A 56,474-nucleotide genomic window follows, 5' to 3' on the forward strand; every position below is an offset into this window, starting at 1 on the left:
AATGCGTGATCGCAGGCCCTATCCCGTAGACGGGCGATGGGCATGAGTTCGGTGCCGCATGGCAAAGATGACCGTTCAAGCATCCCGCCTTCGCCGATCGCGCATCAGCCATACCAGCGGTACCAGGACTGCCGAGACCAGTAGCGCGGTCGCTGCCAGGCCTGCTGGCGTTGCGCGGATCGCGCACTTCATCGATGCCGCTTTGCCCATCGAACACTCCATGGACAGCTTCATCTCCTCCGGGTGGGGTAACGCGGTCCCGGAATCGGTAGAACATCCCTGATGGGCGAGCGGCGTTTCGTTGCGATCCAGGGGCGGGGACGCCGGGTCGTGTAGCGGGGTGATGGGCGTTGTGCTCATTGGCCTGCTCCTTTCGATGACGAAGGACAACGGTCGTGTCGCGGAAAAGCTGCCGTTACGACATTAGCAGGCGGGACTCCATCTCTTCCGCTTCCTTCACGATCCATGCTTCAAATGCCTGCACGCGTTCCGGCTTGGGCCGGTCGCTGCGATACGCCAGCACATAGGCGCCGCCGGTGTCGGTGCGCTGGGGCAGCGGCGCCACCAGCCGTCCTGCCAGCAGGTCGTCGCTGACGAAGGCCAGCTGCGCGACCATGACGCCCAATTGGTCGATGGCGGCCTGGTAGGCCAGGGCGGCGTTCTCGAACTTCAGGCCGCTGTTGCCGTCGATATGGCCGACGCCTGCCGCCGATAGCCACGTGGGCCAGTCGTTGGGGCGGTTCAAGGAACACAGCAGGACGTGATCGGCAAGGTCTTCGGGCCTTTCCAGCCGCGGCTCCTTGTTCAACAGCCCGGGCGCGCAAACGGGCAGCAGCGTTTCGCCGAACAGTCGGCGGTAGCCGGGGCCCGACGGTGTCCGTGCCTCCGAATGGATGCTGATGTCCACATCCTCGCGATCGAAATCGGCGCGCAGATGGGAGGTGGTGATCTGTACATCGATGTCGCGCCGCGCGGCGTGAAAGCGCGCCAGCCTGGGCACCAGCCATTTGATGGCGAAGGTCGGCGGCAGCTTGATGCGCAGGCAGCGATCGTCCGGCTGCTGCTGCAACTGCCGGGTCGCCTGTTCGATCTGGTCCAGCGCGGCCTTGATCGTGCGGAAGTAGGCCTGTCCCGGTCCGGTCAGTTCGATGCCATGGCGGCCGCGCACGAACAGTTGCGCCTTGGTCCAGTCCTCCAGCGAGGCGACATGGCGGCTGACCGCGCCCTGGGTGACGCAGAGTTCTTCCGCGGCACGGGTAAAGCTGGCATTGCGCGCGGAAGCCTCGAAGGCGCGCAGTGCGTTCAGCGGCGGGAGGCGACGGGTCATGGCCTGCTCCAGAGTGCTATGAGTATTGATCATAGCTGACATGCCTTAATTTGCCTTGCCGGCCAGAAGGCCACGGCCAAGAATAACGCCCGTATCACCACAAAAAATACGGAGACAATCATGAAGAAACTGCATGCCTGGCTGGCCGCCCTAATGCTGGCCGCCTGTAGCGCCGCGCAGGCGCAGTACCCCGACCACCCGATCAAGATGATCGTCCCCTGGCCCCCGGGCGGGGGTGTGGACACCATGGGGCGCCTGGTGGCGCAAGGCTTGTCCCAGGAGCTGGGCCATCCCGTGATTGTCGATAATCGGTCCGGCGCGGGGGGCAACATCGGCACGGAGCTGGCGATGCGCCAGCCGGCGGACGGCTACAACCTGTTGATGGGCTCCATCAGCCCCAACGCCATCAACGTCTACCTGTATTCCCACCTGGGCTTCGACCCGGTCAAGGACTTCACGCCCATTACCTATGTATCGGCGGTGCCCAACATCCTAGTCGTGCCGGCCTCGTCGCCGTTCAAGACCATGCAGGACCTGGTCGCCTACGCCAAGGCCAACCCCGGTAAGCTGAACTATGGTTCGGCCGGCGTGGGGTCGTCGCAGCACCTGGCGGCCGTGCAATTCATGGACGCGACCAAGATCAACATCGTCCATGTGCCGTACAAGGGCACGGCGCCGGCCGAAGCCGACCTGATGGCGGGCCACGTGTCGCTGATGCTGGACACGACGACCTGCCTGCCCATGGTCAAGGCCGGCAAGCTGCGCGCGCTGGCGGTGGCATCGCGCCAGCGCAACGCGCAACTGCCCGACGTGCCGACCCTGGACGAGCTGGGCGTGAAGAACGTCTATGCCTCGTCATGGTATGGCCTGATGGGCCCGAAGGGCATGCCCCAGGACGTCGTAGACAAGCTCAGCAAAGCGACCAACGCGGTGCTGAAGAACCCCGAAATCCGCCAGCGCATGCTGGACTACGGCGCGGAGATCGGCGGCGGTACGCCGGCGGAGTTCACCCGCTTCATCAACGAAGAGATCCAGCGCTACAAGCCCATCGTGGAATTGTCCGGCGCCAAGCTCGATTGAACGCGCCGATTCCCTCAACCTTTATCGGACTGCCATTCAGCCATGTCTTCTGCCCCCGCGCCTAGTACGCTGTTCGACAAAATCTGGTCGCGGCACCAGGTCCTGCAGCGTGACGACGGTACCAGCCTGCTCTACGTCGATCGCCATCTGGTTCAGGACGGTTCGGCGCCCGCTTTCGCGATGCTGCGGCAACGCGGCCTGAAAGTGCGCAGCCCGCAGCGCAGTTTCGCTACGCCCGATCATTACGTACCCACGGATACGCGCGACCTGTCCACGATCGCCGACCCGGAAAAACGCGCCATGGCCGATGCCTTGCGGCAGGATGCCAAGGATGCGGGCATGCAGTTCTTCGGGCTGGACGACCCGCGCCAGGGCATCATCCATGTGGTCGGGCCCGAGCAGGGCCTGAGCCTGCCGGGCATGCTGATCGTCTGCGGCGACAGCCATACCGCCACGCACGGCGCCATGGGCGCCTTCGCCTTCGGCATCGGCGCATCGGAAGTGGCCCACGTACTGGCGACGCAATCGATCTGGCAGCGCAAGCCGCCGACGATGCGTGTGGTGGTGCAGGGGCGCCTGCAGCCGGGGGTGGCCGCCAAGGACATCATCCTGGGGATCATCGCCAGGATCGGCGCCGCCGGCGCGACCGGCCACGTCATCGAGTATGCCGGCCCGGCTATCGAGGCGCTGTCCATGGAAGGGCGCATGACCGTCTGCAATATGTCGATCGAGGCCGGCGCGCGTGCCGGCATGGTGGCGCCCGACGACACGACCTTTGCCTGGCTGCACGGGCGGCCCTATGCGCCTTCGGGTGCCGAATGGGACCGCGCGATCGCGCAATGGCGCGCGCTGCCGACGGACCCCGGGGCGCGCTTCGACCGCGAAGTGGTGCTGGACGGTTCGTCCCTGCAGCCCATGGTGACCTGGGGCAACAGCCCCGAGGACGCCTTGCCCATTTCCGGCCGGGTGCCGGATCCGGATAGCGCCGCCGATGCCGGACGGCGGGCGGCGATGGCGCGCACCTTGGAATACATGGGTTTGACGCCCGGCATGCCCCTGACGGACGTGACGGTGGACCGTGTGTTCATCGGGTCCTGCACCAATGGCCGTATCGAGGATCTGCGCCAGGCCGCTGCCGTGGCGCGCGGCAAGCGTGTCGCCCAGGGGGTGCGCGCGTGGGTCGTGCCCGGTTCGCAGCAGGTCAAGCTGCAGGCCGAACAGGAGGGACTGGACCGGGTCTTCCTCGACGCCGGTTTCGAGTGGCGCTACGCGGGCTGCTCGATGTGCCTGGCGACCAACGGCGATACCGTCGCGCCGGGCCAGCGCTGTGCCTCGACGTCCAACCGCAATTTTGTCGGACGGCAAGGGCCGGGTTCGCGTACCCACCTGATGAGTCCCGCGATGGCGGCGGCCGCCGCCGTGACCGGCCATCTGGCCGATCCGCGCCCCTTGCTGGACAGGAGCTGATGATGGAAGCCTTCCAACGAGTCGATGCCGTGGCGCTGCCGGTGCCGCGGTCCAACGTCGATACCGACCAGATCGTCCCGGCACGCTATCTGCAGAAGCCGCGCACCGACGACTTCGGCGCCTATCTTTTCCGCGACCTGCGCTTTGCCAAGGATGGCTCGGAAAACCCCGATTTCATCCTCAACCAGCCGTCCTACCGGCCGGCCCGCATCGTCGTGGCGCAGCGTAATTTCGGTTGCGGCTCGTCGCGCGAACACGCCGTATGGGCGTTGTACGACTACGGCGTGCGCGCCGTTATCGCGCCCAGCTTCGGCGATATTTTCTTTTCGAACTCGCTGAAGAACGGTCTGTTGCCTATCGTTCTGCCCGACGAGACCGTCGCCGCGCTGCTGCGCGCGGTGCAGGACAGCCCGGGCGCGCATATCGTGGTGGACCTGGTTACGCAGACCGTCACGGCACCGGACGGCGGCACGCACGCATTCCAGATCGATGCCTTCTCGCGGCAATGCCTGCTCGAAGGCATGGACGAACTCGACTACACCCTTACGCTGGGCGATCGCATCGCCGCCTTCGAGCGGCAGCATGATGCATCCGCCGCCTAGCGCCGCTTGACTCCTGAATACCGAACAGAGGATACCCATGAAAATCGCAGTCATGCCGGGCGACGGCATCGGCAAGGAAGTTACCGCGCAGGCGGTCAAGGTGTTGCACGCCGTGCTGGGCTCCGGCGCGAACGTGGAATTGGTCGAGGCCGCGATCGGCGGCGCGGGCGTCGATGCCGCCGGCGATCCGCTGCCGGCCGCGACGTCGGAGATCGCACGCAAGGCCGACGCCATCCTGTTCGGCGCGGCGGGCATTCCCGGCGACGAAGCGATCCCCTACGCGATGCGGCCGGGCGCCAGCCTGCTGCGCCTGCGCAAGGAACTGGAGCTCTTCGCCAATTTCCGCCCGGTGTTCCTGTTTCCGGAGCTGATCGACGCGTCCACGCTCAAGCCCGAAGTCATCGATGGCCTGGACTTGCTGATCATGCGCGAGCTCAACGGCGACGCGTATTTTGGCGAGCCGCGCGGCATCCGGGTCAACGAGAAGGGCGAGCGCGAAGGGTTCAACACCATGCGCTACAGCGAATCCGAAGTCGAGCGCATCGCCCACGTCGCCTTCAAGGCCGCGCGCGGCCGCCGCAAGAAGGTGTGTTCGGTGGAGAAGGCCAATGTGCTGGAAGTCGGCCAGCTATGGCGCGAGGTGGTGATCAAGGTGGGCAAGGATTATCCCGACGTCGAACTGACCCATCTGTTCGTGGACGCGGCGGCGATGATGCTGATGCGCAATCCCAAGCAATTCGACGTGATGGTGACCGGCAATATCTTCGGCGACATTCTTTCGGACGCCGCGGCGATGCTGACGGGCTCGATCGGCATGCTGCCTTCCGCGTCGCTCAGCTACGGCCAGAAGGGGCTGTACGAGCCGGTGCACGGTACGGCGCCCGACATCGCGGGCAAGAACCTGGCCAACCCGATCGCGTCCATTCTGTCCATGGCGATGATGCTGCGCTACAGCTTCGATCAGGCGGCCAATGCCGACCGGGTGGAAGCCGCCGTGCGCGCCGTCCTCGCGGAGGGCTACCGCACGCCCGATATCATGCAGCCCGGCTGCCAGCGTGTCGGCACGGAGGAAATGGGCGACGCGGTGGCGATGGCCGTCAAGAAAACCCGCTAGGATCGGCCGCCGGCGCGGGAGGCGGCTTTCGCGACAGGCGGACCCTAGAGGAAGCCGATCCAGCGTCCCGCCACGATGGCACCCAGCCAGAACACCAGGGACGCGGCGGCATGCAGGCGCAAGGCGCGTGGGATTTCCGGTTCCCGCAGCGCGCGGCGCCAGTGCGGACCGGCGTGCAGCCACACGGCGTTCAGGATGGCCAGGCCGATCACGGCAAGCTTGATCAGGAAGGCGGGGTTCTTTACGTACTCGTCCGCCTTGACGGAAAACAGCAGCATGCCCGTGACGATGGCGCAGGCCAGCGCGGCCGCCGCCAGGTGCGACAGGTAAGGGCCGAACTCGCGCAGCGGCAGGGTGCCGCGCCGGCGCAGCAGGCGCAGGTCCAGCGCCGTGATCGAGCCGGCCAGCACACCCAGGGCCACGATGTGCGTGGCATTGACCAGCAGGTAGCCTATGCTGGAATCGCGCAGGAACTGGGCGGGCGGCAGGCCGGATACCCATTGCACGAAAGTGTCCAGGTTCATCGCCGGATGCGTTCCGGATATATGTCGTAGGTCTTTCCACCCACGGAGATCTGCACCGCCTTCATGCGCTTTTCGGCGTGATCGCGGGCGCGGTTGCCCACCACCGTGACGGATTGGCCGATGCGGGCGGACTGTTCGTTGAAGCCGGATTCCCGTGTCTGGGTGGGATTGCCCAGCTCTACGCGCCATAGTCCGTCATCGGGTGTTTGCACATCCAGGTGCGGGTGTGGCGGCGCGATCACCACCTTCTTGACGACGCCGGCCAGTTTGATCTGGTCCGTGTCGGCCCAGGACCAGCCGTGATGGGCGGCGGCGCTGGCCGCCAGTGCCAGGGCGAACGCCGCCATGCAGGCGGAGATGGTGCGATGCGGCTTCATGGTGTGCCTCCGGTTCAGTCGTACAGCAGTTTGGGAAGCCACAGGCCGATGCCGGGGAAAGCGTAGAGCAACAGGATGGCGACGATCTGTATGCCCATGAAAGGCATCATGCCCAGGAAAATCTGGTTCAGGGTGACGTGCCGCGGCGCCACACCCTTCAGGTAGAAGGCGGACATGGCCACCGGCGGGGAAAGAAAGGCCGTCTGCAGGTTCAGCGCCACCAGGAGTCCGAAGAACAGGGGGTCGATGTCGAAAGCGGCCAATAGCGGTACGAAGATCGGCATAAAGATCACGATGATCTCGGTCCATTCCAGCGGCCATCCCAGCAGGAAGATGATGACCTGCGCCAGTACCAGGAATTCCAGTTTGCTCAGGCCCAGCGAAAGCACCCAGGATTCGACCAGGGCCTGTCCGCCCAGCAGGGCGAAGGCGGCGGAGAATATCGACGAACCGACGAACAGCCAGCAGACCATGGCCGTGGTCTTGGCGGTCAGGTAGACGGATTCCTTCAGCATCGGCAGCTTCATCCGGCGATAGGCGAGGGCGAGCAAAGCCCCGCCCAACGCGCCCATGGCCGCGGCTTCGCTGGGCGTGGCCAGACCGAAGGTGATGGACCCCAGCACGGCGGCGATCAGGATGGCCAAAGGGAAGAACGATTCCATCAGGAGGCGAAAGATCAGCAGCCGCTGCCAGTTCAGCAGCAGGTAGAAGGCCGCCACGATGACGGCGCATATCGCGAACCCTATCCAGTAGCCGTCCGGCGCCGGCAGGCGTTGGCTATCGCCCGAAGGGGCGTCTTGCAATGGCGCCGCCGCGCCGCCGGGCGATGCAGCGCGCGGCGAGCCCATAACCGGCGCCAGGGACGGGCTGGCGGCGGCGGGTGGCCCGGCCAGGGCGCCCGGCGGCTCGGCCAATGTGCCCGACCCGGGCGGTTCCGCCAGGTCGCCCGGCTGCGGGACGGCTTGCATGGCGCCCGCGGGCTCCGTAAGCCCCGGGGGCTCGGCCAGTCCGCCCGGTTCCCCCAGGCTGGCGCCATAAGGCGCGCCGGTGCCCGATCCCAGCCGCAGTTCTTCCGGGACTTCATAGACCGCGGCGGGTGTCGTCACCATCGTGTGCACGGTGCCCATGACCAGGGCGAACAGTGCCAGCGGCGCCAGCGCCACGGCCAGATAGGTCCACAGGAACGGGCGCGCTGCGGCGGTGGCGGCCGGACGCGGCCGGAACAGCGCGCCCAGCAGGCCGGCCATCGCGTTGCCCGGATGCGCGCGCGCCACGCGGGCGGCATCGTCCGGCAGGGGGATCAATCTTTCGGCGGCGGCCAAGGGGGGCGCGAGGTCCGGCCGCAGCGCGGAAAGAACGATGACGTAGACGACATAGAGACCCGCCAGCATGAGGTCGGGGAACAGGGCGCCGGCGTACAGCTGCACCACCGATACGCCGCTGGTCGCGCCGTAGACGATCAGCATCACCGATGGCGGAATCAGGATACCCAGGCAGCCGCCCGCCGTGATGGAGCCGGACGTCAGGCCGATGCTGTATCCCGCCTTGAGCATGGCGGGCATGGCCAGCAGGCCCATCAAGGTCACTACGGCGCCGACGATGCCGGTTGCCGTGGCGAAGATCGCGCAGGTCAGCAGCGTGGCCACCGCCAGCGCGCCGGGCAGGCGTGCCAGCGCCAGGTGCATGGAACGGAACAGTTTTTCGATCAGGTTGGCCCGCTCGACCAGGTAGCCCATGAACACGAACAGCGGGATGGAAATCAGCGATTCGTTGGTCATGGTGGCGTAGGTACGCTGCACCATCAGGTCCAGCGTCTGCCTTACCGCGCGCGGCGAGAACCCGTCGCCTTGCATGGAATAGGAGAAGAACGTGAACAGCACGCCCATGCCCATCAGGGTAAATGCCGTGGGGAAACCCAGCATGATGGCCACGACGATCAAGGCCAGCATCAGCAGCCCGATATGGGCGGAAGTGAGGCTGCCCCATGGCGTCAGGAAAGCGATCATCGCCACGACGATGCCGATGCAGGAAAAGCCGAACCACACGGCCCTGTTCGTCTTCATGAGCGATATCCCTGATCCGGTACGGCGATGTCCTTGGCATGTACCATCCGCTTCAGCTTGTCGACGTCGACCTCTTCGACATCGTCGGCGCGCCGCGGCCACGCACCGTGGCGCAGGCACAGCAGGCAGCGGCAGATTTCCGCGCTGCCTTGCAGCAGCAGGAAGGCGCCGGCAAGGGGAATGAAGACCTTGAAGGGATAGATGGGCGGGCCGTCGGCCATCAGTGACGAGTGCTCGCGGATGGCGATGGATTCTCCCGCGTAGTACCAGCCGGCCCACACCAGCGCGGTGACTCCCGGCACGAAGAACACCAGGTACAGGATAAGGTCCAGTCCCGCCTGTACCCGCGGCCGCAGGAAGCCGTAGAGGATGTCCCCGCGGACATGGCCGTTCTTCGCCAGCGTGTAGGCGCCGGCCATCATGAACATGATGCCGTAGTACATCACCTGCATGTCGAAGGCCCAGGCGCTGGGACGATGGAGCAGATAGCGCGCCAGGACTTCCCAGCAGACATGCAGGGTCAGCGCGAGGATCAGCCAGGCGAAGGCCTTTCCCACGGCGGTCGACAACCGGTCGATGAAACGGATGAACGCCATCATGGGAAAGGCAGGCCTCCTGCGGTCACGCCATGGCGGATGATTTCCGGCGACTTCGTCAGGCCCTGGCAGGGGCGAAATAATGGTTGTAGGCCATGCGATAGTTCACCTGCGTATCGCCCTGCCATTTGCCGGCGCGTTGGGCGAAGGCCTTTTGCGAATCCAGCACTTTCTTGAACAGCGGGTTTTCCGCCGAGCGCCGCGCAATCATCTCGTCCCAGATCTTCAATTGCTGCTGCAGGATCGCGTCCGGCGTTTTGTAGAACTTGACGTTGCGCTGGTTCTGCAGGACCAGGTAGTCCTCCGAATAGCGGTTCACGGCCTTCCACGACATGTCCGCGCTGGACGCTTGCGCGGCGTAGCGCAGCAAATGCTTCAGGTGTTCGGGCAGGGCGGCGTACCGGTCCTTGTTGAACAGGATTTCGAATTGCTCGGCACACTGGTGGAAACTTTGCAGCATGCAGACCTTGGAAACATCGGCAAAGCCCAGCGCCAGGTCTGATGAGGCATTGTTGAATTCCGCGCCGTCGAGCAGGCCGCGATCGAGCGCGGGCACGATCTCGCCGCCGGGCAGTGCGTTCACCGCCGCGCCCATCGCCGTATACATGTCGATCGCAAGCCCGACCGTGCGGAACTTCACGCCCTTCATCTCTTCCACCCGCGACACCGGTTTCTTGAACCAGCCGAAGGGTTGTGTCGGCATCGGGCCGTACATCAGCGACACCACGTTGACGCCCATCGCCTTCTGGATTTCTTCCAGCAGCTCCTTGCCGCCGCCATATTCATGCCAGGCCAGCAGCATGTTGGCGTCCATACCGAAGGCCGGTCCCGATCCCCACAGCGCGACGGCGGTGTTCTTGCCGTACCAGTACGCGACCACGCCATGACCGCCGTCCAGTGTCCCGGCGGATACCGCGTCCAGCAGGTCGAAGGCCTTGACTACCGCGCCCGCCGGCAGGACTTCGATACGGAGCTGGCCGGCCGCCATATCGTTGACCTTGCGGGCGTAGTCCTGGGCGAACTCGTGAAAAATATCCTTGGAAGGCCAGGTGCTTTGGAAGCGGAGCGTGATGGGTGCTTGCGCGGGGGCGATCGACGGAAAGCCCAGGGCGGCCACGCCGGCCGCCGCAGTGGCGCCCGACAGGAATGTGCGGCGAGAACGAGTCTGGCGTTGCATGGCATGTGTCTCCTGTTGGCTGCTAAAGGACCATCGTTTTGTATGGAACCTGACTTCCCAACCAGTGCTCTGCCTATCCGCCAGCTTCGAGGCACGCGTCCGGCGCGCATCGTGGATATCGTTCTATTGGTCGCTTCTTCGCGGGCGTACCTGCTGGCTTTCGTGCATTACACGCGTATGTCGCCACGTTGACAATTGGCTGAACGTCGGGACTAACCCCAAGAGATCGGCCTGACGGCCTAGTCGGGATGATGGTGCCGCCGCCTTTGGCAGGCGCATGGCGGCCGCCGCTGGCTGCGCCGCGACGAAACGCGCGCTACTGCGCTGCCGCCTTGGCGTCGCTTTGCGGCGTGTACACCAGCTTATCGACGGGGTAGCCTTCCGACTGCGCGATGGACCTGGCCTTGTTCAGCTCGGCCGGCGGCAGCCGTGGCGTGCGGGATAGTATCCATAGCGACTTGCGCCCGGGGGAGCCGACCACGGACCAGCTGTAGTCGGGGGCCAGGCCGATGATCCAGTAATCGCCGGTAAACGGAGGCAGGAAGGTGACCTCCAGTTTGGCGTTATTGCTGCCGGGAACCGGTTCCGCCCGGCCGTGCGCCGTCCGGATGTCGCCTTCCGCGGTGCGGCAGCTGTTTTCGATGTTGATGCTGTCTGCGTCCCGCACCGAATACCGGGCGATGCTGTCGCTGGCGCAATAGCGCTGGTAGAAACGGGGCAGCCGGGCGATTTCGTACCATGTGCCCAGGTAGCTGTGCAGATCCACGGAAGGGACCGGTACGGGATCGGCCGGCTTTGCCGCCATTGCCGGTATCGCGGCGGCCAGGCCGCCTACACACAAGCACGCTATACACGCCCGAAGATGCATGGGTATCCCCGCGGACAGGATGCACGCAAGCCGGGACACGATACGCCCGGCGCCGCGCTACATCATACGCGCGTCGAGGCCGCCGTCGGCGGTTTCAGGGCCTGATGGAAACGTGACACGTATGTGTCAAAGTCGATCGTGTCGCCGGCCTCGATGGCGGCCTGCCCGGCCAGCGAGGCACGGGCCATTTCCGCATACGCCGCCGCCTTGTCGGACGGCAGGGGCGTGTCCAGCAGGGCGCGCGCATGGCGGCTGCTCTGCGCCAGGGTGTACTCCAGGAAGCCGGCACCCGTGCGCTTCAGGTCGTCCAGCAGGCGGGCGGACGGGGTCGACTGCGGTTCGTCCAGTTTGCCCGCCTGCGCAGCGACGGCTTGCCGGTATGCCCGGCCGCCGTAGGCCGCGTCCAGCAATTCGGCATAGGGCACGATGCGGTCCAGCAGTTCCTTGCCCCACTCGCGCAAAGAAGTCGGCGTGCCGTCGCGCATGAGTTCCAGGCCGGGTTTGCGGCCTTCATTGACCACGCGGTTGAAATTGCTCGCGCTTTTGCTACAGAAGCCCGCTTCGTCGAAGTAGGGGCTTTCGGCCGTGGCGCAAAACAGCAGAAACGCGTCGACGAAACGCGCGGTGTCGGCGGCGATACCGACGGGTTCGAAGGGATCGATATCCAGGCAGCGCACTTCGACGTACTGAACGCCACGCTCTGCCAGGGCCGTAATCGGGCGTTCGCCGCGCCCCGTAGCGCGCTTCGGGCGGATGCTGGAGTAGTACTCGTTTTCGATCTGCAGGATGTTCGTGTTCAGCTGGATCCATTCGCCATCGCGATGCGTACCGATTGCCTCGTAGGCGGGCCAGGGCATGGTAACGGCCGAATACAGGCGCTGCAGAAAGGTGGACAGGTCGTTGTAGCAGGGCTTGAGCTGCGACTGCGCCGGGTTCTGGTAGCCCAGGTCGCCCATGCGCAGGCTGGTGGCGTAGGGCAGGTACAGGGTATCCGCGCCGAGCGTCTGCAGCGGGTGGTCGCGGCCGCGCAGGAAGTCCTTCGACAGGGCGGGCGCGGCACCGAACAGGTACATCAAGAGCCACGAAAAGCGCGTGAAATTGCGGATCAGTGCGATGTACCCGGACGAACGGCGCTCCTGCTCGTCGGCGCCGGGGTGTTCGAGAAGATCCCAGATACGGTCGTCCAGCGAAAAGTTGTAGTGCACGCCCGCGATGCACTGCATCGTCTTGCCGTAGCGATGGGCCAGGCCGCGCCGATACACATGCTTGAGCATGCCGGTATTGGAGGTGCCGTACCAGGCAATGGGGATGTCGGCCTCGTCCGGCAGCACCGCCGGCATGGATTGATTCCAGATGAGTTCATCGCCCAGGTTGGCATAGACGAACCGGTGGATGTCTTCGAGTTCGCCGATAAGGCCCGCCACATTGCCCTGCGTGCCGGTGATCAATTCCAGGAGGGCCTCGGAGTAGTCTGTCGTTACGTGTTCGTTGGTCAGTGCCGAGCCCAGCGCCGCCGGGTGCGGCCTGCGCGACAACTGGCCATGGGCGTCGATCCGCAGGCCTTCTTTTTCGATGCCGCGCAGGGTAAGGGATAGCAGATCCCGATTGGCATCCAGGCGGGCAAGGCGACGAGCGGAGATATCGGTCACGGCGGGGCTTCTTATGGTCCAGGTAGATGGAGGCTGATTTTACGGGGTGCGTCCACGGCTGCGTGGAGTAACCCCCGGCCGCCAGGGATAATGGCCCTGGCGCTCCAGGGCCGGATACGGCATGGGCGACAATGGCATATCACCGTTATACCGCCAGTTGGCCGGCAATATGGACGAAGCGATCAGGCAACAACCATACGCGATGCGCGAATCAGTGGGGGGCCGCGACGCCGGCGGGAAGGCCGCGCGCCGGCCCTCCCGGCGCGCGGCCTGTGTGGCGCTGTGCGCGCTGTTGCTGGCCGCGTGCTCGCCTACGTATAACTGGCGGGAAGTCCTGATCGCCGACGGCGCCGCGCGCGCCGCGTTTCCGGACCGTCCGGCGACCGACACGCGCGATATCCGGCTGGGAGGCCGCGACCTGCGATTTTCCCTGACCTCGGCGCGCGTCGGCGACGCGGCGTTCGCGGTGGGCTACGCGCCGTTGCCGCCGGCCCTCGCCGTGGATCCCGCGGGCCAACGCGAACTGGCCGACGCCCTGGTGCGCGCGCTGTACGCGAACCTGGGTGCCGCGCCGCCCGCCACGCCGCCGGCCTATGGGGCCGATATCGAGGTGCGCGGCCATGCCGGGGGCCGGCCCGTCTGGGCCCTGGGACGGGTCTGGGTGCAGGGCGGCCTGCTGGTCGAGGCGGTGGCCACCGGGTCGGAGAACGGCCTGCCCGCGGCGCAGGCGCGGGAATTCGTCGGTTCCTTGCGTTTCGCGCAATGAGGGCGCCTAGCCGGAAGTACCGTCCGCTACGCGGGTTGCGGCGCTGCGTGCCTGCCGCGCGGGCGGTTCCGCGGTGCAGGCTTCAGCCGCTGCCGCCGCCGATGCGGCACGCGGCCAGCAGGCCGCAGGTCAGGGCCGTGGCGACCGCCGCACGGCGGTTGCGCGCGCAGAGTTTTCTGCAGGCGTTCTGCAAATGAAAGTTCACGGTCCGCTCGCTGACGCCCAGAATCATGGCGGTTTCCCGGCTGGTCTTGCCGGCGGCGGCCCACTGCAGGCAGGCGGCCTCGCGTTCTGACAACTTCATTTCTGGCATCGGGGATCGCTGCCGTCGCGGCGAGGGGTGAAGCGTGGGAAGGCGGCGATCTTGCAATAGCGGGGCGGGCACTGCCCAGGGATGACACGAAGGGGAATTGCGGCCGCGATTCCGCGGGCCAGCCGACCGGCATCCGCGCCGGTGCTAGAATCTGCCATTCATTCGGTTGGCGCCGATTTGCCTGATCCGCTTGCGGGCGCCTGATAAATCCAGCTAAAGAGGTCTGCATGACTGCAACCATCGAGCAATCCCCCGGCGTGGCCGTTTCCCCGGAATCCGCCGACACGCAATCCAGTTCTTCGCCATCCCCGGTCGCGGGCATGGCAGATGGCACGCCCGCGGCCGGCACTGCCGGTGGCGCCGCGGCCGCCCCTCCCGAAGGCGCCGCGCGTTCCGTCGGTGTGGTGGCGCCGGTCTTCCTGAAGTTCACCGAACCCCTGCAATTGGCCAGCGGCCAGTCGCTGCCGTCCTACGAGCTGGCGGTGGAAACGTATGGCACCCTGAATGCCCAGCGCAGCAACGCGGTGCTGGTGTGCCACGCGCTGAACGCTTCGCACCATGTCGCCGGTATCTCCGCCGACGACCCCGCGGACATCGGCTGGTGGGACAACATGGTCGGCCCGGGCAAGCCGGTGGATACCGAGCGCTTTTTCGTGATCGGCATCAATAACCTGGGGTCGTGCTTCGGTTCCACGGGGCCCGCCAGCATCAACCCGGAAACCGGCAAGCCCTGGGGCGCCGCGTTCCCCGTCCTGACCGTCGAAGACTGGGTGCACGCGCAGGCCAGGGTGGCGGACCACTTCGGCATCGAACGCTTCGCCGCCGTCATGGGGGGATCGCTGGGGGGGATGCAGGCGCTGGGCTGGGCCACCGCCTGTCCCGAACGCGTCGCGCATTGCGTGGTGATCGCCAGCACGCCGCGCCTGTCGGCCCAGAATATCGGCTTCAACGAAGTGGCGCGGCGCGCCATCATTACCGACCCGGATTTCCACGGCGGCGATTACTATGCGCACGGGACCGTACCGCATCGAGGCCTGGCGGTGGCGCGCATGATCGGGCACATCACGTATCTGTCCCAGGACGACATGGCCGAAAAGTTCGGCCGCACGCAGCGCGCGCCGGGCGCCAACGGCGAATACCGCTATGGTTATGACGTCGAATTCGAAGTGGAGTCCTACCTGCGCTACCAGGGCGAGAAGTTCTCGCGCTATTTCGACGCCAATACCTATCTGCTGATCACGCGGGCGCTGGATTACTTCGATCCCGCCCGCACGCACGGTGGCGATCTGGCGCGCGCGCTGGCGGCCGCGCGGGCCGGTTTCCTGCTGGTGTCGTTCAGCACGGACTGGCGCTTCCCACCCGAACGCTCGCGCGAGATGGTGCGGGCGCTGCTGAAGAACGGCCGGCCTGTCACCTATGCCGAGATCGACGCGCCGCACGGCCACGATGCCTTTCTGTTGGACGATTCCCGCTATCACGCGGTCGTGCGGGCGTATTACGACCGCATCGCGCATGAATTGGGGCTGCCGCCTCGCGCCATCGAGCACAGGGGAGCGGAATGAGCGCGTCTGCGACGACGACCGAATTGCGCGCCGACCTGGCGCGCATCGCCAGCTGGATCACCCCCGGCTCGCGGGTACTGGACCTGGGCTGCGGCGACGGCGAACTGCTGGCCTGGCTGCGCGACGAGCGACAGGTCCGTGGCGCTGGCGTTGAAATAGATGACAACTATGTGATCGCCTGCGTGCGCAGGGGGGTGGACGTCATCCAGCAAAACCTCGAAGATGGCCTGGCCCTGTTCGACGAAAAGCAGTTCGATACGGTGGTGCTGTCGCAGACGCTTCAGTCCATGCATCGCAGCGAACACATCCTGCGCGAGATGGCGCGCGTCGCGCGCTACGGCGTCGTATCCTTCCCCAACTTCGGCTATTGGCCGCACGGCTGGTCCATCCTGCGCGGGCGCATGCCGGTGACGGGGCAAATGCCGTACGAGTGGTACAACACGCCCAACATACACCTGTGCACGCTGCGGGATTTCGAGGACCTGGCCGCCAAGCTGGGGCTGCGCATCCTGCAGCGGGCAACTTTCAACGACGACCGCGAGGTGCGGCTGCTGCCGGGCTGGCGCAGTACCCTGGCGGTCTATCGCTTCACCGCCGGCTAAGCGCGCGCGTTCGCGCTACCCGTCACGGAGATCACGTATTTCATACGCTGCCCACATTTATGCCAGCCGACGTGTCGCGCCCATGCTGGCGCTCGGTTTTTCCAGCGGCCTGCCGCTGGCGCTGACCGGCGGTACCTTGCAGGCCTGGGCCACCGTGGCGGGCGTCTCGCTGCAGGACATCGGATTCCTCACCCTGGTGGGCACGGCCTATACCCTGAAGTTCCTATGGGCGCCGTTGGTGGACCGCTATGCCGTTCCCGTGCTGGGGCGGCGGCGCGGCTGGATGCTGGCGACCCAGCTGGCGCTGGCGGCGGGTATTGCCGGCATGGGGCTGCTGTCGCCGGACAGCGCCCTGTTGCCGCTGGCGATGCTGGCGGTGGCCGTGGCGTTCTTCTCGGCAACGCAGGACATCGCCTTCGACGCCTACAGCACGGACGTGCTGCGCAAGCAGGAGCGCGGCGCGGGCGCGGCGATCAAGGTGCTGGGCTATCGCATCGCCATGCTGGTGTCCGGCGGCCTCGCCTTGATCCTGGCCGACGGCTGGCTGGGTTGGGGCAATACCTACGTGCTGATGGGCGGCCTGATGGCGGTGGGTATGCTGGCGACGTTGTGGGCGCCGGAGCCCGATCACCCCGCGGCGGCGCCGCCCAGCCTGATGGAAGCCGTGGCCGACCCGCTGCGGGAATTCTTCTCGCGGCGCGGCGCGCTGGGGCTGCTTACCCTGATCGTGCTGTACAAGCTTGGCGACGCTTTCGCGGGCGCCCTGTCGACCACTTTCCTGCTGCGCGGCGGCGGCTTCACGCCCACCGAAGTCGGAACGGTCAACAAGGTACTGGGCCTGGTCGCCACGATCGTCGGTGCGCTGGCGGGCGGTTCCATCATGGCCCGCATCGGCCTGTATCGTTCGCTGATGCTGTTCGGCGTGCTGCAGGCGGTTTCCAACCTGGGCTACTGGCTCGTGGCGCTCAAGCCCGGCAGCCTGCCCTTGATGGTCGGCGCGGTCGGCATGGAAAACCTGTGCGGCGGGCTGGGCACGGCGGCGTTCGTGGCCCTGGTCATGGCCCTGTGCCGCCAGGAATTCTCGGCAACCCAATATGCGCTGCTGTCCGCCGTCGCGGCGGTGGGGCGCACCTACCTGGCCGGCCCGCTCACGCCGGTGCTGGTGGAAAGGATGGGCTGGGCGTGGTTTTTCCTGGTGACGGTGCTGATCGCGTTGCCGGGGCTCGTCCTGCTTTACCTGCGGCGCCAGGAAATACAGGCGCTGGACCAGGCGTAAAACCGTCGCGGCGGGTGATAATGGTTTCACGGCACTCCGGAGACCATCATGTCGACGTTCCCGCATACGCAGGCCGCTGCCCCCATTCTTCTTGCCACCGATCTCAGCGCACAGGGCGACCGCGCGCTGGACCGCGCCGTGGTGCTGGCCCGGCAGCTGAAAGCGCGGCTCATTGCCCTGCATGTGCTGGAGCCCGGCATGTCCGCCGCCGCGGGCGGCGCACCATCGTGGCATCGCCTGAGCGAGGATCACCGCGAATGGGCGCGCTACCGGCTGAACCTGGATCTGGCCGGCGCCGGTATCGATAGCGAAATCCGCGTCGAAAGCGGCGATCCGGCGGAACAAATCCTGCTGCTGGCGCAAGCATCGGGTTGCGGGTTGGTGGTGACCGGTGTCGGGCGTAACGAGTCGCTGGGCAAATTGCTGTTGGGGTCCACCGTCCGCAAGCTGGTGCGGCATCTGGCCCTGCCGGTTCTGGTGGTCAAGAATCGCCCGCACGGTCCGTATCCGAACGGCGTCGTGGCGACGGATTTCTCGCCGGAATCCGGCCAGGCGCTGCGGATTGCCGCGCAATGGATGACGGACACGCCTTTGACCCTGTTCCATGCCTGCGACACCGCGCTGGGGATGCCCGGCGATGCCGCGCGGGCACCCGAATCGCTGCAGCGCGACCTGGACCACGAAATGTACCGGTTCCTGGAAGGCGTCAGGGGGCTGCCGTCAGGTGTCCCGGCGGATAGGGTCGTGCAGTATGGCGAACCGGAAACGCTATTGTCCGAGTATGTCTTCCGGACGCGTTGCGATCTGGTCGTCGCCGGGGCGCAGCGCATGAAGGGCATCATGGGGGCGATGGTGGGCAGCGTCGCCGAACGGTTGCTGGAGTCGCTGCCCAGCGATGTCATGCTGGTGCGCGGGCAAGCCGTGCCGTAGCCGCGCGGCCCGGGAAGGGCCGCCGCGGCGATAACGAGAATGAACCACGGGGGCGGGGAATCATTCGGGGAGACCATCATGCAAAGCTTTTCGGGGCCCATTCTCCTTGCCACGGACCTCAGCGCGCGCGGCGACCGCGCCCTGGATCGCGCGCTGTTGCTGGCCCGTCAACTCGGTACGTCGGTGATCGCGCTGCACGTCATCGATTCGCAGGTGCGCGCATTGCCCACGCCTCAGCGGCCGGCGGCCGAAAGGGAATCCCAGGCGCGCCGCGCGCTGCTGCGCGATCTGGAAGACGTCGATGCGGGCGTGGAAATCATGGTTCGGTGCGGCGATCCGGTCCGTCTTCTGCGGCAGGTCGCCGAAGAGCGGCGCTGCGGCCTGATCGTCGCGGGCGTCGCCCGCGACGAAACGCTGGGCCGCATCCTGCTGGGCACGACAGTGGAGAAGCTGGTGCGCATATCGTCCACGCCGATCCTGGTTGTCAAGCGCCGGGCCCGGCATCCTTATCGCAACGCCCTGGTCGCCTGCGATTTTTCCGAGGGGGCGCGTGTCGCGCTGCGCGCGGCCCTGGCCCTGGTGCCGGTGGAGGAGCTGACGCTGTTCCATGCCTTCGATCTGCCCGGCAATCGGAATGACGCGCTTACGGCCAAGGGGTTCCAGCGCACCGCCCAGGAGGCTGCCGATCAGTTCCTGGAGAACACGCCGGAAATGCACGGGAGCGAAAAACCGCGGATAGAAGTGGCTGCGGGACTGGCCGAGCGTGTGCTGATCGCCTACGCGGACCAGTCCGACTGCGATCTCCTCGTCACGGGGACGCATGGCACCACCGGTTTACTGCGTACGGCCATTGGCAGCGTGGCGGAAGCATTGATCGAGAAGGCGCCGTGCGACGTATTGGTGGTCCGGCAGCCCGATGGACGTTCGTAACGCACTGAGATTACAACAATATGTAAATGCGGCTTAATTTGCCAGCGAACGCTGCCGATATTCCGTGAAGGGCGTTTCCCGCATGAAAGGGCGGGCGTGGCCGGATGCCACAGCCCGCGTCTTCAAGGAATCGGATATGTACGGGGCGAGCTATAACAGCGCGCTGGTGTTGTGCTCGCTGGCCGTGGCGGTCCTGGCCTCGTATGCAGCGCTCGATATGGCTGGCCGCATCGCCACCGCACGGGGACATGCCGCGCGGTGGTGGCTGGGTGGCGGCGCCGTCGCGAGCGGGCTGGGGATCTGGGCCATGCATTTCGTGGGCATGCTGGCCTTCAGCCTTCCCATTCCCCTGGGCTACGACGTCGGCCTGACCGTGCTTTCCCTGCTCATCGCCATCGTTTCGGCCGCGTTCGCGCTGTGGCTGGTCTGCCAGCCTACCTTGCCCTGGTCGCGCCTGGGGACCGGCGCCTTGCTGATGGGGGCCGGCGTGGCCGGCATGCACTATACCGGCATGGCGGCACTGCGCATGATGCCCGGTATCGACTACGAGCCGGGGCTGTTCACGCTGTCCGTGCTGATCGCCGTCGGCGCTTCCGGCTGCGCCATGTGGATCGCCTTCCGGTTGCGGCGGGCGGTGCGCCGTGCACGGCCCCTGCGCGCCGCCGCCGCGCTGGTCATGGGCGCTGCCATCGTCGGCATGCATTACACGGGCATGGCCGCCGCCCGGTTTCCGCTGGGCAGCGTGTGCGGCGCGGCGGGCAGCGGCGTGGACAGCAACTGGCTGGCCATCGTCATTATCGTCGCCACGCTGGCGGTGATCGCCATCGCGCTGATTACCTCCGTGCTCGACCAGCGCATGGAGGCGCGCACCTCCATCCTGGCGTCGTCGCTGGCCGAGGCCAACGAGGAACTGACATACCTGGCGCTGCACGACAACCTGACCAAGCTGCCCAACCGGCTGCTGCTGGAAGACCGCCTGCAGCAGGCGATCCATACGTCAGCCCGCGAACGCACCTGCTTCGCCGTGATGTTCATGGACCTGGACGGCTTCAAGGCGGTGAACGACGCCTATGGCCATCACATCGGCGACCGTTTGCTGGTCGAAGTGGCGGCGCGCATCCGTGCCAGCATGCGCGCGCAGGACACCATCGCCCGCCTGGGCGGCGATGAGTTCGTATTGGTGGCGCAGGTCGAGGATCCGGCGGATGCCTCTACCATCGCGTCCAAGCTGGTCAGGATCATCGAGGATGAATTCGAGGTCGATGGCCACCAATTGCATGTATCGGTCAGCGTCGGCATCGCCGTCTACCCCGGCAACGGGATCGACCACCACGAACTGCTGGCCAATGCCGATGCCGCGATGTACTACGCCAAATCGTCCGGGCGCAATACATATTGCTATTTCGAGGCATCGATGAACCAGGACGTGCAGGCGCAGGTCGAGCTGCTGCGCGATTTGCGCCACGCCCTGGTGCGCGACGAACTCATACTGCAATACCAGCCCAAATTCCATGCGGCGTCCAGCGCCGTGGTCGGCGCCGAGGCGCTGGTGCGCTGGAACCATCCGGTGCGCGGCATCGTGCAGCCGGCGGTGTTCATCCCCCTGGCGGAAAAAACCGGGCTCATCATCCAGATCGGAGAATGGGTACTGGACGAGGCGTGCCGCCAGATGAAGGCCTGGTACGAAACGGGCCGGACCGAATGGTCCATGGCCGTGAACCTGTCGCTGCAGCAGTTCAATCACGCCGGACTGGTACAGGCGGTGCGCAGCACGCTGGCGCGGCACGGGCTGCCGGCGCGCAGCCTGACGCTGGAAATCACCGAGTCCACGGCAATGCGCGATGTGGAGGCCACGCTGGCCACGCTGGGCCAGCTGCACGAGATGGGCGTGAAGATATCGATAGACGATTTCGGCACCGGCTATTCCAGCCTGATGTACCTGAAGCGGCTGCCGGCGACAGAATTGAAGATCGACCGCGGCTTCGTGCGCGAGCTGGAGCGCGATCCGGAGGATGCCGCCATCGTTTCGGCCATCGTCGCGCTGGGGCAGACGCTCAATCTGCAGATCGTCGCCGAAGGCGTCGAGACTCGGGAGCAGCAGGAATTCCTGACCCGGTTGGGCTGCGATTCGTTGCAGGGTTTCCTGCTGGGCCACCCCATGTCCGCGGAGCGCTTCATGCAGGCCGCCGGGGACCTGCGGGCGGCCTAGCCGGGCGAGGGGGCTACAGCGACGTGTCGTAGTCGATCGTCAGCGGGGCGTGATCGCTGAAGCGTTCGTCCTTGTAGATGGAGGCGGCCCTCGCCGCGGCGGCGATTTCGGGCGTGGCGATCTGGTAGTCGATGCGCCACCCGACGTTCTTGGCCCAGGCCTGGCCGCGGTTGCTCCACCAGGTATAGGCCTCGCCGGTGGCTTCCGGATGCAGGCGCCGGTAGACGTCCATCCAGCCCAGGTCGGCGAATACCTTGGTCAGCCAGGCGCGTTCTTCCGGCAGGAAGCCGCTGTTCTTCTTGTTGCCCTTCCAGTTCTTCAGGTCGATCTCGTTGTGCGCGATGTTCCAGTCGCCGCACAGCACGACCTGCCGTCCGCATTTCACCAGCGTGGCCAGGTGGGTGTAGAAGTGTTCCATGAAGGCGAACTTGGCGGTCTGGCGGTGCTCGCCGCTGGATCCGGACGGCAGGTAGACCGAAATGATCGAGTGCCGGTCGTAGACCAGCTCCAGGTAGCGGCCTTCGCTGTCTATCTCGGGCACGCCCAGGCCCTCGATGACCTGTAGCGGCTGGGTGCGGGCGTAGATGCCGACGCCGCTATAGCCTTTCTTTTCGGCGTAGTGGAAATAGCCGTACAGGCCCGGCGGGTTGAGCATTTCCAGGGTCATGTCGGCGGCCTGGGCCTTCAGTTCCTGCAAGCAGATGAAGTCGGCGTCCTGCTTGGCGACCCAGGGGAAAAAGCCTTTGTTGGCGGCCGAGCGGATGCCGTTCAGATTGGCGGAGATAATGCGCAGCATGGCGGGGACAGGTAGGGAGACGGCCGCTAGCGTACCTGAAATTGAGCCCACCCCCGAAGCGCTGCGCGCTTCCCCCTCAAGGGGGCGACGCCAGAGGACCGGCAAAGCCGGATCCGCGGCGTCCCGGGTCGGGGCGATCTGTTTCGTGCGACGAGGCTGCGGGCGGCACGGGCGGGTTCGGCCTGCGTCGCGGGATGGAGCAGGCATAATTCCGGTTTCTGTCGAATTCCCTCGTCTCCGGTGACCGTATGACCGCTTCCGCCGCCCCGTCCGTCCAGTTCGTCCGTTTCGCCCTCGACCAGGGCGTGCTGCGCTTCGGCAGCTTCAAGGTCAAATCGGGGCGCATCAGTCCGTATTTCTTCAATGCCGGATTGTTCAGCGACGGCGCCTGCATGAACCGCCTGGGGGCCTTCTATGCCGGGGCCCTGCTGGAGTCGGGGCTGTCCTTCGACATGCTGTTCGGTCCCGCCTACAAGGGCATCCCGCTGGCCACCGCGACAGCCATGGCGCTGGCCGCCGACCCGCGCGCGGGCGGGCGAACCATCCCCTTCGCCTACAACCGCAAGGAAGCGAAAGACCATGGCGAAGGCGGCACGCTGGTCGGCGCGCCGCTGAAGGGCAAGGTCGTGATCATCGACGATGTGATCACCGCCGGTACCTCGGTGCGCGAATCCGTGGATATCATCCGCGCCGCGGGCGCCGAGCCCGCGGCCGTCCTGATCGCGCTGGACCGCATGGAGCGTGCCGGCCCGGACGACGCGCTGTCCGCGCATTCCGCCGTGCAGGACGTGGCGCGCACCTACGGCATCCCTGTCGTCAGCATTGCCACGCTGGCGGACATCCTGAAGCTGATGGAGCACGCCCCGGAGTTCGCCGAGCACCGCCAGGCCGTGCTGGCCTACCGCCAGAAGTACGGCGTGGCCGCCTGACCGCGGCGGCGCGCCTACCCCAGCTTCTGCTTCAACAGGTCGTTGACCTGCTGCGGGTTCGCCTTGCCCTTGGCGGCCTTCATGATCTGGCCGACCAGGGAATTGAAGGCCTTCTGCTTGCCTGCGCGGTATTCCTCCACCACGGCCGGATTGGCGGCCAGCACGTCGTCGATCATGGCGCCGATGGCACCCGTGTCGCTGATCTGCTTCAGGCCGCGCGCTTCGATGATGGCATCGGGCTGGCCGCCCTGTTCTCCCGCCCACATTCCGGCGAAGACGTCGCGGGCGATCTTGTTCGAGATCGTACCGTCCAGGATGCGGCCGATCAGGGCCGCCAGCGCCGGTGCCGCCACGGGCGACGCCGCCACGTCGATTTCGGAGCGATTCAGGGAGGCGGCCAGCTCGCCCATGATCCAGTTGGCCGCCTGCTTGGCCTGGCCCGCCGGCAGGGCCCGTGCGACCGCTTCGAAGTAGTCCGCCATGTCGCGGCTGGTGGTCAGCTGGGCCGCATCGTAGGCGGACAGGCCGTGCTCGCTTTCGAAGCGCGCGCGTTTGTCGGCCGGAAGTTCCGGCATGGTGGCGCGGACCTCGTCCACCCATGCTTGCGAGATCACCAGGGGGGGCAGGTCCGGATCGGGGAAGTAGCGGTAATCGTGCGCGTCTTCCTTGCTGCGCATGCTGCGGGTTTCGTCGCGGTCCGAATCGTACAGGCGGGTTTCCTGCACCACCGTGCCGCCGTCCTCGATCAGCTCGATCTGGCGCCGCGCTTCGTACACGATGGCGCGTTCCAGGAAGCGGAAGGAGTTAACGTTCTTGATCTCGGTGCGGGTGCCGAATTCCTTCTGGCCCATCGGACGCACCGAGACGTTGGCGTCGCAGCGGAACGAGCCTTCCTGCATGTTGCCGTCGCAGATGCCCAGCCATACGACCAGGCTGTGCAGCGCGCGCGCGTAGGCGACCGCCTCGGCGGCGGAGCGCATTTCCGGTTCGCTGACGATTTCCAGCAGGGGGGTGCCGGCGCGGTTCAGGTCGATGCCGCTGGCCGGCGCGCCGTTGGCCAGGTGGAACTCATCGTGCAGGGATTTGCCGGCGTCTTCTTCCAGGTGGGCCCGCGTCAGCTGTACCGTTTTGGCGGTTTCGCCGACGAAAAACGAGATGGCGCCGCCGACCACGACCGGGATCTCGTACTGGCTGATCTGGTAGCCCTTGGGCAGGTCGGGGTAAAAGTAGTTCTTGCGCGCGAAAATGGAGCGCGGCGAAATGCTTCCGCCGACCGCCAGCCCGAAGCGGATGGCCCGTTCGGCGGCGGCCCGGTTCATCACGGGCAGGCTGCCGGGCAGCGCCAGGTCGACCAGGTTGGCCTGCATGTTGGGCGCGGCGCCGAAGCGCGTGCTGCTGCCCGAAAAAATTTTCGAGTCGGTGGAAAGCTGGGTGTGCGTTTCCAGGCCGATGACGATTTCCCAGTTCATGTCAGTAATCCATTGCTCTTTGCGCCATCCGCGACGCATGAAATGGGTATACCCCGTTCGGGGACACCCCGAATCCGGCTTCGCCGGTCTGCCAGCGGCTTTGCCGGCGCGCCAGCCCTTCGGGGGCAGGCTCCATTACAGCAGTCCTTCACAATAAAAGGTGTAGCCGATCCGGGACGCAGCGGATCCGGCTTTGCCGGTCCGCCAGCGTCGCCCCCTCGAGGGGGAAGCGCGTAGCGCTTCGGGGGTGGGTCTTCCCTCCGGTCCGCTGGCGTCGCCCCCTTGAGGGGGAAGCGCGCAGCGCTTCGGGGGTGGGCTATTCCGGCGCACGCTGGTGCCAGTCGGTCACGTGTTGGTAGCGGTCGGCGATCGCCAGCAGGCGTCCTTCGTCGAAGTAATTGCCGATGATCTGCAGGCCGACGGGGCGGCGGGCATGGGCGCCGCCACCGAAGCCGCAGGGCACCGACATGGCGGGCAGGCCCGCCAGGCTGACGCCCAGCGTGTAAACGTCGGCCAGCCAGTCGGCGGTGGGGTCGTCGCGGTTTTCGCCGATATCCTTGGCAACCGTCGGCGCCACGGGCCCCATGATGACGTCGCATTGCGCGAGGGCGCTCTGGAAATCCTGAGCGATCAGCCGGCGCAGGCGCTGCGCCTGCAGGTAGTAGGCATCGTAATAGCCATGCGACAGCACATAGGTGCCGATCAGGATGCGCCGCCGCACTTCGTCGCCGAAGCCTTCGGCGCGGGAGCGGCTGATCATTTCCGTCAGGTCGCCGTAGTGCGCGGCGCGATGGCCGTAGCGCACGCCGTCGTAGCGCGCCAGGTTGCTGGATGCCTCGGCCGGCGCGATCACGTAGTAGGCCGGGATGGCCAGTTCGGTGCGCGGCAGCGAGATATCGACGCGGCGGGCGCCCAGGGCCTCGAACTGCGCCAGGGCGGCCTCGACCGCCGCGCGCACTTCATCGGACAGCCCCGTGCCGAAGTATTCGGCCGGCACCCCGATGCGCAGCCCGGCCAGCGGTCGGCCGCCGGCGGCATCGTAGGCGGCCTGGGCGGCATCGAAGTCGCGCCGTACGCGACCCGGTTCGTTGGCGTCCTTGCCGCAGCGTTCGACGCTGGTGGCGTCGCGCGGATCGAAGCCCGCCATGGCGTCCAGCAGGGCGAGGGCGTCGCGGCTGCTGGCCGCCAGGGGGCCGGCCTGGTCCAGGCTGGAACCGAACGCGACGATGCCGAAGCGCGATACCGTGCCATAGGTGGGCTTGATGCCGGTCACGCCGCACAGCGCGGCGGGCTGCCGCACGGAGCCGCCGGTATCGGTGCCGGTGGCCGCCGCCACCAGGCGCGCCGCCACGGCGGCGGCCGAGCCGCCCGACGAGCCGCCGGGCACCGCCGCGGTATCCCAGGGGTTGCGCACGGGGCCGAAGGCGGAGTTCTCGTTGCCCGAGCCCATGGCGAATTCATCGCAATTGAGCTTGCCGATGGACACCGCGCCCGCCTGGCGCAGGCGTTCGACCACCGTGGCGTCGAAGGGGCTGAGGTAGCCGTCCAGCATCCGGCTGCCGGCGGTGGTGCGCCAGCCGCGGGTGACGAAGGCGTCCTTGTGGGCGATCGGGACGCCGGTCAGCGGCCCGGCGGTGCCGGCCGCCAGGGCGGCGTCGGCCTCGCGGGCCTGTTCCAGGGTCAGGTCGGCGTCGATGTGCAGGAAGGCGTTCAGGGCCGACGCCGATTGCGCGGCGTCCAGGGCGCTGGAGGCCAGGTCGACGGCGCTGACCTCGCGCCGGTCCAGCGCCTGCCGCAGGGCGGCGATATCGGCGAATTGGGTATGCAGTGCGGGTTTGCTCATGACTACTCCAGCACCTTGGGGACCAGGAACAGGCCGTCCTGGGCTTCCGGGGCATTGCGCATCAGCGCCGCCCGTTCGCTTTCCGAGCCGGTTTCCGTCACGCGGTCTTCGCGCAGGCGCAGCGCCACGTCTTCGAGCGCGGACAGGGGGTGCGCCATGGGTTCGACGCCTTCGGTGTCTTCCTGCTGCAGGCGCTCGATAATATGGAGCATGCCGTTGAGCTCCTGCAGCGCATGCGCGCGCCGTTCGGGAGTGAGCTCGATTCTGGCCAGCCGGGCGATGCGGGCCACGTCTTCGTCGTTTAGCGCCATGGGGGAGGTGTAAAAAATGTGGAGCCGCCGAAGCAGCCGTTACATGACAGGCCAGCAGTAGTAACAAAGCCTGGAATAGCCGGGAATTGCGGTCTATTTCCCCTGAAATTATAAGTTATCATTCACGGTTTAATCGCTGCACCCGCAGGCGCGCCGTTCTGGCTGGCGTCCGGTCGCAGTCATGTCCCAAATTCCTTGATCTAGCTGAGCCTATATCCATGTTCGGATTCCTGCGTAGTTATTTTTCCAGCGATATGGCGATCGACCTCGGCACGGCCAATACGCTGATCTACGTTCGCGGCAAAGGCATCGTGCTGGATGAGCCATCCGTAGTCGCGATCCGCCACGAAGGCGGACCGAACGGCAAGAAAATCATCCAGGCCGTCGGCCACGAGGCCAAGCAGATGCTGGGTCGGGTGCCCGGCAATATCGAAGCCATCCGCCCCATGAAGGACGGCGTGATCGCCGACTTCACCGTTACCGAGCAGATGCTCAAGCAGTTCATCCGCATGGTGCACCCCCGCAATATGCTGGCGCCCAGCCCGCGCATCATCGTGTGCGTGCCCTGCGGTTCCACCCAGGTCGAACGCCGCGCCATCCGCGAATCGGCGTTGGGCGCGGGTGCCTCCCACGTCTACCTGATCGAGGAACCCATGGCCGCGGCCATCGGCGCCGGCCTGGCGGTTTCCGACGCCAGCGGCTCCATGGTCGTGGACATCGGGGGCGGCACGACGGAAGTCGCGGTCATTTCGCTGGGCGGCATGGTGTACAAGGGGTCGGTGCGCGTCGGTGGGGACAAGTTCGACGAAGCCATCGTCAACTACATCCGCCACAATTACGGCATGCTGATCGGCGAACCGACTGCCGAATTGATCAAGAAGCAGATCGGTTCGGCTTTCCCCGGATCGGAAGTCCGTGAAATCGAAGTCAAGGGCCGCAACCTGGCCGAAGGGGTGCCGCGCAGCTTTACGGTGTCGTCCAACGAGATCCTCGAATCGCTGACCGATCCGCTGAACCAGATCGTGTCGGCCGTGAAGATCGCGCTGGAGCAAACGCCGCCGGAACTGGGCGCCGACATCACCGACAAGGGCATCGCGCTGACCGGGGGCGGGGCGTTGCTGCGCGATCTGGACCGCCTGCTGCAGGAAGAAACCGGCCTGCCGGTGGTGGTGGCGGACGATCCGCTGACGTGCGTGGTTCGAGGCTGCGGCGAAGCGCTCGAACACCTGGAAAAGCTTGGCGCCATTTTCATCAACGATTGATCCATGCGCCTGGCCGCGGCCGCTTCGCCCGAAGCGGCTACGGTGGGCGGCCGGCACCGGGCCATAAGCCCGTGAGTATCCATGCCCCAACTTAACGCCACCACACCGCGGCTGTTCCGACACGGCCTGCCGGCCGAAGCCAGGCTGGCCATCCTGGTCGTTCTGGCGCTGGCGCTATTGGTGAGCGATTCGCAGTGGCGCGTGCTCGAACCCGTGCGACGGGTCGTGTCGGTCGCCCTGTATCCCTTCCAGCGCGCCGTCCTGCTGCCGCGCGACGTGGTCCAGCAGATCAACGAGTGGTACAACGCCGCCAACCTGGTTCGTTCCGAAAACGAAGCCCTGCAGCGCCAGCGTATCGAGCTGGCGCAGGTCGCCACCCATGCCGCCCAGATGGCCGCGGAAAACGCCCAGTTGCGCCGGCTGCTGGGTGTGACCGATACCTTGTCGCAGCAGGCGGTGGTGGTCGAGGTCCTCTACGAACCGCCCAACGCCTTCAATCAGCGGCTGGTGTTCAACAAGGGCAGCCGCCAGGGGCTGGCTCCCGGCATGCCGGTCATCGACGAAGGCGGCGTGGTGGGCCAGATCGTGCGGGTGACGCCCATGACCGCCGAAGCGGCGCTGGTCACCGATGAACAGGTGTCCATCCCGGTGCAGATCCTGCGAAACGGCCTCCGACTGATCGCTTTCGGCAGCAACCAGCCCGGCAAGATGGAAGTTCGCTATCTCGCGGTCAATGCCGACATCAAAGAGGGCGATACTATTATCACCAGCGGTGTCGGCGGCTTGTTCCCGGCGGGATTGCCGGTGGCCAGGGTGACGAAGGTCGAACGCGATACCGCGTCCGGCTTCGCCCGCGCTCTGGTCGAGCCGCTGGCCCATCCGGAACGGTACCGGCACTTCCTCGTTCTGCAAGTCGACGTCAAGCGCGCCGAAGTCAACCGCAAGGAGGCCGACTCCATTGAGTCCGATAAACCGGAGTGAATCCCAGGGCGCGGTCCTGCGCCCGCGCCGGACGGTCGAACCCGAACGCGTCGCACGCCCCGCGCATCCCGTCATGGTGTGGGGGTCGGTGTTCGTCGTCTGGCTGATCTCGCTGCTGCCATGGCGGCTGTGGGAACAATCGCCCGATATCCTGATCCTGGTGATCGCGTTCTGGTGCGTGCACGAACCGCGGCGCATCGGCATGGTGACCGCTTTCGCCTTCGGCCTGCTGATGGACGTGCACGATGCCGGGGTGCTGGGGGGCAATGCCCTTTCCTATACCGTGGTCGCCTACGGCGCCGTCATCCTGCATCGCCGCCTGCAGCGCTTCGACCTGTGGAGCCAGGCGATGCACATGCTACCCATCTTCTTCGTGGCGCGGCTGCTGACGGTACTGATCAAGGCGTGGATCGCCGGGAGATGGCCGGGCTGGGACTGGGCCATCGGTACGGCGCTCACCGCCGCGCTGTGGCCCGTTGTGGGTTGGCTCCTGCATCTGCCGACGCGTGGCGCCGACGATGCCGAATCGCCCTCGGTCTGATCCTTTCCAGACATGTTTGAATTCAAGAAAACCGGCGCGCAGCAGAAACAGCGCTTCCGACTGCGCGCCTGGGTGGGCGGTATCGCGGCGCTGCTGTGCTTCAGCCTGCTCATCGGCCGCTTCTGGATGCTGCAGGTGGACCGCTACGAGGGCTTGTCCGAGCGCGCGGACCGCAATCGGATCGCCGTGGTGCCTATCCCGCCGCGGCGCGGCGAAATCCTGGACCGCAATGGCGTCGTGCTGGCGCGTAACTACCGCACGTACACCCTGGACATCGTGCCGGCGCAGGTGGGCAATATCGATGCGCTATTCAAGGCGCTGACCCCTGTGGTCTACGTGAGTCCTTCGGATCAGCGCAGGCTGAAGCGGCGCATCGCGGAGAACAGCCGCTACGCGACGCTGACGCTGCGCGACAACCTGAACGATACCGAGGCTGCCTGGTTCGCCGCTCATGCTTTCCAGTTTCCCGGCGTGGAGCTGCGCGCCCGCTGGGTGCGCGAATATCCGGAGGGCAAAGCGGCGGCGCACGTGGTGGGGTATATCGGCCGTATCTCCGACGGCGATATCGAGCAACTGGAAGCCAACGGACAGCTGGGCAACTACCGCGGCACCGATGTCATCGGCAAGAAGGGCATCGAGAAAAGCTGGGAAACCCAACTGCACGGCCGTACCGGACTCGAAGAAGTCGAAGTGACCGCGGGCGGGCGACCCGTGCGGACCCTGCGCCGCATCGACCCGGTACCAGGTTCGGACATCGAGCTGTCCATCGACCTGCGGCTGCAGAAAGTCGCCGAGGAAGCCTTCGGCGACCAGCGTGGCGCCCTGGTCGCGCTGGATCCGGACACCGGCGAAGTGCTGGCCTTCGTCTCGCAACCGTCGTTCGACCCGAATCTGTTCGTCGACGGCATCGACGTGGACAGCTGGCGCATGCTGAACGAATCGCCGGACCATCCCCTGATCAACCGGCCCATCTACGGCACCTATCCGATCGGATCGACGTACAAGCCTTTCGTTGCCATGGCGGCCCTGGAGCTGGGCAAGCGCCGCGCGACCGATCGTATCTCGGACCCCGGCTATTTCGAGTTCGGCGGGCAGAAATTCCGCAACGCGGCGGGCGCGGTGTTCGGGCCCACCGATATGCACAAGGCCCTGGTGGTGTCCTCGGATACCTACTTCTTTTCGCTGGGGCCGGAGATCGGCGTGGATGCCCTGCACGATTTCACCAAGCAGTTCGGTTTCGGGCAGATCACCGGCATCGACCTGGACGGCGAAAAGCGCGGCGTGCTCCCCTCGACCGCCTGGAAACGCGCGGCCTACAAGGACAAGGACAAACAGCGCTGGTACGCCGGCGAATCGGTGTCGGTCGCGGTAGGGCAGGGCTACAACGCCTTTACCATCATGCAACTGGCGCAGGCCACCTCCACGCTGGCCGACAACGGCCTGTATCGCAGGCCTCATCTGGTGCATGCGGTGGAAGACCCGCGCACCGGCAAGCTCACGGATACGCCTACCGCGCCCACCTACCAGATACCGCTGCACCAGGCGAACCTGGACGTGGTCAAGGGGGCCATGGCGGATGTGGTCCGTGTGGGGACGGCGCGGCAGCCGTTTCGCGGCGCCGCGTACCAGGCCGCCGGCAAGACCGGCACGGCGCAGGTCTACAGCCTGCGTGGCGCGCGCTACCACGCCAGCGCCGTCGACGAACGCCTGCGCGACCATGCCTTGTTCATGGGTTTCGCGCCGGTGGACCATCCGCGCATCGCTGTCGCGCTGATCGTGGAAAACGCCGGCTGGGGCGCCAGCGCCGCCGCGCCGATCGCCCGCAAGGTGTTCGATGCCTGGCTCGTCCAGGAACATCCGGATACGCCACCCAGGCAGCCGGACGTGGCGGCGGGCAAACCGGGCCAGCAGACAGACGTCGCGGCGGGCAAACCCGGCCCGCGGCCGGCCGTCGCCGCGGTCAGGCCGGCTGCGCCATCCTCCCCCACCAGGCTCGCGGACAACAGGCCCGATCGCCCGCCGCGCCGGCCCGATGCCGCGCTCAATCAGTCCGACATGCCGCCACGCCAGCCCGCCGTCGTCGTCAATACGGATGCCGCCATGACGGGAACCGCGCGATGAAACGCCTGGCATTGATCCTGCTGCGTGTGGTCACGGCCTTCGATTGGCCCATGCTCTTCATCCTGGTCCTGCTGACTGCCCTGGGGCTGACCGTCATGCATTCGGCGGTTGGCAGCACCGATTGGCGTTTCGCCGACCAGTCGCGCAATTTCGTCATCGCTTTCTTCGCCATGTGGGTGGTGGCGCTGATCCCGCCCAAGCTCTTGATGAAGTGCGCGCCGCCGGCCTACGTGCTGGGCGTGGCGCTGCTGGTGGCCGTGGAGCTGTTCGGCGAAACGAGCAAGGGCGCCACCCGCTGGCTGAACCTGGGCGTCACGCGCATCCAGCCGTCGGAAATGATGAAGATCGCGCTGCCCTTGATGCTGGCCTGGTATTTCCAGCGGCATGAAGGGCAGGTCCGCATCAGGGACTTCCTGTTCGCCGGTCTGCTGCTGGGCGTGCCTTTCCTGCTTATCGTGCGCCAGCCCGACCTGGGCACGGCGCTGTTGGTGTTCGGTGCCGGCTTCTGCGTCATCTACTTCGCGGGGTTGTCCTTCAAGCTGCTGGTGCCGGTGGTTGTGGCGGGCGTTATCGGCGTGGGCGCCCTGGTCAGCTACGAAAACCAGCTATGCCAGCCGGATGTGGACTGGGTCGTCCTGCACGATTACCAGAAGCATCGCGTATGCACCTTGCTGGATCCCAGTTCGGATCCGCTGGGCAAGGGTTTCCATACCATCCAGTCGATGATCGCGGTGGGGTCGGGCGGCCTGTACGGCAAGGGCTACATGAAAGGCACCCAGACGCACCTGGACTTCATCCCCGAGCGCACCACCGACTTCATCTTCGCGGTTTACGCGGAGGAATTCGGCCTGTATGGCGGCGTGCTTATCCTGGTGCTTTATGGATTGCTGATCGCCCGCGGCCTGACCATCGCCACGCGGGCCACCACGCAGTTCGCCCGCCTGCTAAGCGGATCGCTGACGATGATGTTCTTCATCTATGTGTTCGTGAACATCGGGATGGTGACTGGCATCCTGCCCGTGGTGGGCGTGCCCTTGCCGTTCATGAGCTATGGCGGGACCGCCTTGCTGACCGTGGGGGTGGCCTGCGGGATGCTGATGAGCGTGAACCGGCATCGATCGACCAAGACCTAGGGGCCGGTCGCGGCGGCGGGCGCCAGCAGCGCTTCCGGCAAGCCGGCCGCGAACAGGCCGTCCACGAGCTTGCGCACCGGCGCGGGCAGGGCGATGCGGGCGCACGCGTCCGCATCCACCCATTGCCACGGCCGCTCATGTTCGATGCGCGCCTGCGCCACGGCAACGTACCAGGAGCGCACGTGCAGGCGAAAGTGCGTGAACGTATGCGAGAACGCCGCCAGCTCGAACACCGTGTCCGGCGAGGCGCCCAGGGCGGTGCAAGCTGCCCTCGCGTCCAGGCCGGCGTCGAATTCCGGCAGGCTCCACAAGCCCCCCCAGATGCCCGGCGAGGGACGCCGTTCCAGCAGTATCCGGCCATCATGTCCCAGCACCAGCATGCCCGTGCGCCGCTCCGGCGCTACCTTGCGCGCCTTGGGCGTGGGAAGTTCCGCCTGGCGGCCGTCGCGCCGCGCGATACAGGTTTCGCGCACGGGGCAGCGGTCGCACAGCGGCTTGCCGCGCGTGCATATCGTGGCGCCCAGGTCCATCAGGCCCTGGGTATAGGCCGCCATGTCGATGCCGTGCCCGGCACCGTCGGCCAGTTGCGCGTCGGCCAGGGCCCAGAGGCGGATTTCGGTTTCGCGCCGCGCCGGGTCCCCGGCGATGCCGAAATGGCGCGCAAACACGCGCTTGACGTTGCCATCCATGATGGGCGATCGCTCGCCATAGGCAAAGGCCGCGATGGCGGCGGCGGTGGAGCGGCCTATGCCCGGCAGCGCGGCGATGGACGAGGCCTCCGGCGGGAATGACCCGCCCCAATGCTGCACGATGTCCTGCGCGCAGCGATGCAGGTTGCGCGCGCGCGCGTAGTAGCCCAGGCCGGCCCAATAGGGCATGACGGCTTCCTGGTCGGCGGCGGCCAGGGCCGCCAGGTCCGGGAAGCGTTCCAGAAAGCGCTCGTAGTACGGGATGACTGTGCTCACCTGGGTCTGCTGCAGCATGATTTCAGACAGCCAGATGCGGTAGGGATCCCGGGTGTTCTGCCATGGCAGGTCGTGGCGCCCGTGGCGCTGCTGCCAGGTGGCGATTCGGGTTGCGAAGTCCATGGCGCGATTATGGCATCCTCGGGAACACCGATTGCGCGGCCGCATGCCCAGGAGTAAAACACCCGTACAGGCAGGATGGAAAAGCCTGGTTGACTGTTTATGCCGGCCGGTAGGCCTTCACAAGAGGCGATCCCCCGCCCGGCACGAGCGATCCAAGACAAACGGAGACTGCATGAACGCCCCCCTTACGCCGGCGCAGCGCGCCGCGCTCGACTCGGTCCAGCTGGACGACAAATACTCCCTCGAAACGGGCCGTGCCTGGATGAGCGGCATCCACGCCCTGGTGCGCCTGCCCATGATGCAGCGCACGCGCGATGCACGCGCCGGCCTGAATACGGCGGGGTTCATTTCCGGCTATCGCGGCTCGCCCCTGGGCGGCGTGGACCTGAACATGTGGAAGGCGGCCAAGCACCTGAAGGCCCACCACGTCGTATTCCAGCCGGGCGTGAACGAAGACCTTGCCGCCACCGCCGTATGGGGATCGCAGCAGGTCAACCTGTATCCGGGGGCGCGCTACGACGGCGTATTCGGCATGTGGTACGGCAAGGGCCCCGGCGTGGACCGTTGCGGCGACGTATTCAAGCATGCCAACGCCGCCGGGACCTCGCGCCACGGCGGCGTGCTGGTGGTCGCCGGCGACGATCATCCGGCGAAGTCGTCCACGCTGCCGCACCAAAGCGATCATTTGCTCAAGGCCTGCCTGATCCCGGTGCTGTTCCCCTCCACGGTGCAGGAAGTCCTGGATTACGGCCTGCATGGCTGGGCCATGAGCCGCTACGCGGGCGTCTGGGTGGGCATGAAGTGCATTACCGACATCGTCGAGGTTTCGGCATCGGTCGAAGTCGACGCGGACCGTGTAGGCATCGTGTTGCCGCACGACTTCCAGATGCCGCCGGACGGCCTGAATATCCGGCTGCCCGATACGCCGCTGGAACAGGAAGCGCGCCTGCTGGACTTCAAACTGTATGCGGCGCTTGCCTATGCCCGGGCCAACGGCCTGAACCGCGAACTCTGGCAGGTGCCGCAGGAATCGGCCCGCTTCGGCATCATGACGTCGGGCAAGGCATACCTGGATACGCGCCAGGCACTGGCCGACCTGGGGCTGGACGACGAGACGTGCCGCCGCGTCGGCGTGCGCCTGTTCAAGGTGGGCATGGTGTGGCCGCTGGAAGCCACCGGCATGCAGCGCTTCGCCGAAGGCCTGGACGAGATCCTGGTGGTCGAGGAAAAGCGCCAGGTGCTGGAGTACCAGCTGAAAGAGGAACTGTTCGGCTGGATCGGCAGCGGCAAGAAGATTCCGCGCGTGGTCGGCAAGTTCGACGACAAGGACGGCGGCGAATGGGCGGTGCCGCAAGGCAACTGGCTGTTGCCGGCCCACTATGAGTTTTCGCCCGCCATCGTGGCGAAAGCGATCGGCACGCGGCTGTTGAAGTTCGAACTTCCCGCCGATGTGCGCGCCGGCATCGAGGCCCGCCTGGCCTTCATCGATGCGCGCGAACGCGCCCTGTCGCGGCCGCGCGTGGTGGCCGAGCGCAAGCCCTGGTTCTGCTCCGGCTGCCCGCACAATACCTCCACGCGCCTGCCGGAGGGTTCGCGCGGCATGGCCGGCATCGGTTGCCATTACATGGTTCGCTGGATGGACCGCAACACGGATCTCTTCACCCACATGGGCGGCGAGGGCGTGCCGTGGGTGGGCCATGCGCCGTTCACGGATGAAAAACACGTGTTCGCCAATCTGGGCGATGGCACCTACTATCACTCCGGTCTGCTTGCCATCCGCGCCGCAGTCGCCGCCAAGACGCCCATCACGTACAAGATCCTGTTCAACGACGCGGTCGCCATGACGGGTGGCCAGCCGGTGGACGGGCCGATCAGCGTACCGATGATCACGCGCCAGCTGGCCGCCGAGGGCATCGAGAAAATCGTCGTGGTGACGGACGAACCGGAGAAGTACAAGAACATGAGCGGCATGGCGCCGGGCGTGCCGGTCCTGCACCGCAACGAATTGGATAGCGTCCAGCGCGCACTGCGCGACTATCCCGGCGTGTCCATCCTGATCTACGACCAGACCTGTGCGACGGAGAAGCGCCGGCGGCGCAAGCACAACGCCTATCCCGACCCGGCGCGGCGTGTGGTCATCAACGAACGCGTATGCGAAGGCTGCGGCGATTGTTCGGATAAGTCCAATTGCCTGTCGGTGGAGCCGCTGGAAACCGAATTCGGCCGCAAGCGCACGATCAACCAGTCCAGCTGCAACAAGGATTTCTCCTGCCTGAACGGTTTTTGCCCCAGTTTCGTAACGGTGGAAGGCGGCAAGCTGCGCAAGCCCAAGGGCATAGGTACCCAGGAAGCCATCGACGCGACCTTGCCGGAGCCGGAGCAACCGGCTCTCGATCGCCCGTATGGTGTGTTCATCGCGGGGGTGGGCGGTACGGGCGTGGTCACCATAGGCCAGTTGCTGGGCATGGCCGCGCATCTGGAGGGCAAGGGCTGTTCGGTGCTGGACATGGCGGGTCTGGCGCAGAAAGGCGGCGCGGTGCATTCGCACGTCATCCTGGCCCGGTCTCCGGGTCATCTGCTCAACACGCGCGTGGCGATGGGCGAGGCCGACCTGGTGCTGGCCGGAGACCTTGTCGTGGCCAGCAGCCGCGACGCGCTCGCTCGCATGCGGCCGGAACGCACGCGCCTGCTGCTCAATAGCGATGTGGCGCCCACCGCCGCTTTCATTTCCAATCCGGATTGGCGCTTGCCGTCCGATAGCCTGCAGCGCGATATCGATGGCGCCTGCATGCCGGGGCAGGTGGATACGGTCGATGCCGCCGAACTGGCCGTGGGTCTGCTGGGCGACGCTATCTACGCCAATCCCTTGATGATGGGCTATGCCTATCAAAAGGGCTGGATTCCCTTGGCGCGGGAAGCGTTGTTGCGCGCCATCGAACTGAACGGCCAGCAGGTCGAAAACAACAAGGCGGCTTTCGCGTGGGGACGCCGCGCTGCGCAGGACCTGGCCGCGGTCCAGCGGTTGATTGCGCCGGCCGCTGCCGATGCCGGCGATGCGGGCGCCACGGGCGCGGAGATTATCGAGATCCGCCGCGGCGCCGCTCTGGCCGGCGGCGATGGCGGCCAGGCTCGACGCTGGCCGGCGGATCTTGCCTCGCTGGTCGGCCGACGCGAGCGTTTCCTGGCCGACTACCAGAACAAGGCCTACGCGCGCCGCTATGCCGATTTCGTCGAGCAGGTCGCGACGGCCGAACTGGCCGCCATCGGGACCACGCGCCTGGCCCAGGCGGTGGCGCGAAACTACTTCAAGCTGATGGCGTACAAGGACGAATACGAGGTGGCCCGCCTGTACAGCGATGGGGTATTCCTGCGGCGCATCGCCGAGCAATTCGAAGGGGACTGGAAGCTGAATTTCCATCTGGCGCCGCCGGCCTTCTCACGCCGCGATGCCCAAGGCCATCTGGTCAAACGTTCGTTCGGGCCATGGATGATGAAAGCCTTCGGCATGCTGAGCAAGGCGCGCTTCCTGCGCGGCACGCCGCTCGATCCTTTTGGATACACCAAGGAGCGGCGTATGGAACGGGCGCTGGTGGCCGAGTACCGCGACACCATTGCGGCGCTATTGCCTCGGCTCGGCCGCGGCAATCTGGATATCGCCGTGTCGCTCGCCAGCCTGCCCGAAGAGATCCGGGGCTACGGTCACATTAAGGATGCGGCGGTAGAGAGAGCGCAGGCCCGGCGGGCGGAGTTGTTGCAGCGCCTGGCCGGCGGCACGCATTCGAATGCCGGAGGCGCTGCCCGCGCCGCATAGCCATCGCCGATATTTCTCTTTCGAACGACGCGCCGTGCGCGTCGTTTTTTTATGTGCGCTCGGCATGAGCGCACGCCTGGGGGCTCAAGTCCCTCGGTAAGTTGATTACCCCTATGCCGATTGCGTCGGGTCGGGCACACCACTCTGTTCGATCCTGTCGCCGATGGATGCGTACACGGGTCGCAGCCAATGCGGCAGCCCTACGGAGCATACGTCGGGTCGGATATCAAAAGAAAAATCTTCCAGGGAAAGGCGGGCGTCGCTGCGACGCGCCACGATATCCGGCAGGACTTTGCGCCGGCCTCGCCGGCAGCGAAGCGCCGACGGCACAGCCGCGATGTGGCGCACGCTCTAACAGAACCCGGGAGATCTTCGTGAAACTTCAACTTCGAAGTGTTTTATTGGCGCTATTTCTGGCCACACCGTGGGCCCACGCACAGGGAGCGGAGCCGGTGGCGCCACCGGCGACCACGCCCCATACGGCGGCGGACATGACCGCGCTTTATTACAGTACGCCGACGAATTGCGCCTCCGATGGAGGTGCGCAACCGAATGCACCCGCGTATTTATGTTCCGGGCTCCTGCTGCGCTATACCACTCCGGGCCCCAACTATTATTCCTGGAGTCCATCCCCTGTCGACGAGAAGGTCGATGGAGTGTCTTTCTTCTATGTTCGCTCGGACGTGAAAACCACATGGATCCTGGCGCAGAACGGTTTTTCAATATATCCGGTTCTAGGCCCATACAGATACCGAGGCCCCGTGCAAAAGAAGCGGTTGAACCTGGTCTGCGCGTTTCCCGTCGATGGAGGGACAAGTATACGGGGCATGCCTAGCGGCTGCGGCGTATCGGCGCCCGGAGTGACCGGGCCCCTGTGCCAGGGCCTTGGCGTCTACACAGCGGATCAATGGATAAAGTATTACGAGAAAACCGGCGGCTCGATGGAGCTGCAATGTGGCTTTGACGTCAGAGCCGGCGGCACGCCGGCCATGGTCAGTGGCGAGAACGTCAATGCCGCCGATGCATTCATGCAAATGATCTATTCCGTGCAAAAGCTGGGGCCGGTCGGGTTTGCCAACCACACCGAAATTCGAGTGGAGGCTTGGCCTGAGTCCTGGAATGCCGAGGTGCCCATACAGTCTTTCTGGTATATCGGCGTGGACAAAGGTGTGGGATGGACCAACGCGCGCAAGGACCAGACTGACTATTTCAATGCGACCGGCGAATTCGTTCCGATCGTCAAGGTGAAGGTGCCCTTGACTCAGAAAGACGACTATAGCTTCCACTATTACGACGACGACCAGGTGATTCCACCCCCGCCTCCGCCACCTGCGAAGTAACGTCTTATCGATGCAGCGATATATATCGGTGACCGGCGGCCCTTCTTTGAGGCCGCCGGTTTTTTTTGCCTTCCTGGCGCCTGTTCGAAAGCACCGCACGTACAAGTTGACACATAGCTTGTACATCCCCAAGGCCGCATATCAAAAGGAAAAAGCGCTTCGGAAACAGTCGCCATGGCGGCGCCAGGCCAGGATGGCGCGACAGATGTTGGGCTGCGGCTGCGCGGGTTCGGCACTTGTCGTCGCCGCGGCGGCGTTCCAGCGGTTCCTGACCTGACTTGGGAGACTGATATGAAATTCCTTCAATTGGGCAATGCCATGCTTGCCCTGGCATTGCTCGTGGTTACGCCGGGCGCGCACGCGCAGGATAAATCGAGTGCGGACGCACGTGCAACAGTGCGGGATGGAAGTTCCCACACGGCCTCGGACATGACCGCTCTTTATTATGACGACGGAAACACCACGCATTGCGGCAAAGGTCCGAGCGGGGACGCGCTACCCGCATTTTACTGCTCGGGCATCATCATACGCGCGGCCGTGTCCGGCCCCGGTTATAACTCCTGGGATGCGCCACCGAACGATGTGGCCGCGGATGGAATATCTTTCTCCTATCTTCGGAAGGATTCGAAATTCGCCGGATTGGTAAAGGGCGAGGGGAGCGGATACACCTTATATCCGGCGATGGGGAAATATAAATATAAGGGCAGGGGAAAGGAGGAAGTGCAGGTCGTATGCGCCTTTCCGCTGGATGGATGGACCGAAGAGCGGGGTGCCCCTAACGGATGCGGCAAGCCGACCAACCAAACCGACCACGGCAAGGCCGGACGTCTCTGCGACGAGCAGAAGATCACCACGGCCGAGGAATGGTACAAGCATTACAAGGCGTCAACGTACCAAAACCCGAAGTTGTATCAGTGCGGATTCGATGTGCGGCCGACGGCACCTGGCGCCGCCAAGGCGTTTATGCAGATGATCGACGCCATGAAACTGCTGGGTTCCACCTCGTTTTACGAGCATAACGAGCTCAGGATTAAAGTGTCGGGCGAGGATTGGGGCAGGAAGCTGCCCATTCAATCCTTCTTCTATATCGGTCACGATAAAGGCAAAGAGTGGGCGGCCGCGCGGGCGGACCAGAAGGCTTACTACGATAAGTACAAGGAATTTATCCCCGTCATAAAGATAAATACGCCGGCGAACCAGAGCGATAACTACAGCTTCCACTATTACAAAGACGACCAGGTTGTTTCTCCGCCTTCTTCCTGATAGGGAATGTGCGGCGGCGCGGCCTGCAGCCTGCTCGTAGGCCGAGGCACGCCCAGGAAACTGGATGCAGCCTTGCGTCCAGTGCATCGGGCGTGCGCAAACATCCCAGTATTTAAGCCTTTGGGGGCTTCATGAAACTCCATTCGGGTATTGCTTTTGCTGCCTTGCTCTTGCTTGCAGCCGCGCCGTGGGCGCATGCACAGGACAAAGGGCCTGCCATAACCCAGCCTAGGGTGAAGGACTCCGAGCATACGGCGTCCGATATGACGGAGCTCTATTACAACGACGACAATCTGACGGATTGCGGGAAGCTCGGCAAGACGACGCTACCGGCGTTTTTCTGCACGGGTATCATCATACGGGCAGCCACGCCGGGCCAGAACTATAACTCCTGGGATGTCTCGCCGGAAGACGTCACGACTGGCGGAGTCTCGTTTTCGTATATCCGTAAAGACTCGATATTCCAAAGTATGCCAGTCGGGAAGGCCAGCGGATTCACGCTCTATCCGACTATTGGCGAATATAAGTATCAAGGCCCCGATAGAAAAACCAAGTTAAATGTAATATGCGCTTTCCCCATTGACGGATGGACGGACTACCGCGGTGCACCCATCGGGTGCGGCCGGCCGACCACCGGGGAATCCGATGGCGGGGCGGCCGGGGACTTATGCCAGATACAGAACATCACCACGGCGGAGCAGTGGTACAAACATTATCAAGCATCAACCTACCACAATCCGAAGCTGTATCAATGCGGCTTCGACGTGGCTACTTCGGCGCAGTATGACATTGCCGACGCATTCAACCAGATGATCGCCGCGATGGGACTGCTGGGCAGTGCTGCTTTCGCCGATCATAATGAGTTGCGGATCCAGCAATGGAAGGGAACCGCCCCTGAAGCATTACCCATTCAGTCTTTCTTCTATGTCGGCGCCCAGCAGAGTGCGGGATGGAACTACGCCCGGAAAGACCAGACGGATTACTTCAACGTGACTGGGGAGTTCGTTCCGGTCATACAGATAACCCTGCCAGCGAACCAGAATGGGCACTTCAAGTTCAACTTCAATAAAACTGATCAGGCTGTCTCTGCCCAATAATGCAGGCGCTTTGCCGACGCGGTATTTGCGTGCCAGCCGGAAAATGTAGCAGGCGGCCACCTGCTGGAGTATTGCCGCGGCGCGGCGCATTCAGCCCATGTCATAAATACGCTGACACAAAATATTATGGCCGCGGCCTCGTGTCGGCTGCGGCCCGTGCGCAAACTATGGATGACGGCGGGAAGCCGCTGCTTCTTTCGCATGCACGGAAGCAATGCTGCCCGGGAAATACAGTTCCGCCGGATGTCTGAAATCAGATTGACCGGTCATGAAAACCGGAGTTCCAGATTGCTTCATGACCTGATCCGGAGTTATCGATGAGCGACCTTCAGTATGGCGATACGTTCCAGCTTCAGGGTCTTGGCTACCAGCCCAGCATTACCCTGCCGCCTGCCGGCGGGTATCTTACTTTCGACGGGGCGGGGAAAGCGGTAACAACCGTGGGTCCGGAGGCGACCTGGAAATTCGAATCCGTGGACGGCAAAGGGAAAGGCTACGTGATGGTCGGGGACACCGTCAGGATTGTGGGTGTTTCGCCGAAATCCGTGGCCGGCAAGGAGCTTCAGTGCGTGAAGGAGTCAAACACGCAAGCCCACGCCGGCAACCAACCAGGAGATCTCAGCCTGACGTGGATAATCTACGCTGTGGCTAACGCGGCTATCGCAGGCGGGCCGACCCCCCAGGCCATTCCCATCGAGAATTCCTTTTTGTGCTTCTCCAGCAGTCTCGCGGGAAAGCCAGTACCGGCGGCGGGCCAAGACGCCATAGGCGAGTTTCTGTGCATTCAGAATATCAGCGCTGCCCAAGATATTCAGGGCGGGTTGTATATGGTCCACACGCGGCAAGCCTTGAACGCAGGCTTGGGAGGCGACCCATGGTGGAAGCTTGTTGCAGTTCAACAGAGTTCCGCGCCATTGCCCCCATTGACGACTGGCCAGAAGTGCTGCTTCAACGTTCCGGACCACCAGCTCTTCACTGTTTCATTCGTCAACAAGGAAACATCGGCCAAGACGATAAAGGTGAGTATCACCGGGCAGATGCCCGTCAATATCCCGGTCCCTGAGGGCCATAGCACAGGGTCCAGGAACCTGGTCGCAGGGCCGGGGACCCCGGAGAACCAGGTATGCATCGAGGTCTTGAACAGTCAATCTGCCTCGATGTTCCTGGGCTGGACGTCTCCGGTTCTCAAGGACGGCCGCTATTCCTTCCAGATCGGTGCGGAAACCCCACCGGACACGGGTCTCGATGACATCGTCGTCACGGTGTCGTGGGAAGCAAGCCAATCGGCGGGTTCGGCGGGCTGATCGTTACGCCGGCATCGTCGGCGCGGGGAAACTGCCCACGCGTGGAAGTTTTCACAAAAGTCGGAGATCAACATGGCTGATGTTCAGTACGGCGAATCGATATACCTGCAGTGCCTGGGTTATCAAACGTCCATCGCCGCGCCGCCGATCGGCGGGTACCTCGCTTTCGACAAGGCGGGACAGGCAGTAACGACCGCAACACCGGTTGGTGCCTGGAAATTCGTGTCGCCGCTGGACAAGCCCAAGACCGGCGACGTGCAGGTGGGAGATACGGTCAATGTCGTATATACAGGGCCGAAGGCCTACCAGGCGCCCAGCCTGCTTCAATGCCAAAGGGAGTCGAACGCCATCGCGAAGAACGGTTCCGATCCCTCGACGAATCCAGACGTAGAGTGGCTCATCTTCATGGCGCAGCAACAGCCTTCGACTTCCGGCCCCATTCCGGAAGGTGTTTATTTTTGTTTTTCCAGCAGCCTGGCTGGAACGCCGGTTCCTATGTACGGCAATTACGCCGGCGAGTTTCTCGTCATCAACGCCCTCCCGGCCCAGGGTGCCCCAGGTCCGCTCGGCGATGCGAAGGTGCAGTACATGGTCGGCTCGCGGCAGGGGTTGGATGCGCACGTGGGCGGAGACGTTTGGTGGAAGGCCATTTCCGTCGCTGCCGCTAACGCGCCGCCGCCCCCGCCGCCGTTGACGACCGGACAGAAATGCTGCTTCAACGTTCCGGACCATGCGTTCTTCACCGTCGCATTCGTCAACAAGGAAACATCGGCCAAAACGATAAACGTGACTATCACCGGCCAGATGCCCGTCAATATCCCGGTCCCGGCCGGCCATAGCACGGGATCCAGGAACCTGATCGCGGGGCCGGGCAACCCGCTGAACCAGATATGCATCGAGGTCGACAACAGCCAATCGACCCCGATGTTGCTGGGCTGGCGGCCCCCCGTTCTCGCGGACGGCCGTTATTCCATTCAGATCGGTGGGGAGAACCCGCCGGACACGGGTTTCGATGACATCGTTGTCACGGTGTCCTGGGCGGCAAGCTGAGGCCGCGAAGGCAGCCGTGGGGCGGCTGCCGCTTCAGGGAGTGGCGGCGCGCCGCGCGGTGCGGCCGGGCATGTTGAAAAGCTCCAGGCGGGGCTTGGCGGCGGTTTTTTCCTTTAGTGTCTGTACGACGGCGACCTCGCGCTTCGCGATGATCTCCGTGGCCCGGGTCTTGGTGGTCATCTTGCGCACCATGACGCGGCCATCGTGGGGAAAGAAACTGATGCGGCGCGCGTAGACATCGCCCAGGTCCTTGGCCAGCACGGGGATGTTTTCCATCGCCAGATAATTCAATACGAACTGGCCATTTCGCTCGCCGATGTTCATCTGCTGCATGGCCTCCAGCACCGCGCCGCCGCCGAAGACCTTGGCCTGCAGCCGCTCGCGCGCGGCGCCCGCCTTCAGGACTTCGTTGATCAGCACTTCCATGGCGAAGGCGCCGTAGCGCATGGTGGCCGAGGCGGGCGATTGGCTGTCGCCTTCCGGCAACATGAAGTGGTTCATGCCCCCCACGCCGGTTTGCGGGTCGCGGATACAGGCGGCCACGCAGGATCCGAGTACCGTGGTGATCATCAGGTCGTCGCCTGTCACGTAGTACTCATTGGGCAGCACTTTGACTGCCTGATAGTTGAAGGCACTATCAAAATAGTGGCGCGTCGCGCGGGCGTCACGGGCAGACATGGCGGGTCAGGCTTCTAGAGGGCGATAGGGCGGAGTGCCGATATTACTAAATTTGTCTGAAGGTTCAGCTTTATTTCTTTCTTTGAGAAGATATCCGCCACGGAAGGGTCCCCCCGCGGAGGCCGCTGGGGCGGTACGCCGGCGGATGGCGCCCTTGCGCACCCGCCCTGCGCCCCTAGGAGCGCCAGCCGGCAACCGTTCCACTATTCCACGGAAGCGGCGGCCCGATTTGGTCGATTAAGCGGGCTAAAAGCGGGTACTGCGGGTGACTGACCAGCGCGCGGACAACGCCGCCAGCACGGCAGCCCCCACCACGGCCACGGCCAGCCATGGGGTTTCCGGCAGGTGCAGGGCGAAATCGGCCCCGTAGCTGTGCGCCAACGTCGCCAGGGCGTCGTTCAAAGGCGCCAGCGCCAGTACCGCGATCAGTATGCCCACCAGAGAGGCCAGGGCCCCGGAGAGCGCGCCCAGGTAGAGGAAGGGGCGGCGGACGAAGGATTCGGTCGCCCCCACCAGGCGTGCCACCGCGATTTCCTCGCGTTGGGTCAGCGCCTGCATCCGCACCGTATTGAAAACCGTCGCCAGGACGACGACGGCCACGCAGGCGGCCAGGAATACCAGGCCGATGCGCCCGAACCGCAGCAAGGCTTCCATGCGCTGGACCCAGTCGCTGTCCAGCTGGACCTGGTCGACCTGGTCCAGGGCTTTCCAGGCCTGCGCCAGGCGGGCCGCCCGTCCCGCGAGATCGTCGCCGTCGCGCAGGGTAGCGACGACCGCGTCGGGCAGCGGATTGCCGGGCAGCACGGCCAGGGCCTCCGCCCAGCTGGGATTGCGCCGCAGGGCGGCCAGGGCCGCCTCCCGGCCCACGGTGCGGACGTCGCGCACCTGGTCGCTGTAATCCTTGCGGATGCGGTCCGCCACCGCCTGGGCCGCGCCGTCTGGAGCGCCCACTTTCATGAAAACGGTCAGTTCCGGCGTGACCGACAACTGGCGGGCGACCGGCTGGACCGACACCAGGATCGCCGCGCCCAGCACGGGCAGCGCCAGCGCCAGCGACATGACCATCAGGTTGGCCAGCGAGGAGAACGGTTGGGCCAGCATGCGCCGCAGGGTGATGCCCAGGGCATAGCGATGTTGCCGCAGCCATGCGTTCATGCTTGCCCCTCCTTGGACAGGTCGGCGAAGCGGCCCGGTTCGATGCGCAGGACGCGCTGGGCATAATGCGCCATCAGTTCCTGGTCGTGGGAGGCGATCAGCGTCGTGACGCCGACGCGGTTGAAGTCGCGAAACACGTTCATGATGCGTAGCGCGCTTTCGTGGTCCAGGTTGGCGGTCGGTTCGTCGGCGATCAGGATGGCGGGGCGATTGACGATGGCGCGCGCGATGGCCAGGCGCTGCTGTTCGCCACCCGATAGTTCGATGGGATTCAGGGTTTCCTTGCCGGACAGGCCCACTTTGTCGAGGGCGGCCCGGGCGCGCGCGGCGGCCGAGTCCCACGGCTGGCCGATCACCGCCAGCGGCAGCATGACGTTTTCGAAGGCATTGCGGTCATAGAGCAGGTGCGTGTCCTGCAGGATGACGCCGACCGCGCGCCGCAGGTAAGGGCGCGCGCGCTGTGGCAGCTTGTCCAGCCGCTGTCCGTTCACCTGGATGGATCCCCGGCTGGGCGGCTCCAGCCCGCCGATCAGTTTCAGCAGGGTGGATTTGCCGGCGCCCGACGGCCCCGATACGAAAACGAACTCGCCCGCGGTGATGCGGAAGTTGATGTCGGCCAGGATGTTGCGGCCGCGTCCATACGATTTGAAAACGTGCTGGAATTCGATCATGGCGGATAGGCGGATGAAGCCGCAATAGTACCGTGTGAAGCGCGGTGCCACGCGCGCGGAATATCCCGCGCGCCGTTGTGCCGTCATATGATACGTCCCTTATATTGCCGGCGCGGGCCGCAGGGATTTCCCCCATGTCCCTGGTTTTTGCGCGGGGCTACCATGCGCCGCAGTAAAGGGTGATGCGCGCACTGCCGGCGCGAGGCTCCTGCCGGGTGGACAGCCCCCATGGTGCGCCCTTGCCCCGCCTTCGATCCACTTCGCAATGGAGACCACCATGAAGACCTGGAAAACGGCCGCGCTGGGCGCCGCCTTGCTGGCCCTGTCTGGCGCGGCCCACGCCGGCGCGACCTTCGACAACGTCAAGAAAAAGGGTTTCGTCCAGTGCGGCGTCTCGACCGGCGTGCCGGGCTTTTCCGCCGCCGACAGCAAGGGCGAATGGAAGGGGCTGGACGTGGATATGTGCCGCGCCATTGCGGCAACCATGTTCAACGATGCGAGCAAGTTCAAGGTCACGCCGTTGAACACCCAGCAGCGCTTTACCGCGCTGCAGTCCGGCGAGATCGATGTCCTGACGCGCAACACGACGGAAACCCTGACGCGCGACACGACCCTCGGGCTGATCGGCACCGGCGTCAATTATTACGACAGCCAGGGCGTGATGGTTCCCAAGGAGCTGGGGGTCAAGAGCGCCAAGGAATTGAAGGGCGCGACGGTCTGTGTGCAACCCGGCACCACTACCGAATTGAACCTGGCCGACTGGTTCCGCGCCAACAAGATCGACTTCAAGCCGGTCGTCATCGAAAAATACGATGAGATCGTGCGGGCGTTTTCGGCCGGTCGCTGCGATGCCTTCACCACCGACAAGTCGCAGCTCGCCTCTACGCGCACCACGCTGGAGAAACCGGAAAAGTACGTCATCCTGCCGGAGGACTTCTCCAAGGAGCCGCTCGGCCCCATGGTGCGGCAGGACGATGTCCAGTGGTTCAACGTGGTGCGCTGGGCCCTGAACGCCATGCTGGAAGCCGAGGAATACGGCGTCAAGTCGGATAACGTCGAGGCGATGCTGAAAAGCACCAATCCCAATGTGCAGCGCATCCTGGGCGTGACGCCGGGCATGGGCAAGAACCTCGGCGTGGACGACAAATGGGCCTACAACATCATCAAGCAGGTCGGCAATTACGGTGAAAGCTTCGAACGCAATCTCGGGCAGGACAGCCCGATGAAGCTGCCTCGCGGCCTGAACGCCCAATGGAAGCAGGGCGGCCTGATGTACGGTTGGCCCATCCGTTGATCACCCGTGAGCCGGGCGCGCGCGCGGGTCGGCGCCGCGCCGCATTTCGCCGCGTGGCATGGTGTATGGTGGTGACATGACCCCCGCTCCGAAATCGCCTCCGACGGCGGCACCCGTCCGCAAGCTGTCCTGGAACGATCCGGGGGTGCGCGCCATCGTGTACCAGGTCATCGCCGTGTCGGCCGTGGCCTGGCTCGTATGGTTCCTCGTATCGAATACGCTGAACAATCTCTCGTCGCGCCATATTTCGACCGGCTTCGGTTTCCTGGGGCGGGAGGCCGGTTTTGCCATCGGCGAGACGCCGATCTCCTACAACCCGACCGATACCTACGGCCGCGCCATCGTCGTGGGGCTGATCAACACCTTGCGAGCGGCGGTGATCGGGATCGTGCTGGCGACTGTCATCGGCACGCTGATCGGTATCGCGCGCCTGTCGCGCAATTGGTTGATCGCCAAGCTGGCGTCGATCTACGTCGAAGTCATGCGCAATATTCCGCTGCTGCTGCAGCTGTTCTTCTGGTATGCGCTGATCACCGAAAATATGCCGGGGCCGCGCCAGGCGCATCAGCCGCTGCCCGGGGTCTTCATTTCCAACCGCGGGTTGAAACTGCCGACGCTGCAGGGCGATGCCCTGGACTGGATGCTCGGCGGCCTGGGGCTGGCGATCGCCGCCATCCTGTTGCTGGCGCACTGGGGCAATAAGCGGCGCGAAGCGACGGGCCGCATTTTCCCGCTGGCGCGCTGGGCGCTGGCGCTTCTGATCCTGTTGCCCGTGCTGGGATGGCTGATCAGCGGCGCGTCGCTCAAGCTGGATGTCCCGGTGCTGCGCGGCTTCAATTTCGCCGGCGGCATGACCTTGTCTCCGGAATTCGCGGCGCTGCTGGCAGGGCTGGTCAGCTATACGGCGGCCTTCGTCGCCGAAGTCGTGCGGTCGGGCGTGCAGGCGGTGAACATCGGCCAATGGGAACCCGCCGGTTCGCTGGGACTGCGCCGCGGCCTGGTGCTGCGGCTGGTGGTCCTGCCGCAGGCGCTGCGCGTCATCATCCCGCCGATGACCAGTCAATACCTGAACCTGACCAAGAACAGCTCGCTGGCGGTCGCGATCGGCTACCCCGATATCGTATCCGTCGTGAATACCACGTTGAACCAGACCGGCCAGGCCATCGAAGGCATCCTGATCATCATGGGCGCCTACCTGACCGTCAGCCTGTCGATTTCCGTCCTGATGAACTGGTACAACAAGCGCATTGCGCTGGTGGAGCGCTAGATGAACGCGTCCGGCCAGCCGCCCCGCCAGGAAGACGTCGATCCGCGCAGCGTGTCGCTGGCCTCGATCGAAGGGTTGCCGTCACCGGTCCCCGGTGGGCCGGCCGGCGAGGCCTCGCCCGCCGTGGATGCCTTGCCGCCGCCGGCAAGCCAGACCGGCCCGATAGGCTGGCTGCGATCGCGGCTGTTTTCCTCGCCCCTGAACATCCTGCTGACGGTGCTGATCGTCTGGGTCCTGCTGCTGGCAGTCCCGGCCCTGCTGGAATGGCTGCTGGTCAAGGCGAACTTCTCGGCAACGACCGCGCAGGAGTGCCGTGCGTCCGGTGGCGCGTGCTGGGCCTTCATCCGGGAAAAGCACCGGCTGATTCTGTTCGGCACCTATCCTTACGACGAGCAGTGGCGTCCGCTGCTCGCCACCATCGTCCTGATCGCGATCATTATCTGCAGCGGCATCCGGCGTTTCTGGACGCCGATGCTGGGCGTGTGGTGGGCCGTCAGCCTGGCGGCGGTGGCGCTGCTGATGTGGGGCGGCGTGTTCGGCCTGACCTACGTGGAAAACGAGCGCTGGGGCGGCCTGCCGCTGACACTGATACTCGCCACTTTCGGTATCGCCTTCGCGTTTCCGTTCGGCGTGCTGCTGGCGCTGGGGCGGCGGTCGCGGCTGCCCGCCATCAAGGCGCTGTGCGTGGTGTACATCGAACTGATACGTGGCGTGCCGCTGATAAGCCTGCTGTTCATGTCCTCGGTCATGCTGCCGCTGTTCCTGCCGGAAGGCTTTTCCATCGACAAGCTGCTGCGCGCCCAGATCGCCATCATCATGTTCGCCGCGGCCTATATCGCGGAAACCGTGCGAGGCGGCCTGCAGGCGATCCCGAAGGGCCAGTACGAAGGCGCGGCTTCGCTGGGCTTGAGCTATTGGCAGCAGATGCGCAAGATCATCCTGCCGCAGGCATTGCGCATCGTGATCCCGCCGCTGGTAAGCATTTTCATTTCCCTGTTCAAGGACACGTCGCTGGTGGTCATCATCGGCATCTTCGACCTGACGCTGGCGGCCAAGGCCGCGCTGTCCGACGCCGCCTGGCGCGGATTCGGCGTCGAGGCCTATCTGTTCATCGCATTCATCTACTTTATTTTCTGCTTCTCGATGTCCAAGTACAGCCAAGCGCTGGAGCGCAGGCTGGCCAAGGGTTATCAACGATAGGACCGCGACCCGCCCGGATCGAAGTCCGGAGCGGCGCCAGAGGCAAGGGAGCGCCCGCATGGCCGACGCTATTATCCGTATGCAGGATGTGAACAAGTGGTACGGGCAGTTCCACGTCCTGCGCAATATCAACCTGGACGTCGCGCCGGGCGAGCGCATCGTCATCTGCGGTCCATCGGGATCGGGCAAGTCGACCCTGATCCGCTGCGTCAACCGGCTGGAAGAGCATCAACAGGGCCATATCCTCGTCAGCGGCACCGAACTCACCAACGACCTCAAGCATATCGAAATCATCCGCCGCGAAGTCGGCATGGTCTTCCAGCATTTCAATCTGTTCCCGCACCTGAGCGTCCTGGAGAACCTGACGCTGGGGCCCATGTGGGTGCTGAAGAAACCGCGCGCCGAGGCGGAAGCCACCGCGCTGAAGTTCCTGGAGCGCGTGCGCATCCCGGAGCAGGCCAACAAGTTTCCGGGCCAGTTGTCCGGCGGCCAGCAGCAGCGCGTGGCGATCGCCCGTTCGCTGTGCATGAACCCGAAGATCATGCTGTTCGACGAACCGACCTCGGCGCTGGACCCGGAGATGGTCAAGGAAGTGCTGGACGTGATGGTCAAGCTGGCCGAGGAAAGCGGCGTGACCATGCTGTGCGTGACCCACGAGATGGGCTTTGCACGCAAGGTCGCCGATCGCGTGATCTTCATGGATCGCGGCGAGATCATCGAGCAGAACACGCCGGACGAATTCTTCGATCATCCGCAAAACGAGCGGACGAAACTCTTTCTTAGCCAGATCCTGCACTGACCCCTCCGGGGTGCATGCCGGTGGCGGCGGCGAAGGCCGCGACAGCGCCGCACGCCGACGCCGTCGCGCGTCCGGCGGTGCAAGACCGCCAGATGCTAGCGCGCGCCGGCCTGCCGGGCGCGCTGGCGATGCGCGGCGACCTTGGCGCGATTGCCGCACACGGCGGTGCTGCACCATCTGCGGCGATGGCCGCGCGTGTGATCGGCGAACAGCAGGGTGCAACGGGCGCCCTCGCAGTGCTTCACGTACGTGAAATCCTCGCTGGCGACGAAGCGCGCGAGCGCCTCGCCGATGGGCAGCAGCAGCGATTCCGGCGAACGCCAGCGGCGCGTGACCTGTAGTCGCAACACGCCGCTCGCCGCGGCGTCCGCATCGTCAGTCGCGGCTGCCACGGTGCTGCCAACAACCACCTGCGTATAGCTTTCGTCGCGCTCCAGCAGACGATTCAGCGGTTGCAACGCCTGCAGGGCGTCCTGCGTAAGCGTGCGGCCCATGTGTTGCCGTACGAACTCCCTGAACCATTCCCGTAAGGCCCGGGCCTGGGCGGCGACGCCGTCCAGTTCGCCCGGCATGGCGCGCGCGCGCAGCGCCAGCAGCTCGTCGGCCGGTACCAGGCCGGCCTGTTCGAGCCAGGCAAGCAATCCTTCTCCGCTATCGATCCAGTCGATCGTTGTATCGACCGGCGTGGCGATCGAGTTCAGGAAATCCAGCGCCTTTGCGTCGGCGATGAAGATCGCCGGCAGGTGGTTGTGCCCGTGCATTCGTGTGTCCTTTGCCGCCCTGTCTGGCGGCCGGATGCGGTAACTCATTAAAAAGCTGTTGACAGGTTATCATCACCGAAAGTAACCTTGCAACAGCTCGTAGATAAGTTACGCGGGGACCGGTCGAGCAGCGAAGGTCGGACAGGGTGGACAGCGCGCCTCTTTGCCCGGATTCATTGGCTTGTACGCGAGGATCTCGCCGGTTTGAAAGGGGGTGGTATGTAGCTGGCCCGCTGGCCGATCCGCCACGGAAGCTGCCGGCGGGATCCGCTGGACAACTTTGATTGTGTAACCGATTTAATATGACTGGATAGGTTTTAGATTCGCCGCCAAGCCGGCGCGACCGTTCCGCAATCCATCGACCGAAGGAGAATGCCATGACCACGACTTATCGCCGCACCCAGGCCGGTGGCCTGAATGTGTTCTATCGCGAGGCGGGCACGCCGGGCGCGCCCAAGCTGCTGCTGCTGCACGGCTTTCCCACGTCCAGCCATATGTTCCGCGACCTGATTCCTTTACTGGCGAGGGATTTCCACATCGTCGCGCCCGATTTGCCGGGTTTCGGCCAGACCGACATGCCGCCGCGCGAGGTCTTCGATTACACCTTCGACAACTTCGCGCGTGTGATCGAAGCCTTCACCGAGGCGGTCGGCTTCGATCGCTATGCAATGTACGTATTCGACTATGGCGCACCGACCGGCTTTCGCCTCGCGTTGCGTCACCCGGAACGCATCCGCGCCATCATCACGCAGAACGGCAACGCCTATGAAGAAGGCTTGAGCGAAGGCTGGAATCCGATCCAGGCGTACTGGCGCGATCCTTCGCCGCAGAATCGCCAGGCCTTGCGCGCGCTGCTGGCACCGGAAACCACGCTGTGGCAATACACGCATGGGGTCGCCGATCCGGCCGCGGTATCGCCGGATGGCTATAGCCTGGACGATCATTACCTCGCGCGGCCGGGCGCCGACGAAATCCAGCTGGACATCTTCGGCGATTACAAGACCAACGTCGCCCTGTATCCCGAATTCCAGGCGTACTTCCGCCGTCACCAGCCGCCGCTGCTGGCGGTGTGGGGCAGGAACGACCCCTTCTTCCTGCCGCCCGGCGCCGACGCCTTCAAGCACGACATCCCTGCGGCCACGGTGCGGTTTTTCGATACGGGGCACTTCGCCCTCGAAACGCACGCCAGCGAGATCGCCGGCGAGATCCGCGCGTTCCTGCATTCCCTCGCGTGAAAACGACCGGCCGTCGCCGACGGCCGGCGCGGACTCATTCCCGCGGGCCGGTCAGGCCGGTCGTGGGACCTTCATGATCGGAGATCAACAATGCGAGCAATCGTTCTCGAAAAATTCGGCGGCCTGAATAGTCTCGTCTATAAGGACATCCCGGAGCCCGAGCCCAAAGACGGCCATGTGGTCATCGAGATCAAGGCCTTCGGCATCAACCATGCGGAAATGCATATGCGGCGCGGCGAATGGGCCGAGGCCGCGCCCGTCAGCGGCATCGAATGCGTGGGTGTGGTGAAGTCCTGCCCCGGCGGGGAATTCCCGGTGGGGGCGAAGGTGGCGGCGTTGATGGGCGGCCTGGGCCGCACCATCAACGGCAGCTACGCCGAGTACACACGGGCGCCCGTCTCCAACGTTGCGCCGATCGACGCCGACCTGCCGTGGGACGTGCTGGCCGCGATCCCGGAAACCTATGCAACCGCATGGACCTGTCTGTTTCGCAACCTGGATCTGCGGGACGGCCAGACGGTCGTGATACGCGGCGCGACCTCGGCCTTCGGCCAGGCCGCGGTGAAGCTGGCGGTCAACGCAGGCGCGCGCGTTATCGCGACGACGCGCAATCCCAAGCGCTTCGAGATGCTGCAGGCGCTGAGAGCCGTGCGGGTCGAACAGGAAGGACCGGACCTGTCCAGGCGCATCGCCGAAGCCGGGCAGCTGGACGCGGTGCTGGATCTGGTGGGCAACAGCACCATCCTGGATTCGCTGGCGATGCTGCGCCGCGGTGGCAAGGCGTGCCTGGCGGGTTGGCTGGGTGGCCTGGCGCCCATCGCGGATTTCAATCCCCTGCTGCAAATGGCGAGCGGCGTGTACCTGACGTTCTTCGGCAGTTTCGTGTTCGGCACGCCGGGATTCCCGCTGTCGGATGTGCCCTTGCGGGACATCGCCAGGGACGTCGCGGCGGGGCGCCTGCAAGTGCAGCCGTCGCGCGTATTCGGTTTCGAGGAAATCCATGAGGCCCATCGGGTGATGGAAGCCAATGAAGCCGCGGGAAAGATGGTTGTGGTGCACCGCTAGAGCGAGCCGAGGAGAACGGAAATGGAAATGCATAAATCAGTGGCGATTGTGACGGGCGCCAGCCAGGGGATCGGGCGGGCGACCGCGCTGCGTCTGGCGCGAGATTTCGACGCCGTTGCGCTGGTTGCACGCAACCGCGCCAACCTGGACGACACCGCCGCGGCGGTGCGTGCGGCCGGGGCCGAGGCCCTGGTTATCGGCGCCGACCTGGCGGACCCGTCCGCGCCCGCCGTCGTGGTCGATGCTACGGTGACGGCGTTCGGCGGTGTCGACGCGCTGCTGAATATCGCGGGCGCGGTGCCTCAAATCGATCTGTTCGAGATGTCCGACCGGCAATGGGATGACGGCATGGCCTTGAAGCTGCATGGCGCGCGTCGGCTGACCATCGCCGCCTGGCCGCATCTGCGGACGTCGAAAGGGGCGGTGGTCCTGATGTCGGGAAATACCGCCGAACAACCGAAAGCCCCGTCCGCGGCGGTCGGGGCCATCAACGCGGCGATCGCGGCGCTGGCCAAGGCCTTCGCCGATCGCGGGATCGCGGATGGCGTGCAGGTCAACAGTGTCCTGCCGGGAGCCGTGATGACGGCGCGCCGGCGCGCCTTCCTGGAGCAATCGGCGCCACGGCGGAACATGACGCTGGAGCAAGCGATGGCGAGCTTTCCGCGGGAGGCGGGGATCGCGCGGTATGGCCAGGCCGAAGAGATCGCCGAATTGATGGCGTTCCTGGTCTCGCCGGGTGCGCGCTGGCTGACGGGTGCGGCATTGCGCATGGACGGCGGGGAAGTCCGGACGGTATGACGCCCCGGGGACGTGCCATGGGAGCCCGGCGATAGGGCGCTCGTACCGGGGTCTGGGCGGCCAGATCGGCCTTGTTCCTCAAATAGCGCGGGTGGCTTCTCAGTTATGCTACTGGCTATTTCAAAACATATGAGGGAGGAGAGCATGTCCCCGAATTTACTCAACCGCCTGGCCCGCATGCTGGCGTGCGGTGCGGTCGCGCTGGCAGCCGTGGCGCCTGTCGCCGGCCATGCCGCCGACAACTATCCCAGCAAGCCCCTGCGCTTCATCGTTCCCTATCCCCCTGGCGGTCCGCTGGATACGATGGCCCGCATGCTGGCCGAGAAAGTACGCGGGGACCTGGGCCAACCGGTCATCGTGGAAAACCGCGCCGGCGCGGGCGGCAATATCGGCGCCGACCTGGCGGCCAAGGCGCAGCCGGACGGCTATACGCTGGTGATGGGCGCGGTGGCCACGCATGCCATCAATCCCTGGCTGTTCAAGAACCTGCCCTACGACCCGATCAAGGACTTCGCGCCGGTGACGATCGTGGCGTCGGTGCCCAATGTGCTGGTCGTCAATGTCGACTTCGCCAAGAAGAACCACATCAACAGCGTGGGCGACCTGATTGCCTATGCCAAGGCCAACCCCGGCAAGCTGAACTACGGTTCGGGCGGCAACGGCAGCGCGGGACACTTGGCCGGCGAACTGCTGAAGGCACGTACGGGCGTCAGTATCGAGCACATCCCCTATCAGGGCGCGTCCCCGGCGCAACTGGCGTTGCTGTCGGGCCAGTCGGACTTCATGTTCGATAACCTGGCGGCGTCCGCCCCCCTGATCAAGGACGGCAAAGTGAAGGCGCTGGCCGTGACGACCAAGGAACGTTCTTCGCTGCTTCCCGACGTCCCGACCGTCGAGCAATCCGGCGTCAAGGATTTCGACCTGGGCACGTGGTTCGGCGTCTTTACCACGGGCGGCACGCCGCCCGCGGTGGTCGACAAGTTGAACAAGGCATACAGCGCGGCGCTGATGCAGCCGGATGTACGCCAGCGCCTGCTGACCATGGGCTCCGAGGTCAAGCCCATGTCGCCCGCACAGTTCGCCGACTTCGTGCGCAACGAGATGAACAAGTACAAGGAAATCGTCAAGGTTTCGGGCGCCAGCACGAACTGAACGACGACCGTTGCGCGTCCCGGGCGATCCCGCCCGGGCGCGTCATGGGCATGCGGCGCCGCGCCGCGTGCCACCCGCCCGCTATGCGACGAAGTCCGGCTGCCTGGCCGGGGCCGCGCGCTGGAAGGCCGGCTGCGCGTCGCAATGCGCGTAGACCGCCATGGCGCGCGGATAAGCCGACATATCGCAGCCCATGCGTTGCGCGTTGGCGATCTGCGGCACCAGGCAGACATCGGCCAGGGTGGGCGCTTCGCCGAAGCAGTAGGGGCCTTGCCCGTGACGGGCCAGCAGCGCTTCCACCGCCCGCATGCCGTCCGCCACCCAGTGCCGGTACCAGGCATCCTTCTGTTGCGCCGACACGCCCAGCACGTCGGTGAGATAGCGCAGGATGCGCAGGTTGTTGACCGGATGGATATCGCAGGCGATGACGCTGCTCAATTCCAGCACGCGCGCGCGCCGTTCGGCGTCGCGCGGAATCAGCAGCGGTTCCGGATGGGTGCTGTCCAGGTAGTCGATGATCGCCAGCGACTGGCCGAGGTTCATCTCGCCGTCGCTCAGCAGCGGCACGGAGCCGGACGGGTTCCGATCCATATAGTCCGCCGCGCGGTGTTCCAGCGTGCGGATGTTG

General features: G+C 65.2%; 51 protein-coding genes and 1 riboswitch (1 of these 52 running past the window's edge). Of the genes, 31 read left to right on the forward strand and 20 right to left on the reverse strand.

Annotation, left to right across the window (positions count from 1 at the left end; genetic code table 11):
* Window positions 1-415: 415 nt before the first annotated feature.
* Complete coding sequence (gene gcvA / locus ACO1P8_RS16410) at window positions 416-1,327, reverse strand: transcriptional regulator GcvA (RefSeq protein WP_486296951.1); 912 nt, start codon at window positions 1,325-1,327, stop codon at window positions 416-418.
* 120 nt (window positions 1,328-1,447) lie between these two features.
* Between gcvA and ACO1P8_RS16415 the strand changes: the two genes are divergently transcribed.
* The 4 genes from ACO1P8_RS16415 to leuB are packed head-to-tail and all read left to right on the forward strand — an operon-like array spanning window position 1,448 to window position 5,590.
* Complete coding sequence (locus ACO1P8_RS16415) at window positions 1,448-2,407, forward strand: Bug family tripartite tricarboxylate transporter substrate binding protein (RefSeq protein WP_486296952.1); 960 nt, start codon at window positions 1,448-1,450, stop codon at window positions 2,405-2,407.
* Window positions 2,408-2,449: 42 nt separating this feature from the next.
* Complete coding sequence (leuC, locus tag ACO1P8_RS16420) at window positions 2,450-3,874, forward strand: 3-isopropylmalate dehydratase large subunit (RefSeq protein WP_486296953.1); 1,425 nt, start codon at window positions 2,450-2,452, stop codon at window positions 3,872-3,874.
* A 2-nt stretch (window positions 3,875-3,876) separates the two neighbouring features.
* Entirely contained in the window at window positions 3,877-4,476 is a 600-nt protein-coding gene (gene leuD, locus ACO1P8_RS16425) for a 3-isopropylmalate dehydratase small subunit (RefSeq protein WP_486297079.1), read from the forward strand.
* A 37-nt stretch (window positions 4,477-4,513) separates the two neighbouring features.
* The gene (gene leuB, locus ACO1P8_RS16430) at window positions 4,514-5,590 is read left to right on the forward strand and encodes a 3-isopropylmalate dehydrogenase (protein WP_486296954.1); all 1,077 of its coding nucleotides are present in this window, start codon (window positions 4,514-4,516) and stop codon (window positions 5,588-5,590) included.
* 44 nt (window positions 5,591-5,634) lie between these two features.
* Here leuB and ACO1P8_RS16435 read toward each other — a convergent pair whose 3' ends face one another.
* The 7 genes from ACO1P8_RS16435 to gshA form a co-directional block, all read right to left on the reverse strand.
* Entirely contained in the window at window positions 5,635-6,114 is a 480-nt protein-coding gene (locus ACO1P8_RS16435) for a DUF6644 family protein (protein WP_486296955.1), read from the reverse strand.
* Window positions 6,111-6,491, reverse strand: a complete 381-nt coding sequence (locus ACO1P8_RS16440) for a DUF6152 family protein (protein ID WP_486296956.1) — start codon at window positions 6,489-6,491, stop codon at window positions 6,111-6,113. Before ACO1P8_RS16440 ends, ACO1P8_RS16435 begins: the two co-directional genes overlap by 4 nt.
* Before the next feature lie 14 nt (window positions 6,492-6,505).
* Window positions 6,506-8,554 carry a TRAP transporter large permease gene (locus ACO1P8_RS16445; protein ID WP_486296957.1) on the reverse strand — a complete coding sequence of 683 codons (2,049 nt, stop codon included), beginning with the start codon at window positions 8,552-8,554 and terminating at the stop codon, window positions 6,506-6,508.
* On the reverse strand, window positions 8,551-9,153 hold the full coding sequence (locus tag ACO1P8_RS16450) for a TRAP transporter small permease subunit (RefSeq protein WP_486296958.1): 603 nt from the start codon (window positions 9,151-9,153) through the stop codon (window positions 8,551-8,553). The genes ACO1P8_RS16445 and ACO1P8_RS16450 overlap by 4 nt, the downstream gene beginning before the upstream one ends.
* A gap of 55 nt (window positions 9,154-9,208) precedes the next feature.
* On the reverse strand, window positions 9,209-10,327 hold the full coding sequence (locus ACO1P8_RS16455; RefSeq protein ID WP_486296959.1) for a TRAP transporter substrate-binding protein: 1,119 nt from the start codon (window positions 10,325-10,327) through the stop codon (window positions 9,209-9,211).
* Window positions 10,328-10,643: 316 nt separating this feature from the next.
* The gene (locus tag ACO1P8_RS16460) at window positions 10,644-11,132 is read right to left on the reverse strand and encodes a lipocalin family protein (RefSeq protein ID WP_486296960.1); all 489 of its coding nucleotides are present in this window, start codon (window positions 11,130-11,132) and stop codon (window positions 10,644-10,646) included.
* Between the two features lie 125 nt (window positions 11,133-11,257).
* Window positions 11,258-12,844 (reverse strand): glutamate--cysteine ligase, encoded by a 1,587-nt coding sequence (gene gshA / locus ACO1P8_RS16465; RefSeq protein ID WP_486296961.1) that lies wholly within the window; start codon window positions 12,842-12,844, stop codon window positions 11,258-11,260.
* 121 nt (window positions 12,845-12,965) lie between these two features.
* On the opposite strand from gshA, the gene ACO1P8_RS16470 reads away from it, so the two are divergent.
* Window positions 12,966-13,610 carry a hypothetical protein gene (locus ACO1P8_RS16470; protein ID WP_486296962.1) on the forward strand — a complete coding sequence of 215 codons (645 nt, stop codon included), beginning with the start codon at window positions 12,966-12,968 and terminating at the stop codon, window positions 13,608-13,610.
* Between the two features lie 82 nt (window positions 13,611-13,692).
* Here the strand turns inward: ACO1P8_RS16470 and ACO1P8_RS16475 are convergent, their stop codons facing one another.
* On the reverse strand, window positions 13,693-13,923 hold the full coding sequence (locus tag ACO1P8_RS16475) for a LuxR C-terminal-related transcriptional regulator (RefSeq protein ID WP_486296963.1): 231 nt from the start codon (window positions 13,921-13,923) through the stop codon (window positions 13,693-13,695).
* Window positions 13,924-14,082: 159 nt separating this feature from the next.
* Window positions 14,083-14,161: riboswitch (SAM riboswitch) on the forward strand.
* An 82-nt stretch (window positions 14,162-14,243) separates the two neighbouring features.
* On the opposite strand from ACO1P8_RS16475, the gene metX reads away from it, so the two are divergent.
* The 6 genes from metX (at window position 14,244) to ACO1P8_RS16505 (ending at window position 21,432) form a co-directional block, all read left to right on the forward strand.
* Window positions 14,244-15,485 (forward strand): homoserine O-succinyltransferase MetX, encoded by a 1,242-nt coding sequence (gene metX / locus ACO1P8_RS16480; RefSeq protein ID WP_486297080.1) that lies wholly within the window; start codon window positions 14,244-14,246, stop codon window positions 15,483-15,485.
* On the forward strand, window positions 15,482-16,087 hold the full coding sequence (gene metW, locus ACO1P8_RS16485; RefSeq protein ID WP_486296964.1) for a methionine biosynthesis protein MetW: 606 nt from the start codon (window positions 15,482-15,484) through the stop codon (window positions 16,085-16,087). The genes metX and metW overlap by 4 nt, the downstream gene beginning before the upstream one ends.
* A 37-nt stretch (window positions 16,088-16,124) precedes the next feature.
* Window positions 16,125-17,363, forward strand: coding sequence for a muropeptide transporter (locus tag ACO1P8_RS16490; RefSeq protein WP_486297081.1), 1,239 nt, complete (start codon window positions 16,125-16,127; stop codon window positions 17,361-17,363).
* Window positions 17,364-17,411: 48 nt separating this feature from the next.
* Entirely contained in the window at window positions 17,412-18,293 is an 882-nt protein-coding gene (locus ACO1P8_RS16495; RefSeq protein WP_486296965.1) for a universal stress protein, read from the forward strand.
* 78 nt (window positions 18,294-18,371) lie between these two features.
* Window positions 18,372-19,223 carry a universal stress protein gene (locus ACO1P8_RS16500; protein WP_486296966.1) on the forward strand — a complete coding sequence of 284 codons (852 nt, stop codon included), beginning with the start codon at window positions 18,372-18,374 and terminating at the stop codon, window positions 19,221-19,223.
* A gap of 136 nt (window positions 19,224-19,359) precedes the next feature.
* The gene (locus ACO1P8_RS16505; RefSeq protein ID WP_486297082.1) at window positions 19,360-21,432 is read left to right on the forward strand and encodes a putative bifunctional diguanylate cyclase/phosphodiesterase; all 2,073 of its coding nucleotides are present in this window, start codon (window positions 19,360-19,362) and stop codon (window positions 21,430-21,432) included.
* A 13-nt stretch (window positions 21,433-21,445) separates the two neighbouring features.
* Here ACO1P8_RS16505 and ACO1P8_RS16510 read toward each other — a convergent pair whose 3' ends face one another.
* On the reverse strand, window positions 21,446-22,228 hold the full coding sequence (locus ACO1P8_RS16510; protein ID WP_486296967.1) for an exodeoxyribonuclease III: 783 nt from the start codon (window positions 22,226-22,228) through the stop codon (window positions 21,446-21,448).
* 248 nt (window positions 22,229-22,476) lie between these two features.
* On the opposite strand from ACO1P8_RS16510, the gene pyrE reads away from it, so the two are divergent.
* Window positions 22,477-23,157: an orotate phosphoribosyltransferase gene (pyrE, locus tag ACO1P8_RS16515; protein WP_486296968.1), complete on the forward strand. Its 681-nt coding sequence runs from the start codon at window positions 22,477-22,479 to the stop codon at window positions 23,155-23,157.
* 14 nt (window positions 23,158-23,171) lie between these two features.
* On the opposite strand, the gene gatB is transcribed toward pyrE, so the two are convergent.
* The 3 genes from gatB to gatC form a co-directional block, all read right to left on the reverse strand.
* Entirely contained in the window at window positions 23,172-24,626 is a 1,455-nt protein-coding gene (gene gatB, locus ACO1P8_RS16520; protein ID WP_486296969.1) for an Asp-tRNA(Asn)/Glu-tRNA(Gln) amidotransferase subunit GatB, read from the reverse strand.
* A gap of 316 nt (window positions 24,627-24,942) precedes the next feature.
* A complete protein-coding gene (gene gatA / locus ACO1P8_RS16525; protein ID WP_486296970.1) occupies window positions 24,943-26,469 on the reverse strand; it encodes an Asp-tRNA(Asn)/Glu-tRNA(Gln) amidotransferase subunit GatA in 1,527 nt (508 codons plus the stop codon).
* Between the two features lie 2 nt (window positions 26,470-26,471).
* Window positions 26,472-26,780 (reverse strand): Asp-tRNA(Asn)/Glu-tRNA(Gln) amidotransferase subunit GatC, encoded by a 309-nt coding sequence (gene gatC, locus ACO1P8_RS16530; protein WP_486296971.1) that lies wholly within the window; start codon window positions 26,778-26,780, stop codon window positions 26,472-26,474.
* Window positions 26,781-26,998: 218 nt separating this feature from the next.
* Here gatC and ACO1P8_RS16535 point away from each other — a divergent pair, with 218 nt between their 5' ends.
* The 5 genes from ACO1P8_RS16535 to rodA all read left to right on the forward strand — a co-directional run bounded on the left by ACO1P8_RS16535 (window position 26,999) and on the right by rodA (window position 32,818).
* The gene (locus ACO1P8_RS16535; RefSeq protein WP_486296972.1) at window positions 26,999-28,042 is read left to right on the forward strand and encodes a rod shape-determining protein; all 1,044 of its coding nucleotides are present in this window, start codon (window positions 26,999-27,001) and stop codon (window positions 28,040-28,042) included.
* An 81-nt stretch (window positions 28,043-28,123) separates the two neighbouring features.
* Window positions 28,124-29,023: a rod shape-determining protein MreC gene (gene mreC / locus ACO1P8_RS16540; RefSeq protein WP_486296973.1), complete on the forward strand. Its 900-nt coding sequence runs from the start codon at window positions 28,124-28,126 to the stop codon at window positions 29,021-29,023.
* A 73-nt stretch (window positions 29,024-29,096) separates the two neighbouring features.
* A complete protein-coding gene (mreD, locus tag ACO1P8_RS16545) occupies window positions 29,097-29,564 on the forward strand; it encodes a rod shape-determining protein MreD (protein WP_486297083.1) in 468 nt (155 codons plus the stop codon).
* 12 nt (window positions 29,565-29,576) lie between these two features.
* Complete coding sequence (mrdA, locus tag ACO1P8_RS16550) at window positions 29,577-31,685, forward strand: penicillin-binding protein 2 (protein ID WP_486296974.1); 2,109 nt, start codon at window positions 29,577-29,579, stop codon at window positions 31,683-31,685.
* The gene (gene rodA / locus ACO1P8_RS16555) at window positions 31,682-32,818 is read left to right on the forward strand and encodes a rod shape-determining protein RodA (protein ID WP_486296975.1); all 1,137 of its coding nucleotides are present in this window, start codon (window positions 31,682-31,684) and stop codon (window positions 32,816-32,818) included. The genes mrdA and rodA overlap by 4 nt, the downstream gene beginning before the upstream one ends.
* Here the strand turns inward: rodA and mutY are convergent.
* Window positions 32,815-33,906, reverse strand: coding sequence for an A/G-specific adenine glycosylase (gene mutY, locus ACO1P8_RS16560; protein ID WP_486296976.1), 1,092 nt, complete (start codon window positions 33,904-33,906; stop codon window positions 32,815-32,817). The genes rodA and mutY overlap by 4 nt on opposite strands.
* A gap of 172 nt (window positions 33,907-34,078) precedes the next feature.
* Between mutY and ACO1P8_RS16565 the strand changes: the two genes are divergently transcribed.
* The 4 genes from ACO1P8_RS16565 (at window position 34,079) to ACO1P8_RS16580 (ending at window position 41,417) form a co-directional block, all read left to right on the forward strand.
* Window positions 34,079-37,717: an indolepyruvate ferredoxin oxidoreductase family protein gene (locus ACO1P8_RS16565; RefSeq protein WP_486296977.1), complete on the forward strand. Its 3,639-nt coding sequence runs from the start codon at window positions 34,079-34,081 to the stop codon at window positions 37,715-37,717.
* 374 nt (window positions 37,718-38,091) lie between these two features.
* Window positions 38,092-39,057: a hypothetical protein gene (locus ACO1P8_RS16570; protein WP_486296978.1), complete on the forward strand. Its 966-nt coding sequence runs from the start codon at window positions 38,092-38,094 to the stop codon at window positions 39,055-39,057.
* A gap of 291 nt (window positions 39,058-39,348) precedes the next feature.
* The gene (locus ACO1P8_RS16575; protein ID WP_486296979.1) at window positions 39,349-40,320 is read left to right on the forward strand and encodes a hypothetical protein; all 972 of its coding nucleotides are present in this window, start codon (window positions 39,349-39,351) and stop codon (window positions 40,318-40,320) included.
* 131 nt (window positions 40,321-40,451) lie between these two features.
* Window positions 40,452-41,417 (forward strand): hypothetical protein, encoded by a 966-nt coding sequence (locus tag ACO1P8_RS16580; RefSeq protein ID WP_486296980.1) that lies wholly within the window; start codon window positions 40,452-40,454, stop codon window positions 41,415-41,417.
* Window positions 41,418-41,582: 165 nt separating this feature from the next.
* Here ACO1P8_RS16580 and ACO1P8_RS16585 read toward each other — a convergent pair whose 3' ends face one another.
* Window positions 41,583-41,714 (reverse strand): hypothetical protein, encoded by a 132-nt coding sequence (locus tag ACO1P8_RS16585; RefSeq protein WP_486296981.1) that lies wholly within the window; start codon window positions 41,712-41,714, stop codon window positions 41,583-41,585.
* Window positions 41,715-41,734: 20 nt separating this feature from the next.
* Here ACO1P8_RS16585 and ACO1P8_RS16590 point away from each other — a divergent pair, with 20 nt between their 5' ends.
* Together ACO1P8_RS16590 and ACO1P8_RS16595 are read left to right on the forward strand one after the other, a co-directional pair.
* On the forward strand, window positions 41,735-42,721 hold the full coding sequence (locus ACO1P8_RS16590; protein WP_486296982.1) for a hypothetical protein: 987 nt from the start codon (window positions 41,735-41,737) through the stop codon (window positions 42,719-42,721).
* A 72-nt stretch (window positions 42,722-42,793) separates the two neighbouring features.
* Window positions 42,794-43,771 carry a fucose-binding lectin II gene (locus tag ACO1P8_RS16595; RefSeq protein ID WP_486296983.1) on the forward strand — a complete coding sequence of 326 codons (978 nt, stop codon included), beginning with the start codon at window positions 42,794-42,796 and terminating at the stop codon, window positions 43,769-43,771.
* 33 nt (window positions 43,772-43,804) lie between these two features.
* On the opposite strand, the gene cheD is transcribed toward ACO1P8_RS16595, so the two are convergent.
* From cheD to ACO1P8_RS16610, 3 genes are all read right to left on the reverse strand, one after another.
* Window positions 43,805-44,449, reverse strand: coding sequence for a chemoreceptor glutamine deamidase CheD (gene cheD, locus ACO1P8_RS16600; RefSeq protein WP_094843943.1), 645 nt, complete (start codon window positions 44,447-44,449; stop codon window positions 43,805-43,807).
* A gap of 246 nt (window positions 44,450-44,695) precedes the next feature.
* A complete protein-coding gene (locus ACO1P8_RS16605; protein WP_486296984.1) occupies window positions 44,696-45,604 on the reverse strand; it encodes a cell division protein FtsX in 909 nt (302 codons plus the stop codon).
* A complete protein-coding gene (locus tag ACO1P8_RS16610; protein ID WP_094844869.1) occupies window positions 45,601-46,275 on the reverse strand; it encodes a cell division ATP-binding protein FtsE in 675 nt (224 codons plus the stop codon). The genes ACO1P8_RS16605 and ACO1P8_RS16610 overlap by 4 nt, the downstream gene beginning before the upstream one ends.
* 277 nt (window positions 46,276-46,552) lie before the next feature.
* On the opposite strand from ACO1P8_RS16610, the gene ACO1P8_RS16615 reads away from it, so the two are divergent.
* The 4 genes from ACO1P8_RS16615 to ACO1P8_RS16630 all read left to right on the forward strand — a co-directional run bounded on the left by ACO1P8_RS16615 (window position 46,553) and on the right by ACO1P8_RS16630 (window position 50,835).
* On the forward strand, window positions 46,553-47,569 hold the full coding sequence (locus tag ACO1P8_RS16615; RefSeq protein ID WP_486296985.1) for an amino acid ABC transporter substrate-binding protein: 1,017 nt from the start codon (window positions 46,553-46,555) through the stop codon (window positions 47,567-47,569).
* Window positions 47,570-47,645: 76 nt separating this feature from the next.
* Window positions 47,646-48,836 (forward strand): amino acid ABC transporter permease, encoded by a 1,191-nt coding sequence (locus tag ACO1P8_RS16620; RefSeq protein WP_486296986.1) that lies wholly within the window; start codon window positions 47,646-47,648, stop codon window positions 48,834-48,836.
* Window positions 48,837-50,036 carry an amino acid ABC transporter permease gene (locus ACO1P8_RS16625; RefSeq protein ID WP_486296987.1) on the forward strand — a complete coding sequence of 400 codons (1,200 nt, stop codon included), beginning with the start codon at window positions 48,837-48,839 and terminating at the stop codon, window positions 50,034-50,036. It abuts the gene before it with no gap.
* A 58-nt stretch (window positions 50,037-50,094) separates the two neighbouring features.
* Window positions 50,095-50,835 carry an amino acid ABC transporter ATP-binding protein gene (locus tag ACO1P8_RS16630; RefSeq protein WP_486296988.1) on the forward strand — a complete coding sequence of 247 codons (741 nt, stop codon included), beginning with the start codon at window positions 50,095-50,097 and terminating at the stop codon, window positions 50,833-50,835.
* A gap of 95 nt (window positions 50,836-50,930) precedes the next feature.
* On the opposite strand, the gene ACO1P8_RS16635 is transcribed toward ACO1P8_RS16630, so the two are convergent.
* Window positions 50,931-51,596, reverse strand: coding sequence for a CGNR zinc finger domain-containing protein (locus ACO1P8_RS16635; RefSeq protein WP_486296989.1), 666 nt, complete (start codon window positions 51,594-51,596; stop codon window positions 50,931-50,933).
* A 377-nt stretch (window positions 51,597-51,973) separates the two neighbouring features.
* Between ACO1P8_RS16635 and ACO1P8_RS16640 the strand changes: the two genes are divergently transcribed.
* From ACO1P8_RS16640 to ACO1P8_RS16655, 4 genes are all read left to right on the forward strand, one after another.
* Entirely contained in the window at window positions 51,974-52,831 is an 858-nt protein-coding gene (locus ACO1P8_RS16640) for an alpha/beta fold hydrolase (RefSeq protein ID WP_486296990.1), read from the forward strand.
* Window positions 52,832-52,921: 90 nt separating this feature from the next.
* Entirely contained in the window at window positions 52,922-53,896 is a 975-nt protein-coding gene (locus ACO1P8_RS16645; protein ID WP_486296991.1) for a zinc-binding alcohol dehydrogenase family protein, read from the forward strand.
* A gap of 21 nt (window positions 53,897-53,917) precedes the next feature.
* Window positions 53,918-54,694 carry an SDR family oxidoreductase gene (locus tag ACO1P8_RS16650; protein ID WP_486296992.1) on the forward strand — a complete coding sequence of 259 codons (777 nt, stop codon included), beginning with the start codon at window positions 53,918-53,920 and terminating at the stop codon, window positions 54,692-54,694.
* 144 nt (window positions 54,695-54,838) lie between these two features.
* A complete protein-coding gene (locus tag ACO1P8_RS16655; protein WP_486296993.1) occupies window positions 54,839-55,846 on the forward strand; it encodes a Bug family tripartite tricarboxylate transporter substrate binding protein in 1,008 nt (335 codons plus the stop codon).
* Between the two features lie 81 nt (window positions 55,847-55,927).
* Here the strand turns inward: ACO1P8_RS16655 and maiA are convergent, their stop codons facing one another.
* Window positions 55,928-56,474: the 3' portion of a maleylacetoacetate isomerase gene (gene maiA, locus ACO1P8_RS16660; protein ID WP_486296994.1), read on the reverse strand. It continues 92 nt past the right edge of the window; 547 of the gene's 639 nt are visible here — the last part of the coding sequence; the start codon falls outside the window, past its right edge; the stop codon is at window positions 55,928-55,930.

Source organism: Bordetella sp. (assembly GCF_057362025.1).

Coding starts and splice junctions, on each gene's coding strand:
- ACO1P8_RS16475 (WP_486296963.1), bottom strand. CDS start 13,923: ATGCCAGAAATGAAGTTGTCAGAACGCGAGGCCGCCTGCCTGCAGTGG.
- ACO1P8_RS16580 (WP_486296980.1), top strand. CDS start 40,452: ATGAAACTCCATTCGGGTATTGCTTTTGCTGCCTTGCTCTTGCTTGCA.
- ACO1P8_RS16595 (WP_486296983.1), top strand. CDS start 42,794: ATGGCTGATGTTCAGTACGGCGAATCGATATACCTGCAGTGCCTGGGT.
- ACO1P8_RS16590 (WP_486296982.1), top strand. CDS start 41,735: ATGAGCGACCTTCAGTATGGCGATACGTTCCAGCTTCAGGGTCTTGGC.
- ACO1P8_RS16640 (WP_486296990.1), top strand. CDS start 51,974: ATGACCACGACTTATCGCCGCACCCAGGCCGGTGGCCTGAATGTGTTC.
- gatC (WP_486296971.1), bottom strand. CDS start 26,780: ATGGCGCTAAACGACGAAGACGTGGCCCGCATCGCCCGGCTGGCCAGA.
- cheD (WP_094843943.1), bottom strand. CDS start 44,449: ATGTCTGCCCGTGACGCCCGCGCGACGCGCCACTATTTTGATAGTGCC.
- ACO1P8_RS16575 (WP_486296979.1), top strand. CDS start 39,349: ATGAAATTCCTTCAATTGGGCAATGCCATGCTTGCCCTGGCATTGCTC.
- ACO1P8_RS16625 (WP_486296987.1), top strand. CDS start 48,837: ATGAACGCGTCCGGCCAGCCGCCCCGCCAGGAAGACGTCGATCCGCGC.
- ACO1P8_RS16435 (WP_486296955.1), bottom strand. CDS start 6,114: ATGAACCTGGACACTTTCGTGCAATGGGTATCCGGCCTGCCGCCCGCC.
- rodA (WP_486296975.1), top strand. CDS start 31,682: ATGAAACGCCTGGCATTGATCCTGCTGCGTGTGGTCACGGCCTTCGAT.
- ACO1P8_RS16630 (WP_486296988.1), top strand. CDS start 50,095: ATGGCCGACGCTATTATCCGTATGCAGGATGTGAACAAGTGGTACGGG.
- metW (WP_486296964.1), top strand. CDS start 15,482: ATGAGCGCGTCTGCGACGACGACCGAATTGCGCGCCGACCTGGCGCGC.
- ACO1P8_RS16565 (WP_486296977.1), top strand. CDS start 34,079: ATGAACGCCCCCCTTACGCCGGCGCAGCGCGCCGCGCTCGACTCGGTC.
- ACO1P8_RS16535 (WP_486296972.1), top strand. CDS start 26,999: ATGTTCGGATTCCTGCGTAGTTATTTTTCCAGCGATATGGCGATCGAC.
- mrdA (WP_486296974.1), top strand. CDS start 29,577: ATGTTTGAATTCAAGAAAACCGGCGCGCAGCAGAAACAGCGCTTCCGA.
- ACO1P8_RS16510 (WP_486296967.1), bottom strand. CDS start 22,228: ATGCTGCGCATTATCTCCGCCAATCTGAACGGCATCCGCTCGGCCGCC.
- ACO1P8_RS16415 (WP_486296952.1), top strand. CDS start 1,448: ATGAAGAAACTGCATGCCTGGCTGGCCGCCCTAATGCTGGCCGCCTGT.
- ACO1P8_RS16455 (WP_486296959.1), bottom strand. CDS start 10,327: ATGCAACGCCAGACTCGTTCTCGCCGCACATTCCTGTCGGGCGCCACT.
- leuD (WP_486297079.1), top strand. CDS start 3,877: ATGGAAGCCTTCCAACGAGTCGATGCCGTGGCGCTGCCGGTGCCGCGG.
- leuC (WP_486296953.1), top strand. CDS start 2,450: ATGTCTTCTGCCCCCGCGCCTAGTACGCTGTTCGACAAAATCTGGTCG.
- ACO1P8_RS16495 (WP_486296965.1), top strand. CDS start 17,412: ATGTCGACGTTCCCGCATACGCAGGCCGCTGCCCCCATTCTTCTTGCC.
- mreD (WP_486297083.1), top strand. CDS start 29,097: ATGGTGTGGGGGTCGGTGTTCGTCGTCTGGCTGATCTCGCTGCTGCCA.
- pyrE (WP_486296968.1), top strand. CDS start 22,477: ATGACCGCTTCCGCCGCCCCGTCCGTCCAGTTCGTCCGTTTCGCCCTC.
- ACO1P8_RS16445 (WP_486296957.1), bottom strand. CDS start 8,554: ATGAAGACGAACAGGGCCGTGTGGTTCGGCTTTTCCTGCATCGGCATC.
- ACO1P8_RS16470 (WP_486296962.1), top strand. CDS start 12,966: ATGGGCGACAATGGCATATCACCGTTATACCGCCAGTTGGCCGGCAAT.
- gcvA (WP_486296951.1), bottom strand. CDS start 1,327: ATGACCCGTCGCCTCCCGCCGCTGAACGCACTGCGCGCCTTCGAGGCT.
- metX (WP_486297080.1), top strand. CDS start 14,244: ATGGCAGATGGCACGCCCGCGGCCGGCACTGCCGGTGGCGCCGCGGCC.
- mutY (WP_486296976.1), bottom strand. CDS start 33,906: ATGGACTTCGCAACCCGAATCGCCACCTGGCAGCAGCGCCACGGGCGC.
- leuB (WP_486296954.1), top strand. CDS start 4,514: ATGAAAATCGCAGTCATGCCGGGCGACGGCATCGGCAAGGAAGTTACC.
- ACO1P8_RS16585 (WP_486296981.1), bottom strand. CDS start 41,714: ATGAAGCAATCTGGAACTCCGGTTTTCATGACCGGTCAATCTGATTTC.
- ACO1P8_RS16505 (WP_486297082.1), top strand. CDS start 19,360: ATGTACGGGGCGAGCTATAACAGCGCGCTGGTGTTGTGCTCGCTGGCC.
- ACO1P8_RS16605 (WP_486296984.1), bottom strand. CDS start 45,604: ATGAACGCATGGCTGCGGCAACATCGCTATGCCCTGGGCATCACCCTG.
- ACO1P8_RS16610 (WP_094844869.1), bottom strand. CDS start 46,275: ATGATCGAATTCCAGCACGTTTTCAAATCGTATGGACGCGGCCGCAAC.
- gatA (WP_486296970.1), bottom strand. CDS start 26,469: ATGAGCAAACCCGCACTGCATACCCAATTCGCCGATATCGCCGCCCTG.
- gatB (WP_486296969.1), bottom strand. CDS start 24,626: ATGAACTGGGAAATCGTCATCGGCCTGGAAACGCACACCCAGCTTTCC.
- ACO1P8_RS16635 (WP_486296989.1), bottom strand. CDS start 51,596: ATGCACGGGCACAACCACCTGCCGGCGATCTTCATCGCCGACGCAAAG.
- ACO1P8_RS16650 (WP_486296992.1), top strand. CDS start 53,918: ATGGAAATGCATAAATCAGTGGCGATTGTGACGGGCGCCAGCCAGGGG.
- ACO1P8_RS16450 (WP_486296958.1), bottom strand. CDS start 9,153: ATGATGGCGTTCATCCGTTTCATCGACCGGTTGTCGACCGCCGTGGGA.
- ACO1P8_RS16645 (WP_486296991.1), top strand. CDS start 52,922: ATGCGAGCAATCGTTCTCGAAAAATTCGGCGGCCTGAATAGTCTCGTC.
- ACO1P8_RS16620 (WP_486296986.1), top strand. CDS start 47,646: ATGACCCCCGCTCCGAAATCGCCTCCGACGGCGGCACCCGTCCGCAAG.
- ACO1P8_RS16655 (WP_486296993.1), top strand. CDS start 54,839: ATGTCCCCGAATTTACTCAACCGCCTGGCCCGCATGCTGGCGTGCGGT.
- ACO1P8_RS16615 (WP_486296985.1), top strand. CDS start 46,553: ATGAAGACCTGGAAAACGGCCGCGCTGGGCGCCGCCTTGCTGGCCCTG.
- ACO1P8_RS16460 (WP_486296960.1), bottom strand. CDS start 11,132: ATGGCGGCAAAGCCGGCCGATCCCGTACCGGTCCCTTCCGTGGATCTG.
- ACO1P8_RS16440 (WP_486296956.1), bottom strand. CDS start 6,491: ATGAAGCCGCATCGCACCATCTCCGCCTGCATGGCGGCGTTCGCCCTG.
- mreC (WP_486296973.1), top strand. CDS start 28,124: ATGCCCCAACTTAACGCCACCACACCGCGGCTGTTCCGACACGGCCTG.
- ACO1P8_RS16500 (WP_486296966.1), top strand. CDS start 18,372: ATGCAAAGCTTTTCGGGGCCCATTCTCCTTGCCACGGACCTCAGCGCG.